The organism is Chitinophaga filiformis (assembly GCF_021646545.1).
Taxonomy (GTDB): Bacteria; Bacteroidota; Bacteroidia; order Chitinophagales; family Chitinophagaceae; genus Chitinophaga; species Chitinophaga filiformis_A.
Genome location: NZ_JAKIRP010000015.1, coordinates 173,015 through 230,685 on the forward strand (window position 1 = coordinate 173,015; position 57,671 = coordinate 230,685).

Annotated in this window: 52 protein-coding genes (2 of these 52 running past the window's edge); 27 read left to right on the forward strand and 25 right to left on the reverse strand. The window is 45.7% G+C overall.

Features of this window, described 5'->3' with window-relative positions:
• Positions 1-817 carry the 5' portion of a sensor histidine kinase gene (locus tag L3C95_RS27900; protein WP_236393275.1) on the reverse strand. It extends 32 nt beyond the left edge of the window, so 817 of the gene's 849 nt are visible here — the first part of the coding sequence; the start codon lies at positions 815-817; its stop codon lies off the left edge, out of view.
• 645 nt (positions 818-1,462) lie between these two features.
• Positions 1,463-1,933, reverse strand: coding sequence for a hypothetical protein (locus L3C95_RS27905; protein WP_236393284.1), 471 nt, complete (start codon positions 1,931-1,933; stop codon positions 1,463-1,465).
• 237 nt (positions 1,934-2,170) lie between these two features.
• On the opposite strand from L3C95_RS27905, the gene L3C95_RS27910 reads away from it, so the two are divergent.
• The 8 genes from L3C95_RS27910 to L3C95_RS27945 all read left to right on the forward strand — a co-directional run bounded on the left by L3C95_RS27910 (position 2,171) and on the right by L3C95_RS27945 (position 12,380).
• Positions 2,171-3,112, forward strand: coding sequence for a caspase domain-containing protein (locus tag L3C95_RS27910; RefSeq protein WP_236393286.1), 942 nt, complete (start codon positions 2,171-2,173; stop codon positions 3,110-3,112).
• A gap of 27 nt (positions 3,113-3,139) precedes the next feature.
• Complete coding sequence (locus L3C95_RS27915) at positions 3,140-4,291, forward strand: SUMF1/EgtB/PvdO family nonheme iron enzyme (protein ID WP_236393304.1); 1,152 nt, start codon at positions 3,140-3,142, stop codon at positions 4,289-4,291.
• Positions 4,292-4,305: 14 nt separating this feature from the next.
• Positions 4,306-4,638, forward strand: coding sequence for a YegP family protein (locus L3C95_RS27920; RefSeq protein ID WP_236393313.1), 333 nt, complete (start codon positions 4,306-4,308; stop codon positions 4,636-4,638).
• Positions 4,639-4,723: 85 nt separating this feature from the next.
• Positions 4,724-5,128, forward strand: coding sequence for a TerB family tellurite resistance protein (locus L3C95_RS27925; protein WP_236393315.1), 405 nt, complete (start codon positions 4,724-4,726; stop codon positions 5,126-5,128).
• 3 nt (positions 5,129-5,131) lie between these two features.
• The gene (locus L3C95_RS27930; RefSeq protein WP_236393324.1) at positions 5,132-6,373 is read left to right on the forward strand and encodes a hypothetical protein; all 1,242 of its coding nucleotides are present in this window, start codon (positions 5,132-5,134) and stop codon (positions 6,371-6,373) included.
• On the forward strand, positions 6,370-7,278 hold the full coding sequence (locus L3C95_RS27935; protein WP_236393326.1) for a hypothetical protein: 909 nt from the start codon (positions 6,370-6,372) through the stop codon (positions 7,276-7,278). The genes L3C95_RS27930 and L3C95_RS27935 overlap by 4 nt, the downstream gene beginning before the upstream one ends.
• 96 nt (positions 7,279-7,374) lie before the next feature.
• Positions 7,375-10,236 carry a BREX system ATP-binding domain-containing protein gene (locus L3C95_RS27940; protein ID WP_236393328.1) on the forward strand — a complete coding sequence of 954 codons (2,862 nt, stop codon included), beginning with the start codon at positions 7,375-7,377 and terminating at the stop codon, positions 10,234-10,236.
• A 2-nt stretch (positions 10,237-10,238) separates the two neighbouring features.
• Positions 10,239-12,380: a DEAD/DEAH box helicase gene (locus L3C95_RS27945; protein WP_236393330.1), complete on the forward strand. Its 2,142-nt coding sequence runs from the start codon at positions 10,239-10,241 to the stop codon at positions 12,378-12,380.
• Positions 12,381-12,512: 132 nt separating this feature from the next.
• Here L3C95_RS27945 and L3C95_RS27950 read toward each other — a convergent pair whose 3' ends face one another.
• Together L3C95_RS27950 and L3C95_RS27955 are read right to left on the reverse strand one after the other, a co-directional pair.
• Positions 12,513-12,914 carry a response regulator gene (locus L3C95_RS27950; protein WP_236393332.1) on the reverse strand — a complete coding sequence of 134 codons (402 nt, stop codon included), beginning with the start codon at positions 12,912-12,914 and terminating at the stop codon, positions 12,513-12,515.
• Between the two features lie 176 nt (positions 12,915-13,090).
• Positions 13,091-13,750 carry a Crp/Fnr family transcriptional regulator gene (locus tag L3C95_RS27955; RefSeq protein WP_236393334.1) on the reverse strand — a complete coding sequence of 220 codons (660 nt, stop codon included), beginning with the start codon at positions 13,748-13,750 and terminating at the stop codon, positions 13,091-13,093.
• Positions 13,751-13,973: 223 nt separating this feature from the next.
• On the opposite strand from L3C95_RS27955, the gene L3C95_RS27960 reads away from it, so the two are divergent.
• Both L3C95_RS27960 and L3C95_RS27965 read left to right on the forward strand, forming a co-directional pair.
• Positions 13,974-14,552, forward strand: coding sequence for a class I SAM-dependent methyltransferase (locus L3C95_RS27960; RefSeq protein WP_236393336.1), 579 nt, complete (start codon positions 13,974-13,976; stop codon positions 14,550-14,552).
• Positions 14,553-14,750: 198 nt separating this feature from the next.
• The gene (locus tag L3C95_RS27965; protein WP_236393338.1) at positions 14,751-15,458 is read left to right on the forward strand and encodes a Crp/Fnr family transcriptional regulator; all 708 of its coding nucleotides are present in this window, start codon (positions 14,751-14,753) and stop codon (positions 15,456-15,458) included.
• 16 nt (positions 15,459-15,474) lie between these two features.
• Here the strand turns inward: L3C95_RS27965 and L3C95_RS27970 are convergent, their stop codons facing one another.
• Together L3C95_RS27970 and L3C95_RS27975 are read right to left on the reverse strand one after the other, a co-directional pair.
• Positions 15,475-16,080: a class I SAM-dependent methyltransferase gene (locus L3C95_RS27970; protein ID WP_236393340.1), complete on the reverse strand. Its 606-nt coding sequence runs from the start codon at positions 16,078-16,080 to the stop codon at positions 15,475-15,477.
• Positions 16,081-16,648: 568 nt separating this feature from the next.
• Positions 16,649-17,074 carry an ADP-ribosylation/crystallin J1 gene (locus tag L3C95_RS27975; protein WP_236393343.1) on the reverse strand — a complete coding sequence of 142 codons (426 nt, stop codon included), beginning with the start codon at positions 17,072-17,074 and terminating at the stop codon, positions 16,649-16,651.
• A gap of 154 nt (positions 17,075-17,228) precedes the next feature.
• Here L3C95_RS27975 and L3C95_RS27980 point away from each other — a divergent pair, with 154 nt between their 5' ends.
• Positions 17,229-18,116 carry a sugar phosphate isomerase/epimerase family protein gene (locus tag L3C95_RS27980; RefSeq protein ID WP_236393345.1) on the forward strand — a complete coding sequence of 296 codons (888 nt, stop codon included), beginning with the start codon at positions 17,229-17,231 and terminating at the stop codon, positions 18,114-18,116.
• A gap of 170 nt (positions 18,117-18,286) precedes the next feature.
• Positions 18,287-19,510: an ATP-binding protein gene (locus tag L3C95_RS27985; protein ID WP_236393355.1), complete on the forward strand. Its 1,224-nt coding sequence runs from the start codon at positions 18,287-18,289 to the stop codon at positions 19,508-19,510.
• A gap of 76 nt (positions 19,511-19,586) precedes the next feature.
• Here the strand turns inward: L3C95_RS27985 and L3C95_RS27990 are convergent, their stop codons facing one another.
• The 7 genes from L3C95_RS27990 to L3C95_RS28020 are packed head-to-tail and all read right to left on the reverse strand — an operon-like array spanning position 19,587 to position 26,466.
• Complete coding sequence (locus L3C95_RS27990) at positions 19,587-20,660, reverse strand: hypothetical protein (protein ID WP_236393364.1); 1,074 nt, start codon at positions 20,658-20,660, stop codon at positions 19,587-19,589.
• Positions 20,657-22,267: a flavin monoamine oxidase family protein gene (locus tag L3C95_RS27995; protein ID WP_236393366.1), complete on the reverse strand. Its 1,611-nt coding sequence runs from the start codon at positions 22,265-22,267 to the stop codon at positions 20,657-20,659. The genes L3C95_RS27990 and L3C95_RS27995 overlap by 4 nt, the downstream gene beginning before the upstream one ends.
• A gap of 3 nt (positions 22,268-22,270) precedes the next feature.
• The gene (locus L3C95_RS28000; protein WP_236393368.1) at positions 22,271-23,797 is read right to left on the reverse strand and encodes a polyamine aminopropyltransferase; all 1,527 of its coding nucleotides are present in this window, start codon (positions 23,795-23,797) and stop codon (positions 22,271-22,273) included.
• 11 nt (positions 23,798-23,808) lie between these two features.
• On the reverse strand, positions 23,809-24,012 hold the full coding sequence (locus L3C95_RS28005) for a DUF350 domain-containing protein (protein WP_236393378.1): 204 nt from the start codon (positions 24,010-24,012) through the stop codon (positions 23,809-23,811).
• Between the two features lie 17 nt (positions 24,013-24,029).
• Complete coding sequence (locus L3C95_RS28010; protein WP_236393380.1) at positions 24,030-24,209, reverse strand: hypothetical protein; 180 nt, start codon at positions 24,207-24,209, stop codon at positions 24,030-24,032.
• Positions 24,202-26,103, reverse strand: coding sequence for a DUF4178 domain-containing protein (locus L3C95_RS28015; RefSeq protein WP_236393389.1), 1,902 nt, complete (start codon positions 26,101-26,103; stop codon positions 24,202-24,204). Before L3C95_RS28015 ends, L3C95_RS28010 begins: the two co-directional genes overlap by 8 nt.
• 9 nt (positions 26,104-26,112) lie before the next feature.
• Entirely contained in the window at positions 26,113-26,466 is a 354-nt protein-coding gene (locus tag L3C95_RS28020) for an S-adenosylmethionine decarboxylase family protein (RefSeq protein ID WP_236393405.1), read from the reverse strand.
• 117 nt (positions 26,467-26,583) lie between these two features.
• Here L3C95_RS28020 and yiaA point away from each other — a divergent pair, with 117 nt between their 5' ends.
• Both yiaA and L3C95_RS28030 read left to right on the forward strand, forming a co-directional pair.
• The gene (yiaA, locus tag L3C95_RS28025; RefSeq protein ID WP_236393407.1) at positions 26,584-27,009 is read left to right on the forward strand and encodes an inner membrane protein YiaA; all 426 of its coding nucleotides are present in this window, start codon (positions 26,584-26,586) and stop codon (positions 27,007-27,009) included.
• 85 nt (positions 27,010-27,094) lie between these two features.
• The gene (locus L3C95_RS28030) at positions 27,095-27,427 is read left to right on the forward strand and encodes a DUF4870 domain-containing protein (protein WP_236393409.1); all 333 of its coding nucleotides are present in this window, start codon (positions 27,095-27,097) and stop codon (positions 27,425-27,427) included.
• A gap of 119 nt (positions 27,428-27,546) precedes the next feature.
• On the opposite strand, the gene L3C95_RS28035 is transcribed toward L3C95_RS28030, so the two are convergent.
• Positions 27,547-28,608, reverse strand: coding sequence for an isoaspartyl peptidase/L-asparaginase family protein (locus L3C95_RS28035; protein WP_236393411.1), 1,062 nt, complete (start codon positions 28,606-28,608; stop codon positions 27,547-27,549).
• Positions 28,609-28,773: 165 nt separating this feature from the next.
• On the opposite strand from L3C95_RS28035, the gene L3C95_RS28040 reads away from it, so the two are divergent.
• The 4 genes from L3C95_RS28040 (at position 28,774) to L3C95_RS28055 (ending at position 37,781) form a co-directional block, all read left to right on the forward strand.
• Positions 28,774-30,891 carry a hypothetical protein gene (locus tag L3C95_RS28040; RefSeq protein ID WP_236393421.1) on the forward strand — a complete coding sequence of 706 codons (2,118 nt, stop codon included), beginning with the start codon at positions 28,774-28,776 and terminating at the stop codon, positions 30,889-30,891.
• Between the two features lie 32 nt (positions 30,892-30,923).
• The gene (locus tag L3C95_RS28045) at positions 30,924-32,054 is read left to right on the forward strand and encodes a glycoside hydrolase family 88 protein (RefSeq protein ID WP_236393440.1); all 1,131 of its coding nucleotides are present in this window, start codon (positions 30,924-30,926) and stop codon (positions 32,052-32,054) included.
• Positions 32,055-33,217: 1,163 nt separating this feature from the next.
• Positions 33,218-34,375 (forward strand): PepSY-associated TM helix domain-containing protein, encoded by a 1,158-nt coding sequence (locus L3C95_RS28050; RefSeq protein WP_236393442.1) that lies wholly within the window; start codon positions 33,218-33,220, stop codon positions 34,373-34,375.
• A gap of 952 nt (positions 34,376-35,327) precedes the next feature.
• Positions 35,328-37,781 (forward strand): glutaminase family protein, encoded by a 2,454-nt coding sequence (locus L3C95_RS28055; RefSeq protein ID WP_236393444.1) that lies wholly within the window; start codon positions 35,328-35,330, stop codon positions 37,779-37,781.
• A 583-nt stretch (positions 37,782-38,364) separates the two neighbouring features.
• On the opposite strand, the gene L3C95_RS28060 is transcribed toward L3C95_RS28055, so the two are convergent.
• Complete coding sequence (locus L3C95_RS28060; RefSeq protein ID WP_236393453.1) at positions 38,365-38,604, reverse strand: hypothetical protein; 240 nt, start codon at positions 38,602-38,604, stop codon at positions 38,365-38,367.
• 166 nt (positions 38,605-38,770) lie between these two features.
• Here L3C95_RS28060 and L3C95_RS28065 point away from each other — a divergent pair, with 166 nt between their 5' ends.
• Together L3C95_RS28065 and L3C95_RS28070 are read left to right on the forward strand one after the other, a co-directional pair.
• Positions 38,771-40,231, forward strand: coding sequence for a sialate O-acetylesterase (locus tag L3C95_RS28065; protein WP_236393456.1), 1,461 nt, complete (start codon positions 38,771-38,773; stop codon positions 40,229-40,231).
• A 250-nt stretch (positions 40,232-40,481) separates the two neighbouring features.
• Positions 40,482-41,375, forward strand: a complete 894-nt coding sequence (locus L3C95_RS28070; RefSeq protein ID WP_236393459.1) for a DMT family transporter — start codon at positions 40,482-40,484, stop codon at positions 41,373-41,375.
• Here the strand turns inward: L3C95_RS28070 and L3C95_RS28075 are convergent.
• Both L3C95_RS28075 and L3C95_RS28080 read right to left on the reverse strand, forming a co-directional pair.
• The gene (locus L3C95_RS28075; RefSeq protein ID WP_236393460.1) at positions 41,356-41,775 is read right to left on the reverse strand and encodes a hypothetical protein; all 420 of its coding nucleotides are present in this window, start codon (positions 41,773-41,775) and stop codon (positions 41,356-41,358) included. The two genes, L3C95_RS28070 and L3C95_RS28075, sit on opposite strands and share 20 nt — an antisense overlap.
• Positions 41,776-41,880: 105 nt before the next feature.
• Positions 41,881-42,123 carry a hypothetical protein gene (locus L3C95_RS28080; RefSeq protein ID WP_236393463.1) on the reverse strand — a complete coding sequence of 81 codons (243 nt, stop codon included), beginning with the start codon at positions 42,121-42,123 and terminating at the stop codon, positions 41,881-41,883.
• Positions 42,124-42,620: 497 nt separating this feature from the next.
• Between L3C95_RS28080 and L3C95_RS28085 the strand changes: the two genes are divergently transcribed.
• The 7 genes from L3C95_RS28085 to L3C95_RS28115 all read left to right on the forward strand — a co-directional run bounded on the left by L3C95_RS28085 (position 42,621) and on the right by L3C95_RS28115 (position 52,312).
• Positions 42,621-43,220, forward strand: coding sequence for an RNA polymerase sigma-70 factor (locus tag L3C95_RS28085; protein ID WP_236393465.1), 600 nt, complete (start codon positions 42,621-42,623; stop codon positions 43,218-43,220).
• A 41-nt stretch (positions 43,221-43,261) separates the two neighbouring features.
• A complete protein-coding gene (locus L3C95_RS28090; RefSeq protein ID WP_236393477.1) occupies positions 43,262-44,266 on the forward strand; it encodes a FecR family protein in 1,005 nt (334 codons plus the stop codon).
• Between the two features lie 53 nt (positions 44,267-44,319).
• Positions 44,320-47,808: a TonB-dependent receptor gene (locus L3C95_RS28095; RefSeq protein ID WP_236393479.1), complete on the forward strand. Its 3,489-nt coding sequence runs from the start codon at positions 44,320-44,322 to the stop codon at positions 47,806-47,808.
• A 24-nt stretch (positions 47,809-47,832) separates the two neighbouring features.
• Complete coding sequence (locus tag L3C95_RS28100) at positions 47,833-49,455, forward strand: RagB/SusD family nutrient uptake outer membrane protein (protein ID WP_236393481.1); 1,623 nt, start codon at positions 47,833-47,835, stop codon at positions 49,453-49,455.
• A 32-nt stretch (positions 49,456-49,487) separates the two neighbouring features.
• Positions 49,488-50,633, forward strand: a complete 1,146-nt coding sequence (locus L3C95_RS28105; RefSeq protein ID WP_236393483.1) for a SusE domain-containing protein — start codon at positions 49,488-49,490, stop codon at positions 50,631-50,633.
• A 46-nt stretch (positions 50,634-50,679) separates the two neighbouring features.
• On the forward strand, positions 50,680-51,822 hold the full coding sequence (locus L3C95_RS28110) for a glycoside hydrolase family 76 protein (RefSeq protein WP_236393502.1): 1,143 nt from the start codon (positions 50,680-50,682) through the stop codon (positions 51,820-51,822).
• Positions 51,823-52,024: 202 nt separating this feature from the next.
• Positions 52,025-52,312 carry a GIY-YIG nuclease family protein gene (locus tag L3C95_RS28115; RefSeq protein ID WP_236393504.1) on the forward strand — a complete coding sequence of 96 codons (288 nt, stop codon included), beginning with the start codon at positions 52,025-52,027 and terminating at the stop codon, positions 52,310-52,312.
• 14 nt (positions 52,313-52,326) lie between these two features.
• Here the strand turns inward: L3C95_RS28115 and L3C95_RS28120 are convergent, their stop codons facing one another.
• The 8 genes from L3C95_RS28120 to L3C95_RS28155 all read right to left on the reverse strand — a co-directional run.
• Positions 52,327-53,025: an RloB family protein gene (locus L3C95_RS28120; protein WP_236393511.1), complete on the reverse strand. Its 699-nt coding sequence runs from the start codon at positions 53,023-53,025 to the stop codon at positions 52,327-52,329.
• Positions 53,012-54,334, reverse strand: a complete 1,323-nt coding sequence (locus L3C95_RS28125; RefSeq protein WP_236393512.1) for an AAA family ATPase — start codon at positions 54,332-54,334, stop codon at positions 53,012-53,014. Before L3C95_RS28125 ends, L3C95_RS28120 begins: the two co-directional genes overlap by 14 nt.
• Before the next feature lie 167 nt (positions 54,335-54,501).
• Complete coding sequence (locus tag L3C95_RS28130; protein ID WP_236393513.1) at positions 54,502-54,663, reverse strand: phosphatidate cytidylyltransferase; 162 nt, start codon at positions 54,661-54,663, stop codon at positions 54,502-54,504.
• A gap of 45 nt (positions 54,664-54,708) precedes the next feature.
• On the reverse strand, positions 54,709-55,923 hold the full coding sequence (locus L3C95_RS28135; RefSeq protein WP_236393514.1) for a DUF3570 domain-containing protein: 1,215 nt from the start codon (positions 55,921-55,923) through the stop codon (positions 54,709-54,711).
• Positions 55,924-55,929: 6 nt separating this feature from the next.
• Positions 55,930-56,166, reverse strand: coding sequence for a DUF4266 domain-containing protein (locus tag L3C95_RS28140; protein WP_236393515.1), 237 nt, complete (start codon positions 56,164-56,166; stop codon positions 55,930-55,932).
• Positions 56,153-57,079, reverse strand: coding sequence for an FAD:protein FMN transferase (locus tag L3C95_RS28145; RefSeq protein WP_236393516.1), 927 nt, complete (start codon positions 57,077-57,079; stop codon positions 56,153-56,155). The genes L3C95_RS28140 and L3C95_RS28145 overlap by 14 nt, the downstream gene beginning before the upstream one ends.
• A 5-nt stretch (positions 57,080-57,084) precedes the next feature.
• On the reverse strand, positions 57,085-57,513 hold the full coding sequence (locus tag L3C95_RS28150; protein WP_236393517.1) for a thioredoxin family protein: 429 nt from the start codon (positions 57,511-57,513) through the stop codon (positions 57,085-57,087).
• A gap of 54 nt (positions 57,514-57,567) precedes the next feature.
• Positions 57,568-57,671: the 3' portion of a mechanosensitive ion channel domain-containing protein gene (locus L3C95_RS28155; RefSeq protein WP_410683673.1), read on the reverse strand. 2,524 nt of this gene lie beyond the right edge of the window; 104 of the gene's 2,628 nt are visible here — the last part of the coding sequence; its start codon lies beyond the right edge, outside the window; the stop codon is at positions 57,568-57,570.

Here is a 57,671-nt window from a genome sequence, read left to right on the forward strand (position 1 = left end):
GTGGGATGTTTATGGACACTAAGGTACCTTCTCCTTCCCGACTGGCAATATTAAATTCCGCGTTGATAAGCGCAGCTCGTTTACGGATGTTCAGTAGTCCGGTGCTTTGTTTTTCTCCACTTTGTTTTAAGGCCTCTTCTACATTAAATCCTGCCCCGTCGTCGGCAATCGTCAGAGCAAATCGGTCAGGAGAGAAAGTGAGGCATGTGGAAACCTTTGAAGCCTTCGCATACTTTACTACATTGTTTAATACCTCCTGGCACAAACGGAACAGGATGATTTCATGCTCCGGTAACATCCTGTATTCTTCGCCGGTTTTGGCAATGATTACCTCATATTTTTTCGTTTTAGCAAGTCTGCTTAACTCGTTGTCCAACGCTTTTACAAAGCCAATGTGGATAATATGATCTGTATTCAGATTCGCGCTCAGTGCTTTTAATTCACTCATCAGCTGCTTGGCCAGCGATTTTGTTTCAATAATGTTTTCACGCTGTTCCGCCGGACTTTGAGGCAGTATTTCAGAAAGATTTATATTGATCAGCGACACAAGGTGGCTGAAATTAGCGTGTAGTTCTTTGGAAATATGATCAAGGGTTTGCTCCTGGATCGCGAGTTTGGACTGCAACAGCGTTTGATTAAATGTTTCCCGTATCTCTATTATCTCCTGTTGATGTCGGAATCTTTTCCGCTGATAGAGGAACAGGAAATAGATAATAGCAATGCTAAGACAAAATACAATACCGGTGGAAATTATAATCGTTAGTGCGGTTGCGAGAGTTGAGGTTTGCATAAAAAGCTTATTAAATAACAGGTGCACATTAATAAATTGAACGTATCATTGATTGGCAGGAACACTAAAGACAAAGTAGATTGCTGCATGTTCAGGAATCCCAACATTATTAGAAATGGAAGGGATACCGCGTGGTATATAAATAATCCCAACGTCATCCAAACCAATGGTTCCTTATGTAACACAATTATTCTGGTTTCCTGTAATAACTGTTTAAAATAAAAAAGGCATAGAATAATGATAGGAATGTGAGCGAAGATCACACTATAGGTGTTATACTGAAATGGGCCTTGAATGAACAGGTAGTCCAGTATGCCGAATGATACCAGCATGAATGCCACCGGCCGGATAATCCTTTTTATCTGCGCGGCGTCCAGGATCAGGTAAAAGACGGCGAGCAAAATTCCAAGGCGAATGGTGATAAAGAGATTATAGATCCAGAAGTTATTTTTAGAATAATCCCAGAAAAACATCTTGTGTATAGACAAGCGCCAAAGGAATGCTGACAGTTCGGTTAATAGTGATATTATTACTAATATAGAAAGTAACTGATATGGCTTAGGCCATTTTTGCCGGAAACTCTTCAGGCTAAAAATGGCGCTAAGCAATAATGGTACGAGAAATAGGTATTCATATTTTAGTAGACGCTGCATTTACTCAATTTACTGAATGTTATTCATAATTACTGTCGTCGCAGCGTGGGGGACAAGGTAGTCCCAGGTTGAAATCTTTTACATCTTCGGTAGGGTCGTCTCCGGGGAATAAAATGATCTCCCTTGGAAGGGATGATCTTTCCGAAAAATTCGATTCTTTTTCCAACACCACATTATGATGTATGGTAGTGTTACCTATAGTCTTTTCTCTGGTAACATTAAACAGCAGGCATAGTTGCCCTGCATACTGGTGGCCGTCCTCATAGGTGCCAAAGTTGATCCTGATACCGTCTCCTCCTGCAAAGTCAATTTCTTCCAGCAATTTTACGAAATGCTCTTTCGAATACCAGACGGACGTCGTGTCTGGCTTACCTAATGCCTGACTTAAAACATTGTGTTTCTGATTTTGGAACCGGGTGATACGGTCTGCAGTTGTCTTTTGGCCCACATAGAAAAAAGGAAGGGGCTTTACTGTTACATGGTGTTGCATAATTGGAGTTTTAAAAATAGGTGGAGTAGGAATTTTTAACACTGCGAAACTATGGCTTCAATAGCTTACAAAATTCAGCTGAGGTCAAATACAGGAAAAATCCTCCCCATAGAAAAGGGTTTATCCTGAATGAGCAAAAAAGGGGATTTTTCCCCCTCCTTACAGGTTTTTTCCTTCGTAAGGCTTTGTCACCTTTGTGTTGTTATACACAGATTGTTTTATCCTCAATTACTCCACATGAGAAAAGCATTGGTTGTCGGCATTGACGAATATCCGGGCAGCGCTAAGTTAAAAGGAGGTGTAAATGATGCAATGGAAGTGGCCAGGCTATTAGATACAAACGCTGATGGATCCCCCAATTTTGATGTGATGGTTAGCAATAACGTAAAGACCAGGTCTGTCCTCAAATCCCTCATACTCGATCTTTTCAAAGGTGATGATGAAATCAGCCTTTTCTATTTTTCAGGCCACGGATACGTTACGGACATAGGCGGCTATATCGTAACACCCGATTTCAGCCGTCATGATGAAGGTATTTCGATGGACGAAATACTGAAGATTGCCAGCCTGTCAGCCGCAAGGCACAAAATTGTGATCCTGGATTGCTGTCATGCTGGAGCGATGGGTGAAACCACAATACCTGGTAATAGCGCAGCCTTCCTGGAACAAGGCGTTATCATCCTGGCTTCAAGCCGTAATACCGAATTGTCTATGGAAGCATCCGGGCAGGGCGTATTTACTAGTTTACTCATCGATGCATTGAAAGGTGGGGCCGCTGACATAAGTGGTGAAGTAACACCCGGTAATATTTACAGTTATATTGACAAAGCCCTTGGTGGATGGAAACAACGTCCGGTTTTTAAGGCGAATATAGTACGCACCATCAGCCTGCGTAAAGTGAAACCGCTGGTTGCCTTAACTGAACTGCGAAAACTTACGGAATACTTCCGGCAGGCCAATAGCGAGTACGCACTTGACCCGAGTTATGAATATACCGCCCACGCTCCTGATACCGATAACATCAACACTTTTAAGATCCTGCGGAGAATGCAGCTGGTAGGCCTGGTCGAGCCAGTGGGGGAGGAATATATGTATTGGGCCGCTATCAACAGAAAAAGCTGTCGTCTTACCTCAATGGGCGCTTATTATTGGAAGCTACTCACGGATAAAAGAATATAACTCCATCAATATGTAAAATTCCCTTGAATGATGAGAAAGCTGTTTAAATATGATGTAGCTATCTCCGTCGCCGAGGAAAATGTAGATGTAGCAGAGCTAATCGTCGCAGAACTAAAGAAGAGGAGAATACCTCATTACTATTATAAAGATGACGTTGCTGGCAGTTGGGGGCAATATATCATGAATCTCACACAGGATGCTTACGGTAAACACGCCAGATATATTTTACTGATCACCAGCAGGATCTATGTAGAAAAATACTGGTCTGGCGTGGAATTACAGGTGGCAGTTTCAAGTTTCGTAAGGGGGAAGCCAAGTGTGCTGCAACTGAGATTGGATGATACTCCCGTAGACAGTATCTCTAAGCACCAGGTATATCTTGAATGGAAAAAAAATCCGGAAGAGATTGCCGATATTCTTAATGAGAAGATCAAAATGCAGAAACGCGAAGCATTACTTAGAAAGCTTCCGCTTTTCAAAGGTGTTGTTATTAGCATTTTGATTATTGCTGCGGTGATGAGCTATTACATATTCGGGCCTCCCGGAAAACATCGATGGCCCCCTTCACCTCCACCAAAGATGGAAAAGATATTGATCGCAGAAGTACCTGCTGTGTCATACAACGAAAACAGTGCTGTTCAGACCTTATATAAACGAAGCATCGACTCCTTTTACATCAGCAACACCGAGGTCACTGTCGCCCAATACAGGAAGTTTTGCGAAAGTCAGCATAAGAATTTTCCGCCACAACCTCCTTCATCTGATGAAAATGGTCCTATAAGGAATGTAACATGGTATGAAGCCCTCGAATACTGTAAATGGGTGCATGGAAGACTTCCTACTGAAGCGGAATGGCAATACGCTGCCAGTGCCGGTCTTGCTGTTAAGTACAGTGGCAGCAATAATGCGGCGAAGGTGGCTGTTTATAATAAACAGAAGCCCCTGAAGGTTGCCTCTAAGGAACCCAATACATTTATGCTCTACGACATGACCGGTAATGTAGCAGAATGGTGTGATGACTGGTCTGATTCCTCCTTCACATGGAAAGCCGTAAGAGGTGGGGCCTGCAACAGTAAAATTAATCCCGTGAACGAATTAGACCTTACCTATCGTACTAAAGAATATCCCGACATCCGGAATCCCTACATCGGTTTCAGGGTTGCCTGGAATAACCACTAATAAAATCAAGTAACATGTCAAATCCCAAATTTGAGCTTTTCAAGAGCTCCGCTAACAGCCAGTACTATTTTCACCTGAAAGCTGGCAATGGAAAAATTACGCTCAGTAGTGAAGGGTATATCGCTAAGCAGTCCTGCAAAGATGGTATTACTTCTGTCAAACAGAATGCCCCGGATGAACAACGCTATGAGCGCAGGCAAAACAACAGTTATACGTTTGTGCTGAAAGCCCGCAATGGGGAGGTGATTGGTCGCAGCCAGAGCTATGCTTCCGCTGAAGGTCGTGACGCTGGTATTGATTCGGTGAGGGAAGACGCTCCCCATGCCACCGTTGACGATCTGTGTTAGGATCAGTGGGGAACGAACAGGTATTGTCGTTCCCCCTTTCCTCCCTTTCCGGTTAATAAGTTACCTAACTCAAATCTAAATAATCATGTCCTTGACACCAGCACTCAAAACTCATTTCCTTAATCTTTATCATATGGCCCTCACCGATTCACAGGTCGATATAAGAGAGTTGGAAACGATTTATCGTATCGGAGAAGCGAGAGGCGTCGGCAGGTCCGATATCGACGCCTTATTACTACAACCTGATTCCGCTAGTTTCTCTGTCCCCGAAACTGTACTGGAGAAGGTCGACTGCCTGTACGATCTCTGCCTCATTGCATGGGCAGACGGCGTATTGGATGAAGATGAAAGACAAACACTCGAGTTGTACTGCTCGCGGTTTGGATTCCGGGATGAGAACATCGCTTCCATCTGTGAATTCCTGCTCGATGAGGCCTTTAAAAACACCCCGAAACAACAAGTATTATCCACTGTATCTCAAAACCTCTGATTTATGGGTATTCTGAAAATTACCAAAGAACTGTTCGCCGTAAAAGAGCCGCCCCCGACTCCGGCTAACCCGGTAGAAGAAAAGAAAGAGAAACTCAGCTACCAGGACTATGGCCTTCATCAGGCACATATGCTGGGTGGCAGCATGCCCGGATTAAGGGTCTGCCTGCAAAAGGTATATTTTGATTTTAAAGAACGGATTAAGGACGATTTTGACAAACAGGAAGAGTTGAAAAAACCGGTAAGAGTCAAACTTGAGGAGTATAAAGGCGACATCGAACGATGGAATAATAAAGTAAAGAAGATCCGCGAGGAAGACCTTCCCCGGCTTAAACAGAAGATCGAATCACTAAAAGAAGAAAAGGCGCATATACGCAAGAACCCACAGGAGATCATCGGAGACCAGGCTGGAAAGCCAAGCTTCTACATCGGGAGCATTATCCTGATCTTCCTTACCGTATACCTTTTTGTATTTTATAGTTCAGCTTCTTACTCCGCTTTCTTTAAAGAGTTTTCCTTAAACCAGATCGGCGTGGCGAACTCAATTTTTGATGCGCAGGCCTTATCAAAAGCAGTCAGTGATGGTGTTACTGAACTCGTACTTATCCTGACTATCCCTTTCGTATTTATGGGATTGGGCTACCTTATTCATAAAATACAGGAAGAAAAAGGATACGTGAAGTACGTTAAGATCGCCTTTCTCATACTTGTTACTTTCCTCTTCGACTCGTTTCTGGCCTACGACATTACAGAGAAGATTTATAATATAAAGAAGGATAACAGTTTCGGAGACGTACCGCCATTCTCAATTCCACTCGCTATCGAATCAATTAATTTCTGGCTGATCATCTTTGCCGGATTCATCGTCTATATCATCTGGGGATTTGTATTTGACTTTGTACTGGAAGCGTTCAGTAAGATCGATAAAGTGAAGGTTGCCCTCAAAGAAAAAGATCAGCAGATTGATGATGCTACCAAATTCATCGCCGATCTGAACCTGGATATTGATAAAATGAATCATCAGATAGACAATGCGAAGACGCAGATTAAAAAGTTGAATGAAACACTCAACAGTGTTATCATACCAAGGGAATTTGAACTGGAAGCTTTCAGTTTTATGTCGGGATGGCTGGCCTGGATGAAAGGAAACGGAAAGAATCCGACAGAGCTTGAGGCCGCAGAAGCTATCGTACATGAATTTGTCAATGTTGCCATTTACAACTACCCAAAAATGAACAACGGATGAAATACTTATTCTTTTTAGCAACTATCCTGTTATGGAGCTGCAAACCAAATACAACACCGTCGGCAGAAAAGTCTGCTAACACAGTCAATACTACCCCGGCAGTAAAAACAGATAAACAGATTAATCTGACAATATTGCTGGACCTGTCGGATAGAATAGACCCGCTGAAGAATCCTGCTAAGCCCGGGCATTTTGAAAGAGATAGTGCATTGATCAGTTACCTCTCCGAATATTTTGTCAGCCATATGAAAACGAAAGGAACTTATATGGCAAAAGGAAAGATGCGGGTTGTATTCCACCCTAATCCTCCGGATCCAGCTATTAGTCAGGCGGCAACGAAGTTGAGCGTGGATTTATCAAAGATGGATGTAAAACAAAAGAAGGTCGTTTACGAAACCTTAAATCAGACTGTGGCTGAAAATGTTAGCAACATCTACAACACAACTATGAGACAGGCTGCATGGCCCGGCTCAGACATCTGGCGTTTCTTCAAAAATGATGTAAAAGAAATTGCTGTTGAGCCGGATTCCAGCTACCGTAACCTGCTTGTTATTTTCACCGATGGATATATCTATCACGCGGACTCAAAAGATAGCGATAAGAATCGCTACGCATATATTCTTCCTGAGTTGTTCGATAAATATAAACTCCGGAACGATAACAACTGGTCGAAAAAGATAGATGACCTCGATTTGGGGCTGATTAGCAAACGATCTGACCTCGACCAGCTGGAGGTGTTAGTGCTGGAAGTAACACCTTCTGAGAAATACAAAAACGATGAAGATATCATTCGTAAAATTATGGACAAATGGTTTGGAGAAATGAAAGTCAGGAAATGGAAAATTATTAACAGCGATCTGTTCGAGTTCACAAAACAGAAGATCGAAAGTTTTCTGAGGGAATAGATACGCTTGCCCGAATATTATTTCAATAAACAGCTCGCTGGAATGAACTTTTAGGCGGGATGCCATCCTATTTTTTACTGTTAAACAGCACACCATATGAAACTGGTGAATATTCTTGAAACTTACGACACTGCTTTACTCGATCAGTTGTCCGCCGACAAAATAGATGAGGCGATCAGTTTACGATTACCTCAATCAGTCATTGTTCAGGAGATAGTCTCAGCGCTAAGCTCTCAATCATACATCTCCGACAAGATCCTGTATGCCCGGCCGCCGGCCTTCGCTATATTGAACCTCATTCTGCAATCGCCATCTTTTATGGTGGAGATTGAAGGATTCCGGACCAGGGTACTGGAATATGTAAAGGAACTTACAGCAAGAGTGGCGCAGAACAATTATTCTCCTGGTAAGAACCCGGTGCTATATGTTAAGATATTGAAGAAGGCCATGGAAAATGATGGTATCATTGATAAAAGCGAGGTCGGCATTCTTGAATTAGTGAAGACTGAATTAGGCATATGGGACCGCGAGCATTTTGTACTAATGCATGATGCTTCTATCATTAGTCTCTGGGACATTGAGCAGGAATATTATCTGACAAGAAATTTCCTGCTGGCAACCGGTATTATGCTCACCCTCGATAACAAATACCTTATTGCCGATGAAGTGGCAATACAGGTTCGGAAGTCATTTGGTATTGAACTGATTGATGAAGCGTATAGAAGAATGTTGAATTGTTTTACACGCGAGGAACTGGCACAGGTACTTGCATATTATCACCTTAATGTAAGTGGATTAAAAGAAGTAATAGTTGGTCGCTTGCTTGACAGCATGATACCGGCAGCTGACTTGCTGGGTGTCTTTCAGTTGGAAAAGTTGCGTGAGATCTGCCGGCAGGAGAATATTCCGATGGGAGCACTTAAAAGTGCTGTCATCGCCAATATTATTGAGTTCTTCGATCACGATAGGGATCTGCTCCCCGACAAGAACGAGCCTGGGCCCGTGTTGCCTCCTGAACCGGAAGTAAGAGAAATGGTTCCCGAAGTTTATGCCAGAGTACTGACACTACTTACAGGACAGCAATTGTATGACGTATTGCATCAGAATGGTCTCATGACCAGCGGTACGAAAGATGAGAAGGTAAAACGCATATTGGATAGCTACAAATCCGAGCGGTCCATATTTAATTTTCTTCGGAAAGATGATCTGTCTCAGTTATGTCGGAAGTTGACATTACTGATATCCGGATCCAAGCAGGAACTGGTAGACCGGATCATTGATTATGTACCGTTCTCAGTTCAGGGTGATCTGCAGGTAAGTCAGGATACTCCAGACATAGCGGGTGTTCCACACCTTGCAGCTATATCTCAGACGCCGAAAATGCCTGTTTCAATGGATGCTCCGACCCTTCCGGTAAATTGGAATGAGATTGACACGCGATATCCTCATCTGGGACATGATGAGAAGATAATACTGGCAATATTAAAAGAGGCCAAATCCATTACAGAGCAGGACCTCTCAAGAATTGTAACGAAGCATAAACTGGGTTGGTTCCTCCACAAGGCACACATGGCAGAATTAATTGCCAAATTAAAACGGGACGATAAGCCTTATATACAGATCAGAAGTGTACAGAATAATAATATATATCAGTGGACATCCAATGACATCGCCGATGGACAGATCCTGGAGAAAAAATCGGCGAGGGACATCATTGATGCACTGCGTCATGGTGTTGTGCCTAGGAATAACCTGGACCTGGTGATGGTCGGGCAGCAGACGGCCAGAGAACACCTCGCCGATATTCTATTTGAGGTCAATCAGAATAAGTCTCACTTTAAGTTCATCAGAGGGCAATACGGCGCAGGTAAAACGTTCCTGTGCTCCTGGCTCAAAGAGTTTGCCTTAAATAATGAGTTTGCGGTTTCGTCCATTAATATCAGCCACGATCAGCCTTTATCTGATCTGCCGGTTTTCTTTTCAGGAATGATCAACGGACTAAGAACGCCTGAGAAGACTGATTCAAGTGCTTTGGTGGACATACTCGAATCCTGGCTGCTCAATGTGCATAACAAGACTGCCAGAATGGAAGGTATAGATTTAACAAAGGAAGGAGCACATGAAGCCCTGACCAGTATTGTTGAGAAATCTATTGAGGTAGAACTGGCCAATTTCAATGATATAGAACCCGGTTTTGCACAAGCCCTTCGAGCCTTTTACGATGGTAAGGTGAATGGCGATATGGAACTCGTGTCGAATGCAGTCGCCTGGATCATGGGAAGTCGGTCGCTTTCTTCTCAGGCTCTCCGAGACATTGGCGTAAAGGGCTCTTTGGAGGCCAATAATGTATTCCCCCGGATGCGCGCCATTCTCGAAATCATAAATGGTGCAAGGTATAAAGGATTGCTCCTTTTGGTAGATGAGCTCGAATTGATCAGGAAGTTCCCACATGCCCGGCAACGTGAGCTTGCCCTGGAAACACTGCGTTTATTGATAGATGAAGCAGGAAGGAATGCCTTGCCCGGTGGTCTTGTCATATTCACTGGTACCGACGAGTTTTTTGAGGATGAACGCTATGGGTTAAAAAGCTACGAGGCCCTGGCAGACAGAGTGCTTACGCCCATTACTTATGGAAAGTACAAGACTGTGCGCCAGCCGATTATCACTCTTGAAGCGCTGGATCCACAACGTTTGGCAAGCGTTATATTTAAAGTGCGTGACCTGTATGGTATCGCTTATGGATGGGATGCAAGGCAGTTTGCAGATGATGAATCTATCTTAAAGCTGATTGGCGAATGGACAGTGTTCGGAGAAGAAAACATTGACCGGAAACCAAGACCGATCCTGCGTGAGTTTATTCAGATGCTGGACCTCTGTGAAGAAAATAAAGGCATTAGCCTCTCTCAATTCCTGAAAAGATCAATGTTGGAGATAGTATCTGAGCCGTCAAATAATTAGTCATGTCATTCCATAAATTACATCCAAGACTACAGGACTTTGTCAAGGATCAGAAGTGGGGCGGGTTAACGGAAATTCAGGAGAAAGCGTTTGATCCCATATTTCAAGGTAGAAGTTGTGTTATTGAAGCGCCTACTTCTGGTGGTAAAACAGAGGCAGTGCTCTTTCCGTTGTTAACCAGAATTGCCGCCCGGAAAACCTCCGGTTTTAAAGTACTATATATAGCACCTCTCAAAGCCTTGTTGAATGACCTGGAGCTCAGAGTACTGCCATATGCTAAAAGGTGTTATATGGAGGCGTTTAAGTGGCATGGCGATGTAAGCCAGGGCGACAAGGTCCGGCAAATGAACTTCCCTTCAGACATTCTCTTAACTACTCCTGAATCTATAGAAGCGATTTTACTCAGACGAGGAAACTGGAGAGCGGTGTTTAGCAGCCTTGAAACGATTGTGATAGATGAAGCCCACTATTTTGCGCTGACAGAGAGGGGATCACACCTGATGTCGCTCCTGGCAAGACTTGGAGAGTGTCTCCCGAATGAACCGCAAAGAATTGCCGTTACTGCAACAATTGGAAATCCGGAGGGCTTGTTACGTTGGATGATGGGAGGCCGATCTGGCGGCGAGTGTATCAGGTCTGAAGGAAAGCATGCCAAAGAAAAGGATTTTGAGATCCGGTTTTTTGTAGAAGATGGCCAGGAACTGCAACGTGACCTCTATAATCTATTGTTGAGGAAAAGGTCCATCGTTTTTGATCGGTCGAGAACCGGTACGGAGGATACCGCTGCCCGTATTAATCAATATAACCAGGAAAATCCAGGCCCATTTCCCGTTAAAGTGAAAACACATCATTCTTCTGTGAGTAAGCGGTTGAGAGAAGATGCTGAAGGTGCTATCAAGAAAGCGTCCGGTGAATCATTGAATGCTATCATCAGTACATCGACGCTGGAGCTGGGGATCGATATTGGCGAACTTGACCAGATTGTGCAGATCGGGGGATTGAATAGTTCCGGTTCATTTTTGCAGCGTGTCGGCAGAACCGGCCGTAGAGAGGGGCGGGCTCAAGTTTTCCGGGGCTTATGTTCCGAGGTAGATGAACTGGTCTTATTGACAGGTTGCGTCAGCCTGGGATTAAAAGGGCGCTCGGAAGCGATTTTGCTTCCTCAAAGGGCTTTTCACATTCTTGCTCACCAGGTTATTTCCTATTGTATTCAGAACGCAGGAGCAACCGCTGAACAGGTCTGGGTGCCACTCTCTAAAGCATTCTGTTTCTCAAAGATCACGAGGGACGAATTTGATTTACTGATAAAGCACATGGTACAGGAGGAATATCTAAGGCTTGTAAATGGCGATGTGTTATTAACAGGAGATAGAAGTGAGAGGGAATTCCTCCGCGCAAACTACCGGAGATTATTTGCCATTTTTGACACCGGCCCTATTTACAACGTTGTAGACGGAAAAAAGGTGATCGGAACGCTCGACTCAGAGTTCGCCAGGACGCAGCAACTGCCATTTATTTTTGTTCTTGGCGGGCAAGAATGGAACACACTTAAAATAGAACATGAACAGCAGCAGATCATGGTGGAGAAGAATGAAACGGGGATCGCACCTAAGTGGAATACGTATAATAATCCGGACATTCCTTTCGAACTGGCGCAGGAAGTTGGCCGGCTTCTGATGGGTGAGGAGAAGCTCGAATTTCTCGACTTTTGGGCTCATACAATGATCCGGTCACAGAGAGATGAACACCGCTACCTGCGGTGGGAAAGCGAAAAATGGATTATGGAAGCAGCTGCCGGGACCGGGAAAATTCATTTGTGGACTTTTGCAGGAGACAGGATCAACAGGACGCTCCATACCTTCTTAAAGTCCCGGTCTGGAGGAGAGGGCAGTTATGACTACCAAAAAGTGGTGTTGGAAATGAATAAAATGCCAATTGAAGTAGCTCACGAACTTATTGTAAGCCTTAGATCGCATGCAGAAGGTGAAATATTAGACATTCTCGAAAGCTGCACCGCTTCCAGGTGGTTTTCAAAGTTTTCAGCCTGTTTACCAGATACATTGTCCAGGAGGACAATTATCGAAAAAGGGATGGACGTAACAGGACTTATTCGTGAACTCAACAAGGTAACAATTGACTGGTAATCTACCGGTAAATACAAAACACTTCCCCGCGCATAGTGGCCACACGTACACCTGAAAACAATCTTTACATTACACCTTCCTTTCTACGCTTGGTTGCGACTCCTCCACATGATAAGACACGCACATGTAAGCTTAGTGTACTGATATATGCAACAGATGAGTCAGCAAATGTACCAGGTCGCTAAACTTTGAGGGCTTGGTAATAAAGTCGACGGCACCGAGACGGCGCATTTCTTCATTGTCATCATCCAGCTTGGATGTTGTAAAGATAACGACAGGTATGTCGGCAAATCGTTCCTGCTGCTTTAATTTAATGAGACATTGCTTACCATTGAGTTTGGGCATATTGAGGTCAAGAAATATAACATCAGGTGTTGGAGTATTCACTACATTTAACAATTGGAGTGCTTCATAACCATTACCGGCACTCAGGCAGCATATGTGATTGTCTATTTCCTGCAGCGCTTCTACGAACATTTCTACATCATCTGGATCGTCGTCGGCGATAAGGACAGTTTTGGCTTTTGTAAGCATAGATAGTAAGTACGGAGTTAGTTTAATTTAATTAATTAGTTAATTTGGCTTGTGGGGAATATGTAACTTAGTGTTTGCATTCTCCTAGTATACAGTACATTTAAGGCCATTGCCATTATGCGTGAAAATACAAAAAATAGACCAGCAACGGGGGTGAGTGCTGGCATGTCATAACATCATCCGGGAATACCATAACCAGACAGCCTGATCAGCTCCTTTACATCTGTAATCCAGATCTTTCTTCCCTGTGAGTTCAGAATGCCCGCGGCTTTGAATTCCGTGAGGATCCTGACGATATTTTCCGTACCGGTACCAACTATATTGGCAAGGTCGCTACGGGAAAGATTGATCACTATTTCTCCTCCAGGCACTGTTTCCGCTTTAAATTTCTCGCGTAACACAATCAATGCAATGGCCAGTCTTTCCTTCACCGAACGGTGTGCAAATACAGAAATGCTGTTTGTCAGTACAGTAAATTCATGACTGAGTGCTTTCAGCAGCCTCCGGGGTAATACGCTGGACCTTTCCAGTACAGCTATAAAGTCTTCTTTGGGGATAAATGAAATGATGCTGTCTTCCAATGTGGCGGCAGAATCGGGGTAATGTTCCTCCGCCAGAATAGCGTGATACCCGATTAATTCTCCGGTGTTGGCCACATATATGATCTGTTCCCTGTCGTTCTGGTCCACCTGGTATTTCTTCACTTTACCCTTTTTGATAAAGAAAATACCCGAAGCCACAGCCCCCTCCCTGAAAATGATCTCCCCCTTACCATATCGCTGTTCGTGCATATGGGAATAGAGATCTGCCCGCTCATCGTCCGGCAGATTGTTCAAAATGGAGTGCGATTTAAAATTCCATTTGTCAATAGGAAACAGACCCGCTAAACTCATAGTAATAAGCCCATGTAATGAAAAGTGATCTTTTGCAGTTTTTTTATTGAAAAGTATCAGTGAAATCAACTGGTATCAAAGGTACCTTCGCAATGTGAAAATATCAACTGTCAGTAATTGATAATGCGCCAATTTACCAATTGATCATAAAATGGGAAATGCAATAATGAGACCGACATGGTTCATGGCAGATGCCTCATTCGACTGGTTATATCCGGAAAGAATCCAACAGATGTCCCGCAGGCACTGGACGCCGATGCGCATCGCGAAGAAAGCTGCCGGCTTTCTGGCGGAAGAAGGGAAGAAGGTACTCGATATAGGAAGTGGCGTGGGCAAATTTACTCTTATAGGCGCTCATTATTATCCCCGGTCGTTTTTTTACGGCGTAGAACAGAGGAGCGAACTGCATCATTATGCACTCGCAGCACAGGAATATACAAAAACGGAGAATGCGGCTTTCATTAATCTGAACTTCACACAGGTGAACCTTGCTGCGTATGATCACTTTTACTTTTACAATGCCTTCTTTGAGAATTTAGCTACCAGGGACACGATAGATCATCATATTGAATATTCCGATAGCTTATATCAGTATTATTCGCGTTACCTGTACAGAGAGCTGGACAGGAAACCTGCGGGAACCAGACTGGTGACTTACCATAGCCTTCACGATGAAATACCACCCGCTTACCGGCTGGTAGAAACCTCTGCAGACTTTTTCCTGAAAATGTGGGTGAAAAGATAGTTATCAGAAACCAACCTCAGTTATCTGCATCCATGCATATTACATACTCGAAAGGTTAGACAAGGCAGATATGGCGTTTGCGAATAGCATTACGCTATCTCTAACTTGAACAATAGGAGAGAGGGGGTACTTCAGTGCTCCCTTAACTTATTCAGGCCGTCCATAGGGGTTGCTTTTAAAATAGTAACTTGTGCACCTATGAGTATCCGGGATAAGTTTCCAATTGATAAATGGGATTTTAAAAGTGAGTCCATCCTGGCCGATCTGCCACCTGCGGTATATGAGATGCTGACAGCTCATATGAGTGAAAAGGTTTATCAGAAGAATGAGCAGGTCTTCAGGGAAGGGATGTATCCCTCCGGAATATTCTATATCACCAAAGGCAAGGTCAAAAAATATAAAGTAGACAAGGAAGGCAAGGAACAGATCATTTACATCGCCAACACAGGACAACTGATCGGCTATCATGCTATCTTATCAGAAGAGAGATACCCGGACTCCGCTACTGTGATAGAAGAAAGTACGCTTGCCTTTATTCCCAAAGAAGATTTTCTGAACACTCTCGATCGTTCACCCTTGCTCAACAACAGGCTGCTCAAAACTTTAAGCCACGAATTTGCCGTACTGGCCAATAGTCTTACAATGTTTGCCCGGAAAACAGTGCGCGAAAGACTGGCCCTGCAGCTGATCGTTATGCGTGAAAAATATAAGGTCAATTACGTGGAAGGGATGCCCATTGAAATAGACATCAGCCGTGAAGACCTGGCGAGCCTCGTGGGGACTGCACGCGAGAATGTGGTACGGGTGCTGACGGAATTTAAAGAGAATAATATCCTGGAAACAAAAGGCAGAAAGATCGTCATAAAGGACGTCAATCAGCTGATCGCAATAGCTAACTATAAGTAACCCTTATTGGCTGTTATCAGCGCTTTACCCACATTTTCAGCAGAAAATCGACCGTGGCATCCACCAGTTGATAACTGGGTGGTATTTCGTCTTCCAGGCTATGAAATGTAACTAAGCGGGTGCCGCTTGGCTTACTGTCCAATCCTTTAAACATATAGCGGGCATAGTAATTATACAGGCTGGTGGAGTATTCTATCTGCTGGTCAATCTGTCCGTCCTCCACCAGGTTCTCGAAAAACGCGTTGTAAAAATAAAAGTGATCGAAGTCCTCAAAATCTATCTGTGTAAAATTGCCATGGATAAACTCGACATTTTTTGCTGCTGTTAATTCTTTGGCTGCACGGGCGAAATGATACAGCTCTTTTCGCTGTTCTACCCCATAAAACCGGGCTTCCGGGAAATGATATCCGCCAATAAGGCAAAACTTGCCAACGCCACTGCCAATGTCGAGGATCCTGTTTCCTTCTCCGGCAGCCAGGAAACCGGCAGATCTTTTCGCTACCTCCATTGGCGTCCAGTGCTGCATGGAGAGTTTCTGTATTCTTTGCGGATATAACCAGTCAAACGCGGCATCACTCACATACCAGGAGGATGCAGATGTAATATTTCTAATGTTTCCCATGTTGGCGCTTAGTCACAATTAAAGATATTTCATCCGCCTGCGAATGAAACATCATTTGGCGCTACAAAGTTAGTGGTGGATGACTTCGGTCAGACTGATACTTTTCAATAAAAAAGCTGCAAAATGTCACTTCCCGTCGCTTTGGCGAGCATGTGACCAGGATGTAACCAGCATATGACCAGGATTAACCTCCGATTATCTTCCGATCAAATCGGAGGATAATCGGAGGTTAATCCTGGTCATATGCTGGTTACATCCTGAACAATACCTGTTCTGCCGGGGATATCCGAAGTGCAGATTCAGGGAAAGACTTTATGACATCGGGGGGCGCTTTTGCAGTTAAAAGACACGAATTTGCAGTTAAAGGACAGGAATCTGTTGTTCAGGGACAAAGTTTAAAACAGCGTCCGGATCTTTCCTAACATTGCATTGAAAGCGGCGAATGAACCGCTTTCAACGCTTCCCTGGGCTTGCAATTGTGCAACGCAGGACGCATTGTGAAACTATTTCCTAAACGCTCAAAAATAACCGGAAAATGAACTGTTTTTTGCTTCTGTTGCTGATAATATCACCGCTGCTGTTCCCGGCCGTTGCCAATAACCATCCCGGCCAGTACCGGATCTTCGGGTTTCACAAACTTGTCTCCCAGGAAGGTCTTTACAACCTCAATTTTTCCCTGGATATGTTGATTGAAAGCCTCCAGCTCTTCCGCCGGTACCCAGAGTTCATCATGACCTGTACTGCCCACATTTTGCGGCTGATATTTCTCTATAAAAGATTTGTTGATCCTGAACCGGGTAACAATACCGCAATATCCGGACGCTTCATCATGCGTATTCCATTCAAACGCGATCTGTTCCGCATACGCCTGGTTAAGCACAGGGTAAAAGATCGGCTGCCAGGAAAGCCTTGGAGGGAAGCTTTTAAAATCAGCGGCAGCGATCAGCATGAATTCTTTCAATCCTACAGGACGATAAAGGGTAACTGTTTCCATAAAGTTGCAAAATACGTTGTTTGGCGCGAATCAGAGATACCGCTATGCTGTTAAATATTATCCTTTCGGATAGCAACATATCCCCTGAAACTATATCTTTATTCCCGGTAATCGGCAAGAGCACAGCCCATTTTAAAACAAGAAATAAATTCCAATGACGTCAAGAAGATCATTCCTTAAAACAACCACTTTGGCTTCGGCCGGTTTACTGATCAGACCTTCCGAATTATGGAAAGCACCTGCAACCAATATAGGACTGCAATTATATACAGTGAGAGACGCGATGCAGCAGGACCCGGTAGCTGCACTGAAAAAGGTGGCAAAACTGGGATTTAACACCGTAGAAGGCGCTACCTACACCGGCACCCAGCAGTTCTATGGTATGGCGCCCAAAGCATTTGCACAGGTGCTGAAGCAACAGGGACTCAAAATGCCCAGCAGCCACTATGTACTGGGAGAGCAAAAGATGAACGGAGCAGACGTAAAAGGGACTGTGTTGCATGAATGGGAGAAAGCCGTAGAAGATGCAGCGACTGTAGGCATTAAATACATGGTATGCGCCTACCTCTTCGAAGAGGAACGCGGCAACCTCGATCACTATAAACAGCTGGCTGAATATTTCAACAAGGCAGGCGAAACTTGTAAAAAGGCAGGTATACAGTTCTGCTACCACAACCACGACTTTGAATTCCAGCAACAGGAAGGCGGCAAACCTTACGATATTCTCTTACAGCAGACCGACAAGGATCTGGTGAAAATGGAAATGGATATCTATTGGGTGTCGAAAGCAGGCCTGGACCCTGTAGCCCTCATGAAAGAGCATAAAGGCCGTTTCCCGCTCTGGCATGTGAAGGATAAGGATAAAACTCCTCAGCAGGACTTTACAGAAGTAGGTAATGGCTCCATAAACTTTAAAGAGATCTTCAAACATGCGGGCGATTCCGGCATGAAATATTTCTTCGTTGAACAGGATAAAACTCCCGGCGATCCTTTTGTCAGCATCGCTAAGAGCATTAAATATGTCAAAAAGAACCTGGTATAGTTACAGCACTATCCGCAGTAAATAATTGGCTCATCCTGCCTGGTATACACGTCCTTCACAAGGGTATGCAGGGCAGGATGAGTTTTTTAGTAGGCATACATGCTCATAATCAATAAGAAAAACTTCCGATTTACTAAAAGAATTAGTAAATAGCAGCCAAAATAGCTAAGATGAAAGAAAAGGTGTCAGTGACGGATACCGGCATCCAGTCTTCCGGACTGCCGAAAGACTATATGGAGGCGGTAGCCGAGTATATCTGGAACGGCTTTGACGCAGCTGCTTCTGTGATCGATATCCATTTTGAATCGAATGAGATTGATACGATCTATAGTTTATCTATTACCGATAACGGTACCGGTATTGACTATGACCTGCTGAAGGAGACCTTCGGTCATTTCAATGATTCCATCAAAAAAGCTTCCTTCCAGAAATCTTCCTCCTTCATAAAAGGAAACAAGGGCCGTGGCCGTTTTTCCTTCTCTGCCTTCAGCGGCAAGGCCTTGTGGCATACGGTGTACAGGGATAGTCAGACAGGGGATATGATGGAATATGATATCACCATCAGCAGAAATTCCAAGGATTTCTATGATCCGGAAGGGAAGAAGAAAACAGTTAAAAAGGCCACCGGTACTACCGTTACTTTTTATGACCTCTTCGAAGTATCCGGTTTTTCTTTTCAGTCCAATGAGTTCAAAAGTTTCCTGGTACGTGAATTCGGCTGGTTCCTCATGCTGAACAGGGAAAAAGAATATAAGATCAGGATCAACGGCGTACCGATTGAATATACCCCTTCTATCGCTGAAAGCGATACAGGCGTCCTCTCCCTCAAAGACGCAGAAGGAGTGGAGTTCTATTTCCGGATCACTTTTGTAAGGTGGACCGAAAGGATAGGAGACAGATTTTTCTTCTACTTCCTGAACTCAAAACAATCGGAAGTGTTTAAAGACCTGACCTCATTCAACAACAACGCGATCGGATTTTATCACAGCGTCTACGTGGAATCCCGTTACTTCGATGCATTCAATCCCGGCGATAATGAGCAGTCCCAGAACCTCTTTGAAAGAACGAAACATCATGGCGTGTTCAAAGAACTGATGGGACATCTGCATGAACTGGTAAGATTAAGGCAGAAAGCTTTTGTAGATGGTGAAGCGGCAGTGAAGCTGATAGACATTTATGAACGGAACGGGATATTGCCTAAAACAGGGAATAGCAAAGAACTGCAGCAGTTCCTGAAAGGGATCTACTCTGCAGAGCCAAGATTGTTCCAGGGCTTAAATAAAGAGCAGCAACGTGTGTATGTAGGATTGATCGGTATGCTGCTGCAGACGGGGAAGAAAGACGAATTACTGGCACTGGTAAGCCAGGGGAATATGGCGGAGGCCGAAAATTAACTGACCAGTTTTACGATAATATGCCGCCGCTGCTGAAAGCTACCTGAGCGTAGCTTTCACAGTGGCGGTCCTGTTACTAAGCTTCATTGCTCCATTTAAATTCCTCCTTCTTTATCTTCCAGATAAAGCCATCAAGAATATAGTGTGTGATCTGTGGCAAAGCCAGCAGCGGCACGATGAGACTAAGTAACTGATGGTTCAGCTCCAGCGATGGCAGATGCGCTGTACCGAAAATGGTCGCATGTTCCTGCCATACGGTCATATCCCATAGTCCTTCTTCAATGAATGCAAACAGGAAGATCAGCAGGAGGAAGAGCACTATACCGTACCTGCTGAATACAAGCTGGAGGAAAGAATTGCTTTTACGCGGATCTTTATATTGCTTCTGTCCATACATCCAGATCAACGCCATATACGGAATGCCATGACTGACTACATTCAGTAGGGTAAACGCCATATCGCCGTTGAAGAAGACAATGCCAAAGTACCAGGATACGAGTGTACCTGTGATAATAGCTGTTTTGGGAATGTTGATCGTACGCGTGGTAAAGATCATGTACAATTCCTTGATAACATATATCGCGATAATCAGCCAGTATACCAGGGAAAATAGATACAGCAATACTGCCGACGGGAAGAAGACAAAATCATTCTCAATAAACCAGCTGAAATTTCGCGGACCGCTGAAATGCCAGTAGGCCATTGGATATAATGCCGCTGCATAGATGGTAACGGTGTCTGTCAGTTTAACGTACCTGTGTGCATTTTCCTGTCTGCTATATACGCGCATGAACCCGTATTGCTGACGCACAAAATGAAAAACGGCCACGTAAGCCAGTATGCGCCAGAATAAAAGGCTGCTCATCGTGTAAACCAGCACACCGGCTACAAAGCTGACCAATGGTATGATCCAGAGGAGAAAACGTTGTTTGTTCAGTGCCTGCGGATCGAAATAGGTCCTGTACAGGGTACTGTATACATGTGCTACATCCACCAGCAGTACCAACACTACCCAGCCGGCTTCCGGCATCTCTTTGTTGTTGCGGAAGAGGGAAGGAAAGAATATAATTACCAGCAGACTTAAAAACGGAGGCAGTAGTATGAAGATACTGTCAGTCCACGGTTTGCTTATCCACGGTTGCTTGTTCATATGTTGCCTGATAAATGTGTGATTACTTTTTTTGCAGCGGAAAGTCCCTGGTAGAAGGCTTCTTCAAAGATGCTGTTACCCGCCAGGTCGGTATGTGCAAAATGCAGGCGATCATTCACAGAGGCTGCCAGTTCCTGCCGGACCGTTCCATGTGCCATGCCTGGTAAGGGTTTGGCCATGGCATGCCCCCACAGCATTACATTCACTTCTTCTATGGCGTCGGTTATGTTGGCATGCACTTTCTCCAGATCATCTACGATCAGTTTCACCCATTCTGTATGCGTTCTTTCCAGTGCCGCTTTTCTTTCTTCTACCGGTGTGTGGGCGGTCAGCGGCAGGTAATAGGTCAGGTTCCTGGTATGGATGCCCTGTCGTATTTCCTGGTGCGTGGCGTTCACATATCCCAGCGATGGACTATCATATAGCACATTGTCCCAACTGAGCGATGGCCCCGTTCTTTCTGCCAGTTCCTTCGTGCGGATATTAGCCACCATCCAGGGCGCGTATTGGATATGCTGATGCACGCGTTGCATGCGTGTTTCATCCTGCAATATCCTGGCTGCCACGAACTGCGGTACAGCCAGAATACACTGCTGAGCATTGATCCTTTTCAGGCGGCTCTCTTTTACGTCAAAGTAGTCGACCGCAAGGGTATTATTCTCCTGCAGAATGCGTGTTACCAATGCCTGGTTATGAAAATAAGGTTGTAGTTCTTTCTTTAGATGTGCCGCCAGCCAGCCATTGCCTTCCGGCCATGTCAATACATCATGATGATCGGCATTGCTCCCCTTTCCCTTCCTGCTGGCGAAATAATGAATGCCCACCCAGGCGCTGATCTCATCATAAGGAGTGCCGAAATCGTCGCGGGTGCAATAGTTCACATACCATTGCAGGTAAGACGAGTTCAGTCCCTGCTGTTGTAGCCACTGTTTCATGGTGAGACTGTCCAGTTGTACAAAGAGGGGATCTTTACTGGAATTGTCCAGCGGAATGGCAAAAGCATCTTTGCCATCCTGTCCTTTAGCTACGCGAAAAGCCTGCATTTTGTCGAGGAACTGTTGTATCTGTGCCTTGTCTGCAGCCGGTACGCCATACTGGGGGATGAGGCCTTCCTGCCACTGACCGTTGATGTACAGTCTTTCCTCCGGATCGAAACAGATGTAATAGTCATTATAAGCGGGTAGGGGAGCGGAAGCATCACTGGTGACGACACCACACTCCCGCATAAAATCTGTGTATTCCGTCAGGTCGTTGTTAGGAATAGGCACATAGTGTGCGCCCAAGGGATAGGCGGAAATATCGTTCTTTCCACAAGCGGCATTGCCGCCCATTTCTTTTTCGAGGTCCAGTATAACAATGTCCCTGATGCCTTGCCGGTGGAGGTGACGCGCGGCGGATAATCCGCTGATGCCTCCACCCACAATCACAACTGCATGGTCCGTCGTGCTGACTGGTGCTGCGAATTTTTTATCCCGCAGCAGATGGCCGGTATGCGCACTGGCGCCTATTACGCTACCACCAATCACCCGCTGTCGGTGGCAGGAGGCGATAAAACTGCTCACAACTGTGAGCCCGGCGATGGATTGTATAAATGATCTTCTCCGCATATCTTAACGTTCAAGATATTTGCCCCACTCTTCTTCAAAATACTTTACCAGTGCCTGGTTATTGAGTTTATTGATGTCGAGCAACTGGTGCGCTTTCATATCCTCGGGAAATGTCAGCATCTGTTGCAGGGTAGTTGGATTCAGGAATTTCAGTGGTGATGGAAGATGACTGAACCATTGATGAGGTTCCTGCGGAGTGGCCATGATATAGCCCCATTCGCCAAAGGAAGGAACATAGTTATGATAAGCGATCGTGTGCAGTCCTACTGAACGCAGGGTGGTATCTACACACCAGAAACTTTTAGGCGCTACGTAGGGAGAGGTACTTTGTATCACGGCAATACCATCCGGACGTAGGGCATGTTTCAACAGCTGGTAAAAAGAAGTGCTGTACAGTTTTCCGATAGAAAAATTTGAAGGATCAGGGAAATCCACCACGATCGCATCAAATAACGTTTTGTTGCTCCGCAGCCAGGTAAAAGCATCTGCATTATGTACCTGGACCTTGCTGTTCAGCAGTGAGGAATCATTCAACCTGACGAGCATTTCCTGATGGGAAAACAGCTTTGTCATGGCCGGGTCCAGGTCTACGAGTGTAACCTGTTTTACAGCCGGATATTTCAGGATCTCCCTTACAGCAAGACCATCGCCACCACCCAGCACCAGTACCTGCTCTGGTTGATTGAGAGAAGAGAATGCAGGATGTACCAGCGCTTCATGATAGCGGTATTCATCCGCAGTACTGAACTGCAGGTTACCGTTCAGGAACAGCCGCAGCTCATGTTTGTTTTTGGTGAGCACGATGCGCTGATAAGGAGTGGAAGTAGAATATACCACGTTATCATCGTAGGTCATCGTTTCGCTGTAACTCATAATGTTCTCTGAGAATACAAAACAGATCAGCTGTGCCAGCAGCAATGTAATGGCCGCCGTTTTTAACAACACTACCTGTCTGATCTCTTTGGAGAAATGGTAGGCCAGGTACCAGCCTACGCCTACATTCAGAATACCAAAGAAGAGCGATGTCCTGATCAACCCCAGATGAGGCACCAGTAGTAAAGGAAATATCAGGGAAGCCAGTAGTGCACCGATATAGTCAAAAGTGAATACACGGCTGACCAGCTCTTTGAATGCTACTTTGTTTTCCAGTATGCGCATCAGTAGCGGGATCTCCAGTCCTACAAGTATACCCGTGATCAGTACGATGGCGTATAAAATGAGACGGAAGGAGGCTGCCAGTGGGAATACAATGAAAAGCAAGGCAGAGCTGAAGCCACCTACCAATCCGACCAGCAGTTCAATCCTGATGAACCATGCCAGCAGGTTTTTGTTGAAATACTTGGAGAGGAAGGAGCCTATTCCCATCGAAAACAGGTACACGCCAATAATAGTACTGAACTGTGTGATGCTGTCTCCCAACAAATAAGAAGCCAGGGTGCCCGCTACCAGTTCATAGATCAATCCACAGGTGGCAATAACAAATACTGCCATCAATAACAGCCACTGTGCGCCGTTTTCTTTTTTTGACATTGGTTCGTTACTTAGTGAATGGCAGATGCGATGATAATAGCCATGGCCAGCATAAAAAATCCTGCCAGTACAGCTACGGCCATATTCTGCTTCTCCATGATCTCCTGGCGCAGGTTATGCCTGGGCGTTAATACTTCCACCAGTACAAACACGATAACAAGGATAGCAATACCTATAAAGGAATAAAGAATAGAGTTGATAAGTGCGTTTGACATATTAGGTTTGTTTGAATTTATTTATGATATCCGTGTGCGCCGGAAGCGCTCCATTTTTCCTGTCCGGATCCTGAGAACAGCCGCCACCCGGTGGTGTCTGAACGGAACAGTAATCCGGCAATAAGGCTCGCAAATACGATAAACCACCGGAAAGAAAACATAGGCGATTCCCGCTGGAATGGGTTGAGTTTATTCATCTTCGCTTGTTATAAATGTTGAGTAAGGGCTGTTTGACCAGCGTTGTCTTTCGCTGAAATACGTTGAAAAATATTTGAAGATAGGCCACAGCAGCAGGAGCCCGATACAAATGAACAGGTTCCTGGTATTGGGCACATCATAATAACCCGTAATTGTAAAGCTTTTTAAAGGATAGTAAGTCGTTTCCCTGGTGGCCTCCAGTTTCAACGTATAGTCGCCACGGGGTACTTCGTTGATATAAACGGTACCGTTCTGGCTTCCTTCAGACCAATGTTCCCCATCTTCTACACCACTATAATATTCCACGCCTTTGTTAACGCTGTACTCCGTACCGGTCTTTGTATCGACCAGTGTTGCTTCCAGATCCATCCAGGTATTCTGTACGGGAGAGTAGAACTCTAACATGACGTTACTTTGCCTTTTCTCCAGGTGGATATCGTTGATCACGGCTGTTTGCACCTTAGATGAGTCAGAGAAATAAACTTCATTGGCGAACAGTTGCCGCTCGCTGCTGCCGGAGGTAAAGGCCAGATGTAGTACGATCAGCACACCTATCGCTATCAGGGTATTCCTGGCCAGGTTCATCAGGCTGATGTAACCATTCGGTTGTACGGCGCCAATACCGATTTGTGTTGGCCGGATAATGGCATCACCCAGGGCCTCTTTCAGTTGGTCTGCGTCTACATGCCATCCCTTGAACCAGACAATACCTTCTTCGGGACTTTGTTCCCTGTTCCACATGATGGGAGGGGAGATAAATTCCCAACATTTAGTCTTTCCGTCATTGAAGGCGTTGCCCGGAAATTCACCCCGGGCGGCGACAACATTATAGCTGTAAGAGTTGAACAGATCAAAGCTATTCCCTTCATAGTTAAACCCACTGGTATTCATATTTTCCGGGACCGGCGTTTTCCCCTGTTCCCGCAGGTAGATCCAGTGGCCGTCATACTCACTCAGGAAAGCATAACCTTCCTGCTCATTAAATAAGGTATATTCCCGCCAACGTGACTGGTATTGATTCCGTTCCTCCTTCACTATAAAACCGATCACTTTGTAGGGAATTCCTTTTATGGTGCCGGTTGCGCCCAGTGTGATGGCTGGTTCCACTTTTTTCAGATGCCTCTGAGGCTGCCTTATAAATTCAAGATCGTTCTCAAACACGTAAACGTTATAGCAGGTAGGACATGCACAACTTTGCGCGTAAGGGAAAGTTGCAACATGCAGTGTGGTACCACAGACACACTTAAATTCCCGGGCTGCGCTTTCATAGGCGCGGGTTTGTTCAAGGGCCAGCGAAGTAAAGTCAGTATAGTGAACTTCAAAGGCGGGCTGCACCTGCGACCAGTATTCTATAATATGTAAAACCTCCCCCTTTGGACTTGAAAAATCATAAGTGATGAAGGTGCCGTTACATTCAGGGATGAATAGTTCTCCTTCCACGTCCCATTTCTTACACTTGTCCTTGCGCAACAGCATATATTGCTCCTTGTTCATCAATTTCCTGGAACCCGGCGACAACTGTCTGATCGCATCCTGGGCCAGCTCGGGAGGTGTTGCCACCGGCAGAAGAATAGCATACATACCATATCCTTCCATGAGGTAGGCAGCAGTTTCGTCCTGGAATATAATGGTCCAGTAGCTAAATACCGTTTCTGATGTCCATGTCCTGAACCGGCCAGTTACTTTGAATGTTTTGTCTTTCCATCGCCCCGTAGTGCCCGGGGCAATAAGCGAAGCTTTTTCGGCAATAACATGAAAGGGCCTGGGCACGATAGTGCCATCGGCCATCTTATTTAGCACTGTACCGCATTTGCACACTACCACCGAACTATGTTGGGTGGTGAACGTGATCATGTTGCTACAGGAAGGGCATTGGTGTGTATAAGGGATCACAGTGATTGATTAGCGTTTGAGGAATTGTTCATGTTCAACAGCTGCATTAAAATGAGCTTTTATCGCGCTGTATATATTATCTACCGTACCATCATTATTCCGCAGATAATTGCTGAGGTAAATATCCACATTGATCTTCCCATGCTCCGGCCATGTATGTATAGACAAATGACTCTCACTCAGGCATACCACTCCCGTATAGCCGGAGGGGGTGAAATTATGATATACCTCTCCCAGCTTTTGTAACTGATGAGTAAAAATGAGTTCGTCTGCCAGGGTTTTGAACGCTGTGAATGTGCTAAGTAGTTGATGCTCAGTTGTGTGAAGTGTTGCGATGAGATGGGTCCCCTTGTTATATTCCATATGTATACAGGATATTGCGGGGCAAAATAAGGAATCCTGACGATTTATACCTGAAAACCGCTATTCTCCACCCTTGCAATTTGATCTACTTTAGCGTTGTAATTATCACACAACATAATGAAGCAAAAACCATCACTTGCCTTTATTGCTACCTCCTGGCTTGCATTACTAATAGGAGTGTTAGGTTATATCATTGGACTGTGGAATGCAGAAATGCAGCTCAATGAAAAGGGCTATTATTTTACCATATTAATGTATGGTTTGTTTGCTGGCGTATCTGTACAGAAATGTGTCAGAGACCGTCTTGAAGGGGTACCGGTAACGGATATCTATTATGGTATCAGCTGGGTATCCACTCTTTTATGTATTGTATTGCTGACAGTAGGCTTATGGAATGCGACACTGTTGCCAAGTGAGAAAGGTTTTTACGCCTTCGCCTTCCTGCTGAGTATTTTCGGAGCTATCAGCGTACAGAAGAACACTCGTGATACCCAGGCTGCAAAAGCGGGTATCGTAACCGGAGACACGACAATCGAAAGGTAACCCACCCAAATAATTGATGGCAAAAGAGATAAAGACTTTGGTAGCAATACCTTAGCTTTATCTGAAAAATTAAACCATATCTTTTATGAAAAACCAAACGTTGGCTATTATTGCCTACATCACATTGATTGGATGGATATATAGCTATGTCCAATATAAAAGTAGCCCGGATAGGAGCAGGTTGGTGCGCTATCACCTGAACCAGGCACTGGGTATTTTTATCTTTACTGTGATTTTATGGACAGCCATTAAGGTCATTTCAGTAATTGTTCCATCAATAGGCTCAATATTAGCGGTAGCCGGCCTTCTTCCATTGGTCTTAATGACCTTTGGCGCTGCAGCAGCGTCCAAAGATATATTAAGCCCTGTCCCCGGAGTTGGAAAATTGTTTGAGAACAGGTTTGGTTTTCTGAACTGATCTGTTGCGGCATCGTATGCCGCCAAGAAAATAACTATATCCTAACACCCTATACTGACATGAAAAGTAAACCGGGAAACTTCGTCCTGAAGTTTCCCGGAACTTCCCTAAACTTCCCATTATTTGTAGATCTCAATCGTTATTTTTCCTTCAGCGGTCACCATGCCCCTGTACATTCCTTCGGTATTGAAAGGGAGCGCGGCATGACCATTTTTGTCCAAAGCTATCAACCCACCATTCCCTCCAAGTGTACCTACTTTCTCTATGACGGCCTTACCGGCCTGCTGTACTGTTAACCCTTTATAGGCCATCAGCGCAGACAGATCATAAGCTACCACACTGCGGATAAAAAATTCTCCCCATCCTGTACAGGAAACGGCCACGGTATTATTGTTGGCATAGGTACCTGCGCCAATGATAGGTGCATCACCAATACGGCCATACTTTTTGTTGGTCATTCCTCCGGTAGAAGTACCCGCTGCCAGGTTGCCTGCTTTATCGAGCGCCACAGCGCCTACAGTACCGAATTTGTTATCGATGTTTTCAACACCCAGTTTTCCGGCTGGCTGATAACTGTGATCCAGCTTACTCTTCATAGAGTCTGCCTTCAGGGCTTTCTGCAATCCTTCCCAGCGTTCCTGTGTGCGGAAATAGGAGGGATCTACGATTTCCAATCCTGCTTCCTTCGCAAACTGCTCTGCCCCGCGCCCTGCCATCATCACATGTTCTGATTTTTCCATCACAGCCCTTGCTGCAGAGATGGGATTGCGAATGGTAGACACACCCGCTACAGATCCTGCTTCCAGCGTTTTCCCATTCATAATGGCAGCATCCATTTCATTGCGTCCGTCATGTGTGAATACAGCGCCCTTCCCTGCATTGAACAGCGGATTGTCTTCTAGTACACGGATAGTAGCTTCTACTGCATCCAGGCTACTTTTGCCCGCCTGTAATGCTTTATAGCCCGTTTTCAGCGCTTCCTCCAGTCCTGCTTTGTACGCGGCTTCTTTCTGCGCTGTCATATTCTTTTTAAGGATAGTGCCCGCACCGCCATGTATGACGAGCACATATTTTTCCTGGTGAGTACTGTCGTCAGCAGTGATATTGTTTGCGCGCGCCTGCAGGTTACTGCAAATAACCAGCATCCAGGCCGCGGATCGGAGAAGGGAAAGTGTTTTCATACTGACTAAATTATAAAATCTGGGACACTATAGGACACTTTGTTAGCGTAGATGTTGCAAATTAATAATCCGTTTTTGCGCAAACGTTTCCATACATTTATTGAAATGTGTTCCACTATTATGAAAAAAAGGATACAAAACTGTTTATACGCGCTTTCATTATGTATGTTATTGTTGCTCGTCAGCTCCACCTCCCAGGGCCAGGAGCTCATCGACCGTATGGCATTGGTGCAGCGGCATAATGTTGTCAATAATAAATTCGATTCGCTTTCTTCACTCACCCTCGGCAACGGTGGTTTTGCTTTTACTGTAGACATCACCGGACTGCAATCCTTTCCTGAGGCCTATAGTCAGGGCGTTCCACTGGGCACCCAATCTGAGTGGGGGTGGCATAGTTTCACAGATACTGCCGGCTACCGCTTTGAAGAAAGCCTCAAAACCTATCACCTGCATAACCGCGATATCACATATGCTGTGCAATGGAATACGCCGGAACGCAATAGACAGGCATCAGACTGGTTCAGACAGAACATGCACCGTTTGCAGTTAGGAAACATTGGTCTCCAGATATTGTTGAAGAACGGAACTGCCTGCCGCCTGTCCGACATTAAAGACGTATCGCAGGAACTGGACCTCCGGAGGGGGGTGATCAAAAGCCACTTCACGGTAGACGGCAATCCTGTGCAGGTACTGACCACGGTGCATCCTGACACAGACCTTATCGCTGTCAGGATCGAATCTCCCTTGCTGAAAGAAGGCCGGATAAAACTGCAGATACGTTTCCCTTATCCCACCGGTACTTTTCTGGACGCCGGTGTGAACAGGCAGTATCCTGAAAAACATGTATCCCGCGTTGTGGAGGTTGGCCAGCGTTCTTTTACAATGGAGCACAGTCTTGACAAAACGCGTTACTTCCTGCAGGTAGGCGGTTCCGATGCTATGACACTGGCACAGCAGCAACGGCACGATCACATCATCACACCGGCCACTACGGCTGCCCGTTTTGATGTTGATTTCCGCTTCAGCGAAGAACGTCCTGCTTCTCTTCGTACACTGCCTCCCTTTGAAACAGTGCGTACCTTCAGTGAAGAACACTGGCTGCGTTTCTGGCAAACGGGAGCTGCCGTAGACTTCGCCGGGAGTACTGATCCACGGGCCTTCGAGCTCGAGCGCAGGGTCATACTTTCACAATACCTGATGGCAGTACAATGCGCAGGCAACATACCTCCACAGGAAACAGGGCTGACTTACAACAGCTGGTTCGGCAAGCCTCACCTGGAAATGCACTGGTGGCATGTTGTTCATTTTGCATTATGGAATCGCCCCGATATCCTCGAAAAAAGCCTGCAATGGTATGCTACTGTTGCAGGGAAAGCCAGGGCTATTGCCCAACGTCAGGGATATGAAGGCCTCCGCTGGCAGAAAATGACTGACCCGGAAGGGAATGAAAGCCCTTCTTCAGTAGGCGCTTTTCTATTATGGCAACAGCCGCATTTCATCTATATGACTGAGCTGCTGTATCGCCATTATCATGACCATGGCACATTGAACAAATACAAAGACCTGGTATTCGCTACTGCAGATTTCATGGCTTCATTTGCAGCCTACGACACTGCCACGCATCGCTATATACTGGGCAAGGGTATGATCCCTGCACAGGAGCGCTTCAAACCGGAAAATACCTTTAATGCCACTTTCGAACTGGCCTACTGGCGCTGGGGGCTCACCACTGCACAGGAATGGCGTACCCGCTTGGGATTGCCCCGTAATGCCCGCTGGGACGCCATACTGGATAGTCTGTCGCCACTCCCGCAAAAGGATGGCCTCTACCTGGCTGCCGAAAGTGCTCCTGATTCATACACTAACCCACCGTATATGACAGACCATCCTGCTGTATTGGGCGCCCTGGGTATGTTGCCTGCGCGGCCTTATGTAGATACTGCTGTCATGCACCGCACCTTCAATAAGATATGGACGTCCTGGAACTGGCAGGAAACCTGGGGCTGGGACTTCCCGCTCACTGCCATGACGGCTACGCGTCTCGGTATGCCGGAAAAAGCGATTGATGCCCTGTTCATGCCTGTAAAGACCAACACCTGGCTGCCTAACGGGCATAACTACCAGGATGAACGCCTGCGGCTGTATCTGCCGGGGAATGGTGGTCTCCTGACCGCTGTTGCCATGATGTGCGCAGGTTACGACGGCTGTATGCAGGCATTGCCGGGCATTCCCGATAATGGCAAATGGCGGGTGATGTGGGAAGGGCTGCATACCATGCCCTGATTTATGATCCATCCACGTAAAAACTATATATAATGAAGATGCATCTTTTAATCGCTACTGTCCTGCTGGGCCTCTGCAGTTATCTGCCTGCCCGGACACAATCGCTGCCGCCAAAAAAGGAAGTGCTGAAAACCCTGACCCTCGCTAACCGTTACTTTATGGAGAAATGGCCGGACGCCGGTAAAGAGATCGTTCTTCATAAGACCTGGCCTTCCAACATCTGGACACGGGCAGTCTATTACGAAGGACTCATGGCACTTTACCAGATCGATCCGCAGAAAACTTATTACGACTACGCCGTGCAATGGGGCGACAAACACCATTGGGGCCTGCGTGGCGGCATCATTACGCGCAATGCCGATAACCAGGCCTGTGGTCAGACTTATATCGACCTCTACCTCATAGATAAACAACCTGAACGTATGCACGACATCAAGGCCTCCATCGACAGCATGCTGGCGACAGATGTCATCGATGACTGGGACTGGATTGATGCCATCCAGATGGCGATGCCGGTAATGGCGCGCCTGGGAAAGTTGTATAACGACACTTCTTATTTCCATCGCATGTATGAGATGTATGCGTTTACAAAATTCAGGCATGGTACCAATGGGCTATACAATCAGCAGGAGCACCTGTGGTGGAGGGACAAGGACTTTGTGCCGCCCTACAAAGAGCCTAATGGCGGCAACTGCTACTGGAGTAGGGGAAACGGCTGGGTATTGGCGTCGCTCGTCCGCACGATGGAATGGTTGCCGAAGTCTTCTCCTTATTACAACATCTTCCTGCAGGATTTTAAAGATATGGCTGCGGCGTTGGTGAAACTACAGCGTACCGATGGTTTCTGGAATGCGAGCTTGCATGATCCTGCCAATTTTGGTGGTAAGGAGCTGACGGGAACTTCGCTGTTTGTGTATGGTATGGCGTGGGGCATACGGCAGGGGTATCTTGATAAGAAGGTTTATCAGCCGGTGGTGGTGAAGGCGTGGAATGCGCTGGTGAAGGATTGTGTGCATGATAATGGAATGCTGGGATATGTGCAGAGTACGGGGAAACAGCCGTCTGATGGGCAGCCGCTGGCGTTTGATAAGATTCCGGATTTTGAGGATTATGGGTTGGGGTGTTTTTTGCTGGCGGGGACGGAGGTGTATAAGAGTAAATAGTTGGCTGGCGCTTTATGCGTACAGGGTGCTTGTTTCGCTTGTTGCCTTGGGGGTGCGATTTTTTCAGAGTACGTTCCATACTGAAAAGTAAGTGCGGGCTTGCTGGCTGCTCTGGATTTCAGCCATCCGCCTGGTGTTGTCCTCTTATTGTCTTATTTGTGTCCTTGGGTGTATGATTCTTTCAGAGTACGTTCCATACTGAAAAGTAAGTGCGGGCCTGCTGGCTGAGTTCTTTGAAGTTTCTTGCTATGGAGCGTTGGGAGGTCGTATTGGGCTTTGGTATATTTATTAAATCCCTGGTGCAACGTGGCAGCATACTTCAAACAACTTAGGCCAGCAAGCTCCGCCTTACTTTTCCTGATTCCACTCATCCGCTGATAGTTGGACGTTCTTGAAACTATTAATGGCGTCCTCTTAGGTCATTGTCATCTTACCTTTTACCTTGACCTTAACCTTATTAACCTTAACCTTCCACTTCCTCTTTCCATTGCCCATTATCCATACCTTAGCTTTACGTTACGGGCCATGTCGCATAGAACTTCTGGCGGCAACTGTTCTCTTATATAACATTTATATAGGGTTTTCTTACGTTATTCCTTTCCTATTTCAGTTCTTATTCCCGTTCTCATTCTTGATTTTTTCTCCGTTGAGTTATTGCAATGATCTATTTTTCGTCCTACGGGCTTCAAATCACCAGTATATACGTCCTACAAAGCAGAGATTGCATTAATGAAGCATAAAGAGCGGGAGCTTGAAAAGATAAGTGGTCGATTAAACAATTGGACGTCCCCCTTCTCTCTTCCCCCAACTCGAAAACGGGGCGGCTACCAAAGGACAAAAATAAGCGATCAAACTACTGGCGGAGCAACTAAAGTACGGGCCGGGTTCAGGTGGGGACTGCTGGCCTTAGTTGTTCGAAGTTGCCGACGCGCCCGACCAGGAGTTAAATAGACATCCCACTGCCCAACCGTCCCACCACGTCCAATATTAAGAAACTTCGAAGAACTACAGCCAGCAGTCCCACCTGAAAACCGGCCGTCGCCCTGCCTGAAAACCAAAGCTGCCCAAAGCCCAAGAAAAATTCCGTTTTCGAGCAAACATTCACCATTATTTGTATCATTTTTACACCTACCTGGGCCAACTCAGCCTGAATGCGACTGCTTATGAATATCAAAAAACTCATCGGTAAATTACACCTGTGGCTCGGCTTCATCTCCGGCCTCGGCGTTTTCGTTATAGCTATTACTGGCTGCATCCTCGCATTCCAGCAGGAAATAGAAAGTGTTACTAAACCATATACATATACCGCTAGTCGTCCGGAGGCGACTCCCTTGCCACCGTCAACGTTAAAAGCGATTGCGGTTAAAGAGGTCCCTCATAAACAACCGAATGGCATTCTTTATCCGGGAAAGGACAAGAGCGCATCTGTGATGTTTTATGGTGCTAATCCGGACTATTACTACCAGGTCTTCATGGACCCATATACTGGTAAAGTGATCAAGGTCTGGAGTGAAGAAGGCGATTTCTTCCACTTCATTTTACACGGACACTATTACCTGTGGTTACCTCCGGCAATAGGTCAGCCGGTTGTGGCCTCTGTTACTTTGATCTTCTTTTTTATGCTGATCACGGGCCTTGTCTTGTGGTGGCCCAAAAATAAAGCTGCTGCGAAACAGCGATTCTCAGTGAAGTGGGACGCCAAATGGAAGAGATTGAACTACGACCTGCACAATGTGTTGGGATTTTATATTCTGATAATTGGCTTACTGCTTGCAACTACCGGCCTGGTATGGGGCTTCCAGTGGTTCAGCAAAGCATTGTACTTCGCTACTTCAGGAGGTGAGCAATTGCCGCTGGATGCGCCACCATTGTCAGACACAACTAAAGCAGCCATATACAAGATACCGGAAGACCAGATATGGCAACAGCTGCGGAAGAAAGCACCCGCCGACGCAGGCATCATGGTGTCTTACGCCGCTGATAAATCAGCCGCTATTTCAGCCCATATCAATTACAGACCTGGTACCTATTATAAACTGGACAATTACTACTTCGATCAGAATACGTTAGCGGTATTGCCCGCAAAAGGACCCTATACCGGCGAATATGCGAAAGCCGGCTTCGCAGACAAACTGCGGGACATGAACTACGATATCCACATCGGCGCAATTATCGGCCTGCCGGGAAAGATCATTGTTTTCCTCGCAAGTCTCGTCTGTGCCAGTCTACCCGTTACCGGTGTTTATATCTGGTGGGGAAGACGAAACAAGAAAATAAAAAAGAGCCCTGTAACACGCTCTTCCGCAAAAATGAGGGCATAAGATCCCATACTCATGGTGGAGGTTCAACGCAAATCTGTTCTACGCTGGTTGCCTGTGCAGTCTGCCCGTTACAGTATTCATAACTGGCGGGGAGGAGGCATAAGATTCCATAGTCATCGCGGACGTTTAGCACCAGTTCGCTCTGTGTCGGCGGCCCCGTTACTAGTATTGATAGGGAGAGAAGACGGCATAAGAAAATAAAAAAGAGCCCTGTAAACGCTCTACCGCAGAAACGACAGTATAAGATTCCACACTGTTGATGGACGTCTAACTATCAGCGTAGGAGTGGAATCAGGAAAAGTAAGGTGGAGCTTGCTGGCCTAAGTTGTTTGAAGTATGCTGCCACGTTGCACCAGGGATTTAATAAATATACCAAAGCTAAATACGACCTCCCAAGGTTCCATAGCAAGAAACTTCAAAGAACTCAGCCAGTAAGCCCACACTTACTTTTCCGTATGGAACGGTCTCAGAAACGGCGCAACTTCATTGAAGAAACAAAATGCACGTCTTGAAACCTCAAAGAACTCAGCCAGTAAGCCCACACTTACTTTTCCGTATGGAACGGTCACAGAAAGAGCGCAACCTTCATTGAAGAAACAAAATGCACGTCTTGAAACTTCAAAGAACTCAGCCAGTAAGCCCACACTTACTTTCCCGTATGGAACGGTCTCGGAAAGGGCGCAACCCTCAATGAGGAAACAATACATAGGCGCATCAAGAACGGTCTCAGAAAAGCGTAACCCTAAAATCCCATCCGGAAAAAATAAGCGTAAACAATACATTTCCCGAAAAAAAATCTCTATTTTTCGACAGTGAGAAAGAGTGTGCAGTTAATTTAATCCACGGGTATCATAATTATAGGTCTATGAGTCTCAACAACACTGCCATTGCCGCGGAGGCACCGGCGCGTTTCCACGTTTTCAATAATCATCATATAAAGCTCCACAAAATCATGAAGAGAATTTTTGGTATGGCTGCCGTATTGCTGTCACAACAGCTGTATGCGCAACAACAACAGGCGCCCGCCTATCCGTTGATCACACACGATCCTTATTTCAGTGTCTGGTCAGCGACAGACAAGCTGACCGCTTCCACTACACGTCACTGGACAGGCACGGAACAGTCGCTGACAGGATTTGTAAAGGTTGACGGTGTAACCTATCGCGTATTAGGCGCTCCCGGACATGCGTACAGGGCATTAGCTGCAACAGCTGATATGGAACCCTATCAGGTGCGGTATACAGAAACTGCGCCTGAAAAGGGCTGGGAAGACCCTGCATTCAATGACGCAAATTGGAAAACCGGAAAGGCGCCATTTGTAAAGGACGAGAAAACTATCGGTACACCCTGGTTTACGGATGACGTATGGGTACGCAGGACCTTCACAGTAGATGACCCTAATGTGGATAAGCTGCTGCTGAAGATCAATCACGACGATAATGCGGAAGTATACCTGAACGGTGAACGCATTTATAGTTATGTGGGATGGTTAAACCATATGGAATATTTCCCTATCAGTGAAGAAGCAAAAAAGAAACTGCGTAAAGGAACCAATGTACTGGCCATGCATTGTACCAATACAAAGGGAGGTGCTTATCTCGATGGAGGTATCGTAACAGAGGATAAAGATAAATGGGCAGATAAAGTCCAGCTGGCAGAACAGAAAAATGTTACGCTGGAAGCTACACGAACTATCTATGATCTTACCTGCGGAAAGGTGGATGTAAAGCTGACTTTCACATCACCGTTATTGCTGAAAGATCTTGATCTGATGTCCCGTCCTGTGTCTTATGTATCATATAAGGTAAAGGCGAATGACGGGCGAAAGCATAAGGTAGAAGTGTATTTCGGTGCATCTTCCGACCTGGCGGTAAATACATCCGCACAGGAAGTGACTGCACAACAGTATACCAGTGAGGGATTGTCTATCCTGAAGACAGGTAGTGTGGCGCAACCTGTACTGGCAAAGAAAGGCGACGACCTGCGTATTGACTGGGGATATCTTTATGTAGCTGTACCACAGTCAGCCGGGGCTGCACAATATGTTACGAAAGAAGGTGTAGCAGCAGCTTCATTCGCCGGTAAACGCAAGCCTGCAACGCTTGATAAAGGCCAGCAACTGGTGCTGAATACATCAGTGTCTCTTGGGAAAGTAGATGGTACTGAAAAGGAACAGGTGTTCCTGGTAGGGTATGATGATATATATTCTATTCAGTATTTTGAAACAAATCTAAAGCCATGGTGGAAAAAAGATGACAGCTATACGATAGAAAAAGAACTGAAGAAAGCGCAGGATGAATATACGGCTGTAATTGCCCGCTGTACTGCGTTTGATAAGGAATTGTATGAGCTGGCAAAACAAGCAGGTGGTGAGAAATATGCAAAACTCTGTGTACTGGGATACCGTCAGAGTATTGCTGCACACAAGCTGGTGAAGAGTCCGCAGGGAGAGGTCCTGTTCCTTTCAAAAGAGAATTTCAGCAATGGTTGTATCAATACAGTGGATGTAACATATCCTTCAGCGCCGTTGTATCTGGTATATAATCCGGAGCTGATGAAGGGAATGCTCAATGGTATTTTCTATTTCAGTGAAAGCGGAAAATATACACAGCCATATGCCGCGCACGACCTTGGAACATATCCGCTGGCAAATGGCCAGACATACGGAGAAGGCATGCCGGTAGAAGAATCTGGCAATATGATCATCCTGACTGCAGCGATAGCAAAAGCAGAAGGCAATGCGAATTATGCAAGGCAACATTGGAAAACCTTAACCACCTGGGCTGAGTATCTGTTGAAAGAAGGTTTTGATCCTGCGAACCAACTGTGTACAGACGATTTCGCAGGTCACCTGGCGAGGAATGCAAACCTGTCTGTGAAAGCAATTGTAGGACTGGGTTGTTACGCAATGCTGGCTGATATGCTGGGCGATAAAGCTTCAGCGCAGAAGTATCGGACGGCGGCAGCAGGGATGGTTCCGAAATGGATGCAGCTGGCGGAAGATGGCGACCATTATACACTTGCATTTGAGAACAAAGGTACGTGGAGCCAGAAGTACAACCTGGTTTGGGATAAGGTGTTACACCTCGGACTGTTTCCGAAAGCGGTATACGAAAAGGAAATAAAGTATTATCTGACCCAACAGTTAACGTATGGATTGCCGCTTGATAGCCGTAAAAAATACACTAAATCTGATTGGATATTATGGACTGCAGCCCTGACGGACAATCAGGCGGATTTCTCTGCCCTGGTGGATCCTGTGTATAAATACGCACAGGAAACATCTTCACGTGTACCGTTGAGCGACTGGCATGAAACGGCAGATGGAAAGATGGTAGGTTTTCAGGCAAGAAGTGTAGTAGGTGGATATTTTATGCAGATATTAGGCGCAACATTGAAGAAATAATTTTTTAGCTGATCGGCTGAAAGGTAATGGGGTGGCTCTTCTACGAAGAGTCACCTCATTCTTTTTAAAGTGTAGTAATACTACTACAAAACAATACAAAACCGGAGCATATATTTGTATCAGCAACGAAAGAAATTTGATTCTGTCCTATACTTAAAAAAGGTCCCACCCTTTCCCTAATAGAGAAATTACACAAGAGAAAAATCTTATTTAAAATATTATACTTGATATGTTATCGCATAGAAAGTAAAGAACTTGGTTTTTATTAGGATATGGTTAGAAAGGGTTGTCATTCTTGACGACCTTTACTTTTTTATATAAGGTCTGTACAAAATGACTATACATAAAAGAGCCTGCAAATATGACTTTGCAGGCTCTTGCTTTTTTGGGTAATGGATAATGAGGTTAGTCTGTATAATGGATGTCTTCCCTTGGGGAACAATGAATGCCTGGGGAAAGCACAATGAATGAAAACCCAGGGGAACAATGAATGACGGAGTTACATGGATGAAACGGGGTAATGGATGACTGGGGAACGAATGAATGAATGATCGGATGCAACCGGGGGCTACATGGATGAAAATCAGTTTTCACTGAATTCGCTGAAAAAGCGGCGAGCCACATGTTTGAACCTGTTCACGTCTGCTTCGTCTTCCAGTTGTATATCAGAATGATCTGTTGTTGATTTGTAGTATTGTAAAGCTGCGGAAGCTATGTCCGTATTACCGTTGGCATCAGCAGTAGCTTTGATATAACGGCTGTTGCTATTCAGATAGTGCAATGCTTTTATGTCGAAATCGAGAGTGATGATACCGTTTATCATAATCTTATCGTTTTATGCAGAAGACTATAAAAATTTCGTGCCAAAATGAGCTACACCCATAAAAAAGCCATCTAAAGCCCCCATATAGGATACTTTATCAGTGGAAGTTATTGCGCATCTATTCCCCATTTTGTACCTTGATCAGCGTAATAAAAACTATCGTTTCATGCAACTGACCACGTTATTAAAACCATTGCTGACAGGTTTGCTGTCATGCTCTCTAGTCCTGAATAGCTATGCTGATGTTCGCTTGCCCGCTTTGGTCGGTAGCAACATGGTATTACAGCGTAATAAGTCATTGAATATATGGGGCTGGGCCGACAAAGGAGAGAAGGTGACTGTTAGCTTCCGTAACGGGACCTTTACTGCCATTACAGCAGCAGATGGTAAATGGAAGGTGAAAATCCCTGCCCAAATAGCAGGAGGGCCCTATACAATGACCATATCCGGACACAATACGATAAAACTGGACAATATCCTGATAGGAGACGTCTGGGTAGCCTCAGGCCAGTCCAATATGGAAATGCCTGTCAAAGGATGGGGAAAAGTGTTGAATTACGAGCAGGAGATAGCAGCGGCAAATTATCCGCAGATCCGTTTCTTCCAGATAAAACACACTACCAGTACTGCTCCGCAGGAGGATGTTACGCCCTGGGAAGGCGGCTGGAAGGTCTGCTCTCCGGAGAGTGTACCGGAGTTTTCTTCCGTTGGGTATTTTTTTGCGAGGGAGATATACGGCCATGAGCATATACCCGTAGGCGTTATCCACAGTTCCTGGGGAGGAACAATAGCAGAGGCCTGGACCAGCGGGGAATCGCTGAAGACAATGCCCGCTTTTGCAGATACGGTGAAGGCGTTCGAGCAACTGGCGCCACCACAATCGCCATCGAATCCTAATAAGCCAACCTATCTTTATAATGCAATGATCCACCCACTGCTGCCTTACGCCATTCGCGGGGCCATCTGGTACCAGGGTGAGGCTAATGTGGGCAGGGCATATCAGTACAGGGAATTATTTCCACTGATGATCAAAGACTGGCGCAAACAGTGGAAAAATGGCGATTTCCCGTTCTATTTCGTACAACTGGCCAATTTTACGGAGAAAAAAGAACAACCTGTCGAATCTGACTGGGCGGAACTGCGCGAAGCACAGTTAATGACGCTTTCTGTGCCGAATACGGGCATGGCTTCCGCTATTGATATCGGAGATGATAAAGATATCCATCCGAAGAATAAACAGGAGGTAGCCCGTCGTCTGTCACTGATTGCGAGGGCGAAGGTATATGGGGAAAAGATTCCCTACTCAGGTCCCATCTATCAATTGAAAACGATTTCGGGCAACAAGGTGTTCATCGCCTTTAACCATAAAGACAACGGATTGGTGGTTAGGGGAGGCAGTAAACTGAAAGGCTTTGAGATAGCCGGTGCAGATAAGAAATTCCATTGGGCAGAAGCAAGCATCGTTGGCGACCGTGTGATGGTAACAAGTCCCGAAGTGGAAAAACCGGTAGCGGTGCGTTACAATTGGTCGAATAATCCCAGCGGCAACTTATATAATGGGGCCGGCTTGCCCGCCAGTCCTTTCCGGACAGACGATTTTAAGGGAGTTACTTACGGTAAGCAGTAACCCCGTTCAGCATAAAGAAATATAGCGATAACAACTATCGGCAGTTGATTGTGAAAACAACTTTCTGAACTGCCGGTAGCTGTTTTTTATCGTCTGATACTTTCTATACAAAATCAACCTCCTTGCTTACTCTCTACGTCTTCTCTGGATCTTCTCTGCTAGTTCTCTGCTTCTTCTCTCTGGCTTTTTTGTTAAAATAACATCAGGAATTACCTACTTTTATACCCGTTTACAAACCGATAGGATAATAATGCGCCAGCTTGTAATAGGTCTTCTCTTTGCTTTACTGTGGGCATCTGCTGCAGTTGCCACAAAATTTGGTATTCATGCAGCAGATCCGCTGATCCTGGCCAATGTCAGGTTTTTCCTGGCAGGAGGGGGGATGCTGCTCTACGCCTATCTTATCAGAAAAGGGCAACATGCAATGCCGCAAGGGAAGGAATGGCTGCACCTGATCATCTTCGGTTGTCTGAATACCACCGTTTACCTGGGTTGTTTTGTTATTGCGATGAAAACAGTATCCGCAGGGATCGGGAGTCTGGCTACCGCTACCAATCCACTGTTTATTATGGTCATCTCTGCCTTGTGGTTAAAGCGGCCATTAAAGTGGTATGAAGTTACCGGTATGTTCCTGGGTATGGCAGGTGTTGCCATGGCAACCTATCCTTTACTGCTGGACAGTCATGCCACTGTTGGCGGTATTGTGATCCTTATGCTGGGGATGTTTTCCGTATCTGTTGCCACTGTATATTATGCGCGGATCAACTGGCGGCTTTCCAGCCTGGTTATAAATGGCTGGCAGGTGTTCCTGGGAGGACTGTTATTTATTCCTGTTACGGGGCTCTTTGCCAATTTTAAGACCACACACTTCAATGCGCAGTTCTGGCTCTCTGTAGGCTGGCTGATATTACCTGTATCCGTAATTGCCTTGCAGTTATGGTTCTATCTTGTGCGTAAGGATGCTGTCCGGGCATCTCTCTGGTTGTTCCTATGCCCGGTATTTGGCTTCCTGTACTCCTGGATACTCCTGAACGAGCCAATCACCTGGTACACCTTCGCCGGTACCATACTGGTGATTGGAGGCCTTTATCTGGCCCAACAGGAGAAGTTCAGAAAACAATCTACTATTCCTCAAAATCAATAGACTTGATCTTATTAGCCAGGTTATCGATGCTTTGCAGCTCGATCTCCCGCATTTTCTTTTTCAGCACCGCTGCTTCCTTTTCAGATATTATCCCGTTCTGAAGGGCATTTTCAATTTTCTGTAACAGCAGTTTTTTAGACCTTTCTACTTTCTTGACTTTGAAATATGCATTGGACTTCCGGGAAATATATTTCCAGAACAGGGACAATACAATGGTTACGCTGGGCGCTATAATGACCAGCCATGATTTAAGGGGGTAAGTGTCAGGTAGATTGTTGGCCAGCAGCACCAGTAAGGTACCACCTCCTGCGCCGGCTATGCTGGCTGATGTCGAAGTCGGTTGCTGGGTATTGGAAGATTGCGTGGATGGGTTAGCAACCAGTGAATTTTCTTGTTCCAACGAATGAAAATGGTTTTATAGGATAATAGTTATGGATAAATAATATAGTGGATGATGGTATTTTGACCAGGCGATAGTGATAAGGTGAAATTGAAATGATGAAAACTATTTCCCTAATAATACATCGAGGGTACGGAGTATCTGTTGTGTATCATTCTGTTTTTCGAGATCAAGCACTACAACATGTCCTGATTTGTCTTCTACCACCAGCGCTTTTGGTGGATAACGGCGGATTCTCTTGAGTCTTGCTGTTTCTCTGGATGCGCGTAACAGCGTTAAGCCCAAAGATGACAGTGAAGCGAACACCGCAATAATCACCAATATGGTAGTAAATGTAGATGACATCATATCTGATTATGATTTTCTGGTTTTAGTCATAGCTATTAAAATTACGCATTTTCTGTCAAAAAAACACTTAAAAGTTCTTTTATATATAGTTATGACGCGATTTAAAATTATTCCTAATCCAACACTTCCCAAATATTTTTTTTACTCCTGTAAGTAGTTTTCAAAAATCCTCTGTCCTTGAATAGATACCGGATCAATTTCCGGACCAGCCGGCAACACAGACTGGGCGGGGCCAACACAGAACGAACTGGGAATCACACGTGTAGAAAACTGATAGCAAAAATTTTAAAGCCCATTGAGTACTATGCCTGCCGGCAACCGGATAGATACATTTAATAACACCGTTGTGGGAACTGATAAGATCTTGATCGGATATCTTGCAAAGTTATCTTGATCATGACAATTTAGGACTATACCAACATTACAGGGGGAAGAATTCCGCGATAATCATCCTTATATTTACCCCCGGGGGACTTGTAAATGAAGCTCAGTGCAGTATGATCAACAATGAAAACATCAGAAACTGGCAACGGCAGATTGCGTGTGATGGCGATGAAAAGGCTTTTTCAGAGCTGTTCCGTCATTTCTATGACCGTCTGTTATATTTCGCTATCCAGTATGTTTACACGCGTGAAGCCGCTGAAGAGATTGTTTCAGACGTGTTCGTAAAGATCTGGAACCGCCGGGAAGATCTGGAAAAAGTCGCCAATCTCGAAGTATACCTTTTTGTGGCTGTGAAAAATCAGTCGCTGAATTACCTCGAACAATACTCCTCCCTGCGGATCGCCCCCCTGAATGACGAATCCGGACTTTCTGAACTGACCAACTCCATCGATCCCGAACGTACAATGGAATGGAAAGAGATCCTTTTTAAAATGGACCAGGAAGTAGGCCGTCTCCCGGATCAGTGTCGCCGTGTGTTTAAACTGATCAAAGAAGAAGGATTTAAATACAAAGATGTAGCAGAGATCCTCAATATTTCTCCCCGTACTGTAGAGACCCAATTGTTCCGCGCCATGAAGCGCCTGAATGAAGTAATAGGGCCGTACGTTGCCAACAGGATGAAAGCAAAAAATAAAAAACCGGATTCGCTGTAAGTAGTTTTTCCATTCTCCCGGTCCTTCTAGTACAATCGCGTATGATAAACGAAGAATTATTTACCACGTTAGCCGCCAGGAAACTGGCTGGAGAAGCTACCACAGCAGAACAGCAGGAGCTTGAAATGATGTTGCAGGAATATCCTGAACTCCGTGAAAGCTACCAGCTGCTGCAACAGTACTTCACAGTATCGGCATATCATTCTTCTGCTGAAACAGAACAAGCATTACAACGTACCATGTCCAGGATCAATATCGGTACAACTCCTGTAAAAAGGATGTTCCCCTGGAGATGGGTTGGCATAGCCGCTGCCGCCGTATTAATCACTGCTGTTGCCGTTGTGGTACTCAGGCCCCGTCAACAGCAGGCGGAAGTGGCTAAGCTGATGGAAAGACAGAACGGCAAGGCTACCAAGGCTACAATAGAACTGGCCGATGGTAGTAAGATCTGGCTGAACGCTGACAGTAAGTTGTCTTATCCGGAAGTGTTCAACAACAATACCCGTGACGTGTACCTCACCGGTGAAGCCTTCTTTGATATTGCCGCTAATCCGAAGAAACCGTTCATTGTACATCTTTCTTCCGGTACCATACACGTGCTCGGAACTTCCTTCAACATCCGTGCATATGAAAATGAAGCGGTACAAACATCTGTCAGAACAGGTAAAGTAGCATTCATTCCGGTGGTAGCAGCGGGACAACGGCCCGACACCATTTATATAACACCAGATGAAAAAGTGACCTATCGCCAGACGGTGGCTGATGATAAAGAAGAAGCTATCGTAAAAGAAACAACGTCCGCAGAAGATGATAAAGCCTGGACAGAAGGAAGGCTGGTATTCCGCGACAGGACGCTGGAAGAAATAGCATCAGAACTGGAAAGAACATTTGGCAAGAAGGTGAGCTTTGGAAGTGATGCGCCACGCTATTACCGGCTTACAGGGTCTTTCCAGAACAACAGCCTGCAGGATATCATGTATTATCTCGCCAGGTCGAAAGCGTTCCACTACACCATCACTGATAGCACATTACTGATCACTGAATAGTCGTTCACGTTCCATTTATTAATCAATCAAATCAATTCACAAACAGCTGCGTTATGAAAGAAAGACCGCTACCCATGCGTTTTTCGGGACTTTTCCGCTCGTTGTTCCTGCCGCTTTTTGTCTGCATGGCATTATTGAACATGCTGGACCTGAAAGCGCAGAGTGCATTTGCTGCTGAAGCAAATCATCCTGCATATGGGCAGGGCCAACAGGTAAGGGACACCGATATCCCACTTGAAAACCGTATCAGTCTCCAGGTAAGCAATGAACTACTGGGACAGGTACTGGAAAAAATAGAAAAGCAGACACCCTATGTGTTTGTCTATTCAAATGATGAAATAAAAGCAGCGCAGAAGATCTCCCTGTCTGTTAAAGACAAAAAACTGGGAGAGGTACTGGAAATGGTATTGTCACCACTGGACATTAAGTTTGAAATGATCAACAACAAGATCATTCTGCGCCAGGCGACACCTACTCCTACGCAGCAGGCTGAAATCACGATCAATGGCCGGATCGTTGACAATAAGGGTGAAGGTATCCCGAATGTGAATGTTCGTTTGCAGGGTTCCAGTATTGGCACCACTTCAAATGATCAGGGTTTTTTTACGCTAAAGATCCCAGCTGGGCAAGCCAATGGTACCTTGGTCTGCTCTTCCGTTGGTTACATCCCATCGGAAGTAGGGATCAGCGGAAGAACTAATATTACCGTAATGCTTACTGCCGACTCTAAGGACCTGGGAGAGGTAGTGATCACTGCTTACGGTTCACAAAAGAAAACACAGGTAACGGCGGCTATCAATACGATCTCCACTAAAGATATTGAGAGCCGGCCCGTTGCCAATATGTTCCAGGCCTTACAGGGAACAGCGCCCAACCTGATACTCCAGCAGAACAATGCAGAGCCGGGCGCACAGATGACCCTCAACATACGCGGCGTTGGCAGTCTGACAGGTAATGCTCCGCTCATCATCATCGATGGTGTGCAGGCAGGCCGCGACGGTTTACAAAACCTGAACCCCTACGATGTAGAAAGCATCTCCGTATTGAAAGATGCTGCTTCTTCCGCCATCTATGGTTCACAGGCTGCCAACGGCGTTATTTATATTACCACCAAAAGAGGTAAGAAAGACGAGAAACCAAGTGTTACCTACAATGGCATGTATGGCTTTCAGACACCTACCACGCTGCCCCGTAACGTGGAAGCATGGGAGTACATGACATTGAAAAATGAAGCGCTGGTAAACTCCGGCAAAACGCCACAGTTCTCTCCCGACAATATCAACTACTGGCATAAACGTGGTTCCGAACCTGCATACCTGACGGAAATGCTGCGCGACTATACACCGATGCAGAACCATAGCCTCAGCATGACGGGTGGCGGTAAGTCCAGCAGCTACCTCGTTTCTCTTGGATATGTGAATCAGGGCAATATGCTGCAGAACTCCTATGTGACGGAAGACTTCTACTACAAACGTTACAATGCCAGGGCTAACCTCGCAGTAGATGTAAGTAAGTACGTAAAAGTAAATGTGAACCTTGCCTACACCAAAGGCATCAAACGCCGGCAACAGGCGGATATCGGCTTCCTGATCAGGGATGCTATCCGTACGCCACGCATCTACCCGGTACTGGATTCTCTCGGTAATTTTGTAGTGCCATCTCTGAACAGTAACAACGTACTGGCTCAGCTGAAATACGGCGGATTTAACAAGGAAGAGAAAGACAACCTGTTGGGCGGTCTGGACGTTACCATTACACCGGTAAAACATTTCAAACTTAATTTCAACGCCTCAGGTACCTACACGATCACTAATCAGACCGATCGTCAGAATAAATACACTTACGCTCCTTACTATACTACGGCCAATCCTCCATTGTATAACAGGATGTATGAATACGAATTCAAAGATCTTGCCTCAAACGTATATGCTACTGCAGAGTATGAGAATACTTTCGGCAAACACTATCTGAAAGCACAGGTGGGTGGCCGTAGTGATGCCATCAATGAAGAGTATGGACTGAAAGCGACCCGTTATGGTACTACCAATCTTGACGACGACTGGGCCATCGGTGGTGGATACATTCCTAAGCCGGACGGTACATTCGACTACGCCAACATCGGTACTTACAATGAGTTCGTGAATCCTAACCTGTATGCACTGAACTCTCTTTTCGGAAGAGTGAACTACGCTTACAACGACAAATACCTGGCGGAATTCACCTGGCGTTATGACGGTTCTTCCAAACTGGCGCCTGGTCACCGCTGGCAGTTCTTCCCGGCTTTCTCACTGGGTTGGAGAATCACAGATGAAGCATTCTTTGAAGACTTCAGAGAAAAGTATGGTAACGTGAAATTCCGCTATTCCTGGGGACAGGTGGGTAACTCCAACATCGGTGGTTTCAACTATCTGGCCAGGGTAACCCTGAACACCGGTAAATATCCGTTCAACAATACGCCTAACACCGGCGCCGATTTCTCCGCTTACAATGAAACATTGCAATGGGAGATCTCTACTATGAGCAACTATGGTGTGGATGTAGATCTCTTTAACAACAAGGTCTCCGCATCTTTCGATTATTTCAATAAGAACACAGATGGTATCTACCTGTTCCAGGTGGTGCCTGGTACCGCTGGTATCGGCGCTTCCCTGCAGAATGTTGGTAAGGTACAGAACAAAGGCTGGGAACTTACAGTGTCTTATCATGCAAAAACAGGAAATGTTAACCACACAATTTCCGGTAACCTGTCTGACAACCTGAATAAGGTGGTGAAATACGGTGAACAGTCCATACAGGGTTCTGACTTCACCTTCATCGTAAAAGAAGGTTTCCCGATCGCTTCCTACTATGGTTATAAATCAAACGGTTTGTACCAGAACCTGGACGATATCAAGAACGCTCCTAAAGTACCGTTCGCCTACAACCAGCAGGTAATGCCGGGCGATATCCGCTACATCGACCGCAACAACGATGGTACTATTGATGCCGATGACCGCTATGTATTCGGCAATCCATTCCCTCGTTATACTTTCGGATTTAACTATGCGGCTAACTGGAAGAACTGGGATTTCTCTATGTTCTGGCAGGGAGTGGGCAAGAGAAGCCAGTTCCTGCGTGGTGATATCGTAGAGGCATTCCATAACAATGAGGACCATGCTTTCGAACAACACCTGGACCGCTGGACGCCTACCAATCCTGATGCCAGCTATCCAAGGCTGACTATCGGTACTGCTGACGCCAACAACTTTGCGTATTCCGACTACTGGTTGTTCGATACCAAATACCTGCGCTTAAAGAACCTGCAACTGGGCTATACGCTGCCACGTAGTGTTAGTCAGACGCTGCGTATCCAGAGCGCAAGGGTTTACTTCACCAGTCAGAACCTGCTGACATTCACTCCCCGCCGCTTCCGCGACCTGGGTGTGGATCCGGAATTCACACAGTTTGACGATAAACTGTCCTTTACCAACTATAACGCTATCGCAGGACGTAGTTATCCAAATGCAGCCACGTTCTCATTTGGTCTGGACCTGAAATTCTGATAATAGTGTTCAATGTTCATTAGTATGAAGAAATTATTATTGCCAATACTTTGCGCCGTTGTGCTGTTCTCCTGCCGTAAGCTGGATCAGCCTATTACGCGCGATTATACAGACGCCGCCTACTGGCGGACTGCTGATGATGCACTGGCAGCGCTTGCCAGCTGTTATGAGAACCTATCTGACGATAGTTATTATTTCGGTGACGAAGCGCTCAGTGACAACGGTTTTGTAAACGGTATCGGTTACAATGCTGTTTCTACCATTGCATCCGGTGCTTACGATCCATCCAACAAACGGCTGACGGAAGAATGGAAATACCGCTTCACCTGCATCCGTAAATGTAACATCGTAACAACAAACATAGACAGAGTGCCTGCGCTGGATTCAACACTGAAACACCGCATCCTGGCAGAAGCGAGATTCATCCGTGCGTATTCCTATTTCCAGTTAGTGAGCTGGTTTGGTGATGTACCTTTTTACACTAATCTGATCACCATCGAAGAAGCCAAAAGCATCTCTCGCACAAACAAAAACACCATTCTCGATTTCATCCAGTCTGAGCTGGCTGCTATCCGTGCTGACCTGCCTGTGAATAACTATACCGGCGCTAATGGCGGATACCAGGAGAAAGACAAAGGCCGTATTACCCGTGGTGCAGCTATTGCACTGAGTGCGCGGGTCCATATGTTCAAAAGTGAATGGCAGGAGGCGATCAATGACTGTGAGTTGCTCATCGGCAATACCAGCAATGGCACCTATGCGTTGCTGAACAATTACAGTAACATCTTCACCACCGCCAATGAGTACAATAGCGAGGTGATCTTCGATATACAATATGGCGGCGGTCGCACTCATGGCTCTCAGCGTAATTTCCTGCCACAGACAGTGGCGCTGCTGAGAAGTACGCTGGTGCCCACACAGGACCTCGTGGATGACTATATCATGCTGAACGGAAAGGGTATCAGGGAAGCAGGTTCTGGTTACAACGAGAATGATCCTTACACAAACAGGGATCCCCGTTTGAACGCAACTATCCTGCATGATGGTTCTACCATCACAGACTTTGACGGTAAAGTGCAGACTATCCTGACCAAACCAGGTTCTAATCCTGCTACCAACAGCGTAGATGATCAGGGTGCTTCTCCTACCGGTTATTACTTCTATAAATATTACGATCGTACTGCCACCAACTACAGCTCAGGTTTAAACCTTATCGTGATCCGTTATGCAGATGTACTGCTGATGTACGCTGAAGCGAAGAACGAACTGAGTCAGCTGGACGCAGGTGTATGGAACCAGACGATCCGTGCTTTGCGTACGCGTGCAGGCTTTAACGATGCCGGTGCATTGGAATTCCCGGGTGTAGCGCAGGATGCACTACGTACCATTGTGCGCCGCGAAAGAAGAGCTGAACTGGCATTTGAAGGCGTTCGCGCCTTAGACATCCGCCGCTGGAAGATTGCTGAGCAGGTGATGAACAAACCTGTGAGAGGTATCAAAGTATCCGGAGGTGCATTCAGAACAGATGCTAATGGTTACATCATCGTGGAAGACAGAACTTTCATCAATCCTAAGCATTACCTGTGGCCTGTGCCCACGTTTGAACGCGATCAGAACACGAATCTTGGCCAGAACCAGGATTGGTAAAATCCACATTAATATTTTCAAACTGATACGATATGAAGACATTTTTCGCCAATATACTCCTTGCACTGCCGGTTTCACTGGGACTTATACTGACCGGTTGTGGAAAAGACGATCATGAACTGAATACCAACTTAACGCCCGTGAGCAGGCTGAATGCTCCTGTAGACGATAAATACATTAAGCTGCAACCTGCTACCAGTGCTACAGTAAGCTTTGAGTGGGATCAGGCGCGTGCTGAAGACGGATCGCTGGTGCTGTATGAAGTGGTGATAGATAAAGATGGTGGCGACTTCTCCAATCCGATTGCCAAAATCACTTCTGATGGTGGTGGTGTGCAGAACAAACTGACACTTTCCCACAAAGACCTGAACAGCATTGCCGGTAAGGCTGGTATTGCCGCCCTGGCTACCGGTAAACTGAAATGGACCGTGAATGCTTCCAAAGGATATAACATACAACCGGCGGCAGAATCCCGCACAATAGAAGTGGAGAGACCTAATGGTTTTGCTGAAATCCCTGTGGATGTTTACCTGACAGGAGATGCTACTGAAGCAGGTGCAGATCTGGCACAGGCTGTCAAGTTGAAGTCGACTGCTCCAGGTGTATTTGAGATCTATACTTCCCTGAAGGATGGTAAATATAAATTCGTTGACAGAAATGCCGGGACACCTACTACCTACTTCATTGATGGCGCTGCGCTGAAAGAAGGAGGGGAGAGCACACAATCAGGCGGTACAAAAGTATACCGTCTGCGCCTGGACTTCAACAACACGGCTGCTACCATTACAGAGATCACTGCTATCGGACTGTGGTTTGCACCTGAAAATGGCATCATGTATGACCTGACCTACACCACCAATGGTACCTGGACATTCGAAAATAAACTGATCAATTTCTACCAGGAATCATGGGGCCGTGACGAGCGTTATAAATTCCGCGTAAGCGTGAAGGCGGCTGATGGTACTGCAGGAACAGAATGGTTTGGCAGTTCCAATGCAGATAACAGTCGTCCTACAGCTACTACACCGCTTTCTTTCTGGGAATTAAGGCCTATCGCCAACAGCGATCAGTATAACTACTGTTACAAGTTTGCTTCAGAAGTGGATGGTAAAAATTGTGATGTGAAACTGTATTTCTCTCCGGATAAAACTTACACGCACCAGGTAATTGTGCGTTAATCCGGTACCGGTATTCACATCACGTAAATGATCAATCAAAAAGCTTATGCGTCGGATATTTCTTCTATTCACAATAACAGCCGCCATGGCCGCCACCTTCACCTCTTGCCTGAAAGAGCCTGTGGATGACGGGCCGGGTCCTGGCGCCGGTAAGGCGACCTATAAATACAACTGGCCAGCTATTGCTGATTCTTCTGCCTCGTCCCTGATCAGTAATTTTTTCAATCAGAGTGGCAAGTACTTCAATAAGAACAATGCAGGCGATCTCACTTTCAACTACTGGCCGAATGCGCATGCGCTGGATGTACTAACAGACATTTATCTGCGTACGAACGACGCTGCTGTCAAATCACGTATGGATGAGTTGCTGGACGGTATGAAGGCCAAGAATGGCAATACCTATATCAACCATTTCTACGATGACATGGAGTGGATGGCGTTGGCCTGCCTGCGGGCCTACGAAGCCACCAGCGACGACCGTTATAAAACAACAGCAGAACTGTTATGGAACGATATCAAAGGTGGTTGGGATGATACCTGGGGCGGTGGCATCTACTGGAATAAAGACCGCCAGAACAAGAATACACCCGCCAATGCGCCGGCGTCTATCATCGCCTCCCGCATGTATCAGCTGAACCGTAACGGGGAAGACCTGGCCTGGGCCAAAAAGATCTACCAATGGCAGAAAGATAACCTGGTTGATCCTGTTACTGGTCTGGTATGGGACGGCCTGGACGGCAGTGGTACCAACAAGAGCTGGAAGTTCACTTATAACCAGGGCGTCTTCATTGGCGCCGCCGTAGAATTGTACAAGATCACCGGAGAGCAGACTTACATCGGAGATGCGATGAAAACGGCGAACAACTCACTGGCAGGTGAGTTCAGCAGCAATAACATCATGAAAGATGAAGGTGGTGGAGACGGTGGTTTGTTCAAAGGCATCCTGGTGCGTTACATGATGCTGCTGATCACTGATGGAAGCCTTAGCAGTACGGATGCTGCCAAGTTTGTCAGCTTCCTGCAGCTGAATGCACAGACGATGTGGCTGCAGGGTACTAGCCGTCCGCAGGTGATATACAACACCAGCTGGATAAAGACAGCTGCTACTACCGATCTTACTACACAACTCAGTGGCGCGATGCTGATTGAAGCAGTGGCCAGGCTGAAAGAGCTGGAACTGATTGATTAAAACTGGTATGGTGCGACAAAAAAGTACGTGACAACAAACATTTGAAATTATAAGTTATTCCCGATCAGTGTGATATGATGGAAATTTTGGTCCGGCATGCCATGATAAAATAAGTATCTTCGTTTCTCCTATGAGATGAAGGCAAAAAGAAAGGTTACCCCAACGGGGTAACCTTTACTTATTTCAGTGAATAATATTATCTATGTATACCGTCTATGTCCTTTTTTCCCGCCAGTTCCAGAAGGTTTATACTGGTCACACTACTGACCTCCTGAAGAGGTTCCATTTCCATAATGAACATGGCAGACAAAAGGGAACCTTGCCTTACCGTCCCTGGGAGGTTATCTACCTGGAACATTTTGAAGACAAGCAGGATGCAATGAGGCGGGAATGGTTGTTGAAATCAGGGAAAGGACGGGCATGGATATGGGGGAGGATCCAGGAGGAGTATTATCGGGATGGGTATATAGGGACGGCGTTACCGGAGTGACATGGGGTAGCTAATCACGCATATTTCAGTATTTCCTCTACAAGTCTGAAAACCGTTGAAACAGATTGCTGCTCAGCAGGACTTAGATGAGCGACGGCCTTATAATTTCTCTTAGCACGACTGATGGCCAATTCAACTCTTTTTACATTAGTTACATTATCAATAGCCATTAATGCGTCAAAGAGATCCTCTGATATTTGTTTATCGGTCTTGCCATTATAACGTACTCCCAATGGACGGGTATAAGTATCTATAACGTGATGATAATCTTTTCGATTCATTTTGCCTCCCTGGTGATCTGCGAAGTTAAGAATCAGCCAATACTCGAAAGCCTGATTTGAATAACCCGCCTTGATATTATTCGCTGCAGCCATTGCAATTGCACTATTAAAATCTTTAGCCGGAAAGTCGTCTTTATCAAATACGCACCAGACCTGTTCATAATGCCGCTTTGACGATAATTCTATGGCCTGTTTTACTACAGAGACGGTATTACGTCCGTCGCCGATGGCCTTTATGGTAGCAGATGAAAGTCGGAACTTCCTGAAATAAGATGGTTCCGTATTTTCACCTTCGCTGACAATCAGGATAGTTGGTTTTTCAGTAAGGAAGGGGGCTGCTCTCTTTAAGGAAGGCGGATTTCTACGTTGTTGTCTGAATTGTAGCTGCCACTCTTCATGTGGTTGGTTTCTAGTTTTTCTATTTTTTGTCATCAGGTATTTTTTGGGATGAAAATGGTGCTGAAAAATCAGTCAGGAATGGAATAGCGCCATACTTACCCTGAATATAATTGCTTTCGAAGTTCTCTGTTCTTCTTACCTCTGATTTAAAATCGCTCAATGAATACAATGATGCCGCGCCATATCTGTCTTTTTCGGTGAACCATATCTGGTCTCTTCTGAAAAGGCCGGAACTTAAAAGGTTAGTATCATGTGTATTAAATACAAGCTGCGAATTCTGTGGATTATATGTCGCAGAATTGAACAACTCTATAAGTTTACAAACCAGGTTAGGATGCAACTTGGAATCCAGTTCATCTATAAATAAGGGATAGCCATGTTCCAGCGCATCCAGAACAGGGCCTGTTAGTGAAAAGAACTTGAAGGTGCCGGATGATTCATCATCTTCAAGAGAAAATTTAGCATCACCAACATAGTTATTATCCGCATCATACCTGCGATGTGTAGTGAGTATATCGGAGATGAACTCCGCATTCTCTTCACTTACTTTTTGCTGAATGAGTTCCTTTAGTCTTTTGGGCATATCTGCCGGCAGATTATCAGGGTCAACACGCTCCAGTATGATGTCATGAATACCCAGATCTGCAGCTGATAACAATTCAAGTATTCTTTTTTTCTGGACGGCATCTTCTGTTTTGTCCATGGTAAATCCCTGGTAGCGATGTTCCTGTAATCCTGATATTACTTTAAGTTTTTTAAACCAGTTAACTATCTCACCAGACAGCTGGTCATTGAACTGGGCTGCCACTGTAAGCAACAATGCATTTTCTCTGACGAGATCTTCCTTGGCAAGGGTATACCCTTTGGAAAATCTTTTGACATGGAATTCAAATCGCTGGCCCTCCCTGTAGAAAATTTCAATTTCCTTTGTTTTGGGTCTGTGATAAAGCCATTCCGCCAATACAGCCTGTTTGGTTATTTCAAAGCCATACCGGTACATTTCGTTGTTGTGAAGAAACAATATTTCGAATTCGGCAGCGCCATTCTCTGTATCAGTGGCAAGTCTAAACAGGTCAACATTTATCGGATCTCCTTTTAACCGATCAGTAGATGACCTGATTACAAAGTTTTTCATAAAGGTTATGGCATCCATAAACCTGCTCTTGCCACTTGCATTTGCACCATAGACCACAGCGCTCTTTAATATCCTCAAACCAAACTCCGGGATCTGAATGATGTTTTCTTCCTCACGGGTTTCTTTGTCATAGTTTGATGCGATCAGGTTAAGTGTGGCCTTATTCTTAAACGTCTTGAAATTTGAGACAGAGAATTGGATAAGCATAATATCCTGGTTTTTGCTTTATTATTGCAAAAATCGGATTCATTATTCAAATTATGGTGAAATTAAGGCCATTTAAGAGCGCAATACGCCATTTTTCTTAGTTTGACACACCCACACAAAAAATAACCGGGAGATTATCCCGGTTATCTATCAGTAGAAGGTCAATATTATCTCCTTGCTCTCCCTATCAGCCAAATAATAATAATCACCACAAATGCGACCGCCAGCACACCTACCCATACGCCCGCTTTAAAAATTCCTCCCACTACTTCACAGCTGCTCAATAACATAACGGCAAAGGCCAGCAGGCCCAGTTGTAAGTTTCTCATATACTCTCTTTTTCAGAATATATATCATACGTCATGCCAGTACCGCTATCCTTTACTATGCTTAAAATCCAGCAGCAGCGATACCGTGTGGGCCGACAGCTGGTCTGAGCGTTTGTAGAAGGCATAGCGCAGCCCTATCTCCTGAAAAGAGTAATGACGGAACATTGGTTTCAGCAATGCATAGCGGGCGCTGATGCCGGCTTTATAACTGTTGAACCGGCTCAGGTCATAGTCGGATGTGTAGAAGGTTTCATTGATATTATGCTGCTCATAAGGCTTGAAATATCTCGCGCCTGTCTGGGTATAAAACCGCAGGAGGGGAGATAAGGTAAACTGAGGACTTGTCTTTACCGGAACTTCCAGCTGTATGGTATGTCCGGTGATACCGAAGTTATCGTGGTAAAAGCGATAATAGGAACGGATGATGGTATTTCTGCCCACGAACACGTTGAACTGGAAACCTATGGGGAACTTCCACCTTTCCCGTGGCAGGTTTTCCACTCTTAGGGTATTCTCGTCGTTAAAGTACACCCTGTGGAAAGGAGTAGAGAGTAATCCTCTCTGATAAACCAGTTCGGGGAAAACCGCAAACTGCATCCGCTGATTCACCACCTGATAGAGGGCGAGATTGAGGTTGTAGGATTGCCGTGTATAGATATTGAACCAGGCGGTATCTCTTAACTCTGAAGGGTAGACCAGTGTTTCCGGGCTGTAATAGTCGGGATCAAATCTTCCCCAGCGAAGGTCATCGTAGTAATACTGCAGAGCGGCTGACCATTGCCGGCTGTGATCTGCATTGTCGTGCGATACCGAGACACCGACAGGAACAGAAAGATAGTCTGATTCCAGCGACAGGCCACTATTGATACCGACACGTAGCCGGGGTTTCTTCAACAGGCGGCTATAACCGGCATTGAGATGGAAACGGTTGTCGTGCCGGGAGGCAGAAGACATCACCATATCAATATGGTCAGTAGATGCCGAAGTGATAACATCTATTCCAAATCCAAGATCAAAGGTATGCACGGAATCCCGTTGATGGGAGATGGATACATCTGTAGCATAGACCTGCAGGTTTTCTGTACCTGTTCCTCCGGTTACGGCTGAATGATTTCCATCCTGCGTGTAGAAGGAGAACAATACCTGTATGTCTGTCTGAGAGATCTTTTGTTTCTTATACGCCGTACTGTCGATTCCTTTTTGCGCAGATGCCGTGAAATAGGCTGCCAGCAATCCTGCCGCAATAAATAGTCTTTTCATTTAAGATCAGTTACAACCACATCCTCCGCTGCTCTTCCCACTACCACCCCCACTGCTTCCTTCACGGTAAGTATGTACGTTTTCGTCAAATTTTTCTATTCCTCTTTTACCCAGTTGCATACTCTCATCGTTGAGATACATCCGCTGATATGGCTTTACTGCCACGCATGACTGCATGACCAACAATACCAGTAATGTACCTGTGGCAATAAGCAGAATGCGGCTGCTGTTAGCCTTTTGCATGTATTTGAATGTTATCCGATTGAATGACTTTATTCCTCCCGTCGATAATGACGCAGTGTACATCCGGCAGCTGGTTCACCAGGTCGATGCCTACGACAGGCCCCATGACGGTGATGGCGGTAGCCAGTGCATCGGATAGTTCCGCGCTGGGGCTGACTACGGTTACACTTTTGATATAGGGTACCGGCCATCCTTTTCGTGGATCGATATTGTGGGAGTAACGGATGCCGCCACGCTCCACGTATTGTTCATAGTTCCCTGAGGTAGCTACGGATGCATTGTTCACGGGTAGCCACAGTAGTGCCTTCCCTGGATCGTCAGGATGGGCGATCCCTACCTTCCAGGGGCCGCCATCTGGTTGGGTACCCCAGGCGGTGAGGTCGCCGCTGGCATTTATTACGCCGCTGGTAGCGCCATCAGCTATCCAGAGCGCCTTTACCCTGTCTGCCGCGTAGCCTTTACCAATGCCTCCGAACTCAATGCGCATGCCGTTGCGTTTCAGCTGTATACAGTGATTGTTCAACAGGGCAATATGCTGGAAGCCTATGCATTGCATGGCCTGGTCTATTGCTGTTTTTTCCGGCCAGGTAAAGTGTTCGTATTTAAAGTTGAACAGCTTTTTCAATACACCGGCAGATATATCAAAAGCGCCCTGTGTAATGGTACTGATCTTATTACAACGATGTATCAGCTGGTACACTTCGGGAGGTATAGATACCGGTGCTCCGCCTGCCTGCGCATTGATTTGCGCTGTGACAGAACTTTCATTGAACACCGTGAGGAGGGCTTCTATCCTTTGTATCTCCGATACGCCTTCCTGTAGCCGTCTGGCAGCTATCGCTTCTGTTGCTCCGCAAGCTATCAGCTCAAAATCGGAGCCCATTAACCTGGTATGAAGCTTACTGCTGTGCATGGCGACTATTGAAGCAGGTGTTTAAGCGTTGAGATAAAGCCGGCGGGCGTTTCTTCCCTGTAAGGTACGTATGCCACCAGTTTTTTACCTGGACTTAACAGTACTACCTGTGGAAAGGCGCCTTGCGGATTAAAAGCCGCTGCCAATGAATCGTATTGAGAGCGGAGTGGAGCTGCTATCTTTTTCCGCTGGGGAAAATCAGCCTCCAGGAGTACGAGGTTCTCCCCGGCGAAGCTTAGAAAGCTGCTATCCGATAGTATTTGTTTATTAAATCTGATACAAGGAATGCACCAATCTGACCCGGAAAACACCAGCATCACTTTTTTGCCGGAGGCCTGGGCCAGTTCAAATGCTTTATCAGGGTACTGGAGGACCTGGGCATGAGCAGATCCCCTTAAGGCTACAATTAGAAGCAGGAACAGAATACTTCGCATATCGCGATAAGTTTATGTTGTGGCTTGGTTACCTGCTACAAATGTAGGGGAATTTTACTTCACATCGCCGGCCTCGCCCGTGCCCCTCCCCGGCTTTGGTGATATATTCGTTGGAGGCTCCTGAGGCGGAATTTCCGACGGAGGTACAACAGGTGAAG

Excerpts from the sequence above, each read along its gene's own strand:
- L3C95_RS28060 (WP_236393453.1), bottom strand. The coding sequence starts at position 38,604 with ATGATAAACGGTATCATCACTCTCGATTTCGACATAAAAGCATTGCAC.
- L3C95_RS28085 (WP_236393465.1), top strand. The coding sequence starts at position 42,621 with ATGATCAACAATGAAAACATCAGAAACTGGCAACGGCAGATTGCGTGT.
- L3C95_RS27960 (WP_236393336.1), top strand. The coding sequence starts at position 13,974 with ATGAGACCGACATGGTTCATGGCAGATGCCTCATTCGACTGGTTATAT.
- L3C95_RS28095 (WP_236393479.1), top strand. The coding sequence starts at position 44,320 with ATGAAAGAAAGACCGCTACCCATGCGTTTTTCGGGACTTTTCCGCTCG.
- L3C95_RS28070 (WP_236393459.1), top strand. The coding sequence starts at position 40,482 with ATGCGCCAGCTTGTAATAGGTCTTCTCTTTGCTTTACTGTGGGCATCT.
- L3C95_RS27970 (WP_236393340.1), bottom strand. The coding sequence starts at position 16,080 with ATGGGAAACATTAGAAATATTACATCTGCATCCTCCTGGTATGTGAGT.
- L3C95_RS28040 (WP_236393421.1), top strand. The coding sequence starts at position 28,774 with ATGTTATTGTTGCTCGTCAGCTCCACCTCCCAGGGCCAGGAGCTCATC.
- yiaA (WP_236393407.1), top strand. The coding sequence starts at position 26,584 with ATGAAGCAAAAACCATCACTTGCCTTTATTGCTACCTCCTGGCTTGCA.
- L3C95_RS27975 (WP_236393343.1), bottom strand. The coding sequence starts at position 17,074 with ATGGAAACAGTTACCCTTTATCGTCCTGTAGGATTGAAAGAATTCATG.
- L3C95_RS28100 (WP_236393481.1), top strand. The coding sequence starts at position 47,833 with ATGAAGAAATTATTATTGCCAATACTTTGCGCCGTTGTGCTGTTCTCC.
- L3C95_RS27910 (WP_236393286.1), top strand. The coding sequence starts at position 2,171 with ATGAGAAAAGCATTGGTTGTCGGCATTGACGAATATCCGGGCAGCGCT.
- L3C95_RS28030 (WP_236393409.1), top strand. The coding sequence starts at position 27,095 with ATGAAAAACCAAACGTTGGCTATTATTGCCTACATCACATTGATTGGA.
- L3C95_RS28150 (WP_236393517.1), bottom strand. The coding sequence starts at position 57,513 with ATGCGAAGTATTCTGTTCCTGCTTCTAATTGTAGCCTTAAGGGGATCT.
- L3C95_RS27940 (WP_236393328.1), top strand. The coding sequence starts at position 7,375 with ATGAAACTGGTGAATATTCTTGAAACTTACGACACTGCTTTACTCGAT.
- L3C95_RS28135 (WP_236393514.1), bottom strand. The coding sequence starts at position 55,923 with ATGAAAAGACTATTTATTGCGGCAGGATTGCTGGCAGCCTATTTCACG.
- L3C95_RS28125 (WP_236393512.1), bottom strand. The coding sequence starts at position 54,334 with ATGCTTATCCAATTCTCTGTCTCAAATTTCAAGACGTTTAAGAATAAG.
- L3C95_RS28090 (WP_236393477.1), top strand. The coding sequence starts at position 43,262 with ATGATAAACGAAGAATTATTTACCACGTTAGCCGCCAGGAAACTGGCT.
- L3C95_RS28010 (WP_236393380.1), bottom strand. The coding sequence starts at position 24,209 with ATGAATAAACTCAACCCATTCCAGCGGGAATCGCCTATGTTTTCTTTC.
- L3C95_RS27945 (WP_236393330.1), top strand. The coding sequence starts at position 10,239 with ATGTCATTCCATAAATTACATCCAAGACTACAGGACTTTGTCAAGGAT.
- L3C95_RS28055 (WP_236393444.1), top strand. The coding sequence starts at position 35,328 with ATGAAGAGAATTTTTGGTATGGCTGCCGTATTGCTGTCACAACAGCTG.
- L3C95_RS27995 (WP_236393366.1), bottom strand. The coding sequence starts at position 22,267 with ATGCGGAGAAGATCATTTATACAATCCATCGCCGGGCTCACAGTTGTG.
- L3C95_RS27980 (WP_236393345.1), top strand. The coding sequence starts at position 17,229 with ATGACGTCAAGAAGATCATTCCTTAAAACAACCACTTTGGCTTCGGCC.
- L3C95_RS28000 (WP_236393368.1), bottom strand. The coding sequence starts at position 23,797 with ATGTCAAAAAAAGAAAACGGCGCACAGTGGCTGTTATTGATGGCAGTA.
- L3C95_RS28020 (WP_236393405.1), bottom strand. The coding sequence starts at position 26,466 with ATGGAATATAACAAGGGGACCCATCTCATCGCAACACTTCACACAACT.
- L3C95_RS28050 (WP_236393442.1), top strand. The coding sequence starts at position 33,218 with ATGAATATCAAAAAACTCATCGGTAAATTACACCTGTGGCTCGGCTTC.
- L3C95_RS27935 (WP_236393326.1), top strand. The coding sequence starts at position 6,370 with ATGAAATACTTATTCTTTTTAGCAACTATCCTGTTATGGAGCTGCAAA.
- L3C95_RS28105 (WP_236393483.1), top strand. The coding sequence starts at position 49,488 with ATGAAGACATTTTTCGCCAATATACTCCTTGCACTGCCGGTTTCACTG.
- L3C95_RS27905 (WP_236393284.1), bottom strand. The coding sequence starts at position 1,933 with ATGCAACACCATGTAACAGTAAAGCCCCTTCCTTTTTTCTATGTGGGC.
- L3C95_RS28115 (WP_236393504.1), top strand. The coding sequence starts at position 52,025 with ATGTATACCGTCTATGTCCTTTTTTCCCGCCAGTTCCAGAAGGTTTAT.
- L3C95_RS28110 (WP_236393502.1), top strand. The coding sequence starts at position 50,680 with ATGCGTCGGATATTTCTTCTATTCACAATAACAGCCGCCATGGCCGCC.
- L3C95_RS28145 (WP_236393516.1), bottom strand. The coding sequence starts at position 57,079 with ATGCACAGCAGTAAGCTTCATACCAGGTTAATGGGCTCCGATTTTGAG.
- L3C95_RS28080 (WP_236393463.1), bottom strand. The coding sequence starts at position 42,123 with ATGATGTCATCTACATTTACTACCATATTGGTGATTATTGCGGTGTTC.
- L3C95_RS27965 (WP_236393338.1), top strand. The coding sequence starts at position 14,751 with ATGAGTATCCGGGATAAGTTTCCAATTGATAAATGGGATTTTAAAAGT.
- L3C95_RS27950 (WP_236393332.1), bottom strand. The coding sequence starts at position 12,914 with ATGCTTACAAAAGCCAAAACTGTCCTTATCGCCGACGACGATCCAGAT.
- L3C95_RS27920 (WP_236393313.1), top strand. The coding sequence starts at position 4,306 with ATGTCAAATCCCAAATTTGAGCTTTTCAAGAGCTCCGCTAACAGCCAG.
- L3C95_RS28045 (WP_236393440.1), top strand. The coding sequence starts at position 30,924 with ATGAAGATGCATCTTTTAATCGCTACTGTCCTGCTGGGCCTCTGCAGT.
- L3C95_RS28140 (WP_236393515.1), bottom strand. The coding sequence starts at position 56,166 with ATGCAAAAGGCTAACAGCAGCCGCATTCTGCTTATTGCCACAGGTACA.
- L3C95_RS27990 (WP_236393364.1), bottom strand. The coding sequence starts at position 20,660 with ATGAACAAGCAACCGTGGATAAGCAAACCGTGGACTGACAGTATCTTC.
- L3C95_RS28035 (WP_236393411.1), bottom strand. The coding sequence starts at position 28,608 with ATGAAAACACTTTCCCTTCTCCGATCCGCGGCCTGGATGCTGGTTATT.
- L3C95_RS28005 (WP_236393378.1), bottom strand. The coding sequence starts at position 24,012 with ATGTCAAACGCACTTATCAACTCTATTCTTTATTCCTTTATAGGTATT.
- L3C95_RS27930 (WP_236393324.1), top strand. The coding sequence starts at position 5,132 with ATGGGTATTCTGAAAATTACCAAAGAACTGTTCGCCGTAAAAGAGCCG.
- L3C95_RS28130 (WP_236393513.1), bottom strand. The coding sequence starts at position 54,663 with ATGAGAAACTTACAACTGGGCCTGCTGGCCTTTGCCGTTATGTTATTG.
- L3C95_RS27925 (WP_236393315.1), top strand. The coding sequence starts at position 4,724 with ATGTCCTTGACACCAGCACTCAAAACTCATTTCCTTAATCTTTATCAT.
- L3C95_RS28065 (WP_236393456.1), top strand. The coding sequence starts at position 38,771 with ATGCAACTGACCACGTTATTAAAACCATTGCTGACAGGTTTGCTGTCA.
- L3C95_RS28120 (WP_236393511.1), bottom strand. The coding sequence starts at position 53,025 with ATGACAAAAAATAGAAAAACTAGAAACCAACCACATGAAGAGTGGCAG.
- L3C95_RS27985 (WP_236393355.1), top strand. The coding sequence starts at position 18,287 with ATGAAAGAAAAGGTGTCAGTGACGGATACCGGCATCCAGTCTTCCGGA.
- L3C95_RS27915 (WP_236393304.1), top strand. The coding sequence starts at position 3,140 with ATGATGAGAAAGCTGTTTAAATATGATGTAGCTATCTCCGTCGCCGAG.